The sequence below is a fragment of the Rugamonas violacea genome, assembly GCF_016461825.1.
GTDB lineage: Bacteria > Pseudomonadota > Gammaproteobacteria > Burkholderiales > Burkholderiaceae_D > Rugamonas.
The window spans coordinates 1-55,511 of record NZ_JAEMNU010000118.1; the positions used below are offsets into that span (position 1 = coordinate 1).

Here is a 55,511-nt window from a genome sequence, read left to right on the forward strand (position 1 = left end):
TGCGTCGATGCGGTCGCCAATTGGTTCATCCAAAAAGACGAGAGTAAACGCGAAAACGGCCAAGTTTACAAGGGCGGCCGCAACTCATTGAATGTAAACGGATTTTTCGGCCAAGCGCACGACGGTCCGGACTTGTGTATAACGGCGTGCGTTTAGGGTCGTGCCGGCGACTTTATGCATGGTGAACTTAATGTCGGCAATTGGACAACTTTCTGCTGACCATATTCGGCTGCGGATTCAATCGGCACGAGACGAGTTCCACAATCGCCGATCGCCGTATTCGATTCAAGACAGGACACTCCATCCCCGGAAAATGTCCGGCAAAAAAAAGGCCGGCCACATCGTGAGATGGGCCGGCCTGAAACGCTTTTTAGGCGTGGGGATGGTCGGTGTCCGGCGGCAATCGTGCCGCCTGGATGAAATTCGTGCCGGAAAATAAGTCCGGCAACTTGTCGCACGGCTTGAACCGCGCGCTACAGGTGTTACTTTGCCAGCAATACCCAAAGTCAGGCTTAGGACTTCATTAAGGCAGCTTAAATACTCCTTCGCCCCCTTACAATCATCAGGCTAGTGAGTTTGTCCGGACTACGTTATCGTTTTGACTATCAGCAGGGTCCGCTGGCGCGCGGGAAAGGCACAATGCCTGGCGCGTCGGCCAGGCATTGAAGGGGAATTGGTGCCGATGTTTAAGGCCACCGGCTAGCCTGCTGAGTCATGCTCTGTGACATCCCTTGCCAGCTTGGACACGGTGACCAACTGGAGCACGCTTGGTACAGCGAGACGGATAATATAGGGTCAATATGACGGCCAAATGACCATTGGCGATTTTTCGTCGCGCGGCACGAGAGACCTTACACAAGCTAGGGATTTGCAATGACAACACCGGTTTCCCCACCGCACCGCAGCGCGCCGCAACCGGCAACCGCGCTGCTGCTGGCCGCCCTACTGAATGCCTGCACACCACTGGCGCCACCGCCAATACCGGTGCCGGCCGCAGCCATATCGCCGGCCAAACCATCAGTGCCGACGCCCCCTTCCAACGCGGCGCACGCCGACATGGACGCGACCACGCAAGCGCCTTACCAGCACGCCCGCCAACTCGGCCAACAGGTGTTGAGCATAGCGCCGGGCCGCTCATTGATTGCCGTCACCGTCAGGCGCGGCGGCGCCTTCGCCCGCTTCGGCCACGACCACGTGGTGGCCAGCCGCGCCATCAGCGGTCTGGTCGCGCCGGCGGCGGGGCTGGCCGATTTCAGCTTCCGTCTCGACCAGTTGACGGTCGATGAAGCCGAACTGCGCATCCAAGCCGCCCTGGACACGCAACCGGGCGCCGACGCCATCGCCGGCACCCGCCACAATATGTTGGTCAAGGTGCTCGACGCCGAACGCTATCCGCTGGTCAAGGTGCACGTCGAGCGCGGCGCCGCTGCCAATGCTGATGCCGATGCTGATGCTGATGCTCCGCTGGCGGTCAGCATCACCTTGCACGGCGTCAGCCGCACGCTGTCGATTCCGGTGCGCATCGAACGCGAGCGAAACACCTTGCGCGCCACCGGCACGGTACGCTTCAAGCAAAGCGACTTCGGCATCGTGCCCTACTCGCTGATGGGCGGCGCGCTGGCCGTGCAAGACCAGCTGGAATTGCGCTTCGACCTGGTCGCGCTGGCGCCGTAAACAAAAAAATGCCCGCAAGCTTGCGCTGCGGGCGAAAGGTTTCAAATCGGGAGAGACTTGAAAGAGCAAGGCCATTGTGGCAGTGCAGCATGACATCTTGATGACAAATCAGTCAATATTTCTACCAAGACTAGAAATGAGCCGGCTCCTGGTCTTGACCGCACCGGCCGCTGGCCGCTGGCCGCTGGCCAGCCTAGCGCGCCACCATCAAGCGCAGGCCGAGGCCGACGAAGATCGTGCCGGCAATGCGGTCCAGCCACAGTCCGGCACGCGGATGGCGGTTGATCCACTTGCCCACTGCGCCGGAAAAATAGCCCAACAAACCGAACAGCAAGCAACCCTGGGCCGTGAAGATCAGTCCCAGCTGCGCCGTCTGCCAACTGACATCGCCACGCTCGGCGATGACGAACTGCGGCAAAAAAGACAGGAAGAACAACACCACCTTCGGGTTGATGCTATTGGCGAACAAGCCTTTGGCGAACAGCTTGCCCAGGCTGTCGTCGGGCAGGCCGTCGCCGCCGACGCGGGTGCCGCCACGGCTACGCAAGGCGCCGATGCCCAGCCACACCAGATACAGGCCGCCGAGCAGCTTGAGGCCGCCGAAGGCCAGTGGCGACGCGGCGATCAGCGCGCTCACGCCCAAGGTGGCCAGCACCGTATGGCTGAGGCAACCGAGCGCGCAGCCGAGGCCGAAGGCCATGCCCTGGCGCCGGCCGCGCGACATGCCTACACCCAACACCATCAAATTGTCCGGTCCCGGCGAAACGGTGATCGCCACGGCGACGCCAAGGAAGGCGAGAGCTTGTTCTGGAGTAATGAGCACGATACAGTTTCCCGGTCGAAAAAAACGCCATAATACCCGGGAGGAACGGAGGATGGCAAAAACAGCCACTTTTACGCGGCTGTGGCTTGCGTTTCGGCAGCGACCTGGCGTTGTCGATTAAAATGGCTTGCTCAGCCGCTTACTCTTATCACGCCGGTGTCGGCGCCGCAGTGGCGGGCCGACAACCCCGACCACCCATGAATATTGCACGCAAGATGCCAATTCTCCATCCCCGTCTTGCGCCAAGCCACCGCGCCGCAGCGCGGCCAGCGTCTGCGTCTGCGTTTGCGTCTGCGTTTGCGTCTGCGACCGCCAGCTCGCCGCGCCGGCCCGACCAGGCCATCACACCCGGTCTGCTCATCCGACTGCTGCGACTGCTGCGACTGCTGCGGCTGCTGCCGCTGTTGCTGTGTCTGCTGTCGCTGCTGTGTCTGCTCGCCGCCCTGCCCGCCCGCGCCGCATCGCTGGCGACCTTGCAGGACGGCCAAACCAGCCTCGACCTGGCGCCCCACGCCACCCTCTACCACGCCGCCGCCGGCCAATCGCCCCCGGCCAGCGCCGCCGGCCTGCCCGCCATGCTGGCCGGCCTGCGCCCCGCCGCCAAAGTCGACCTGCTGGGCGGCAGCTACTGGCTGCACGTCGAGTTGCGCAACGACAGCACCACCACCGCCTGGGTGGTCGATCCCAACGACACGCTGATCGACCAGGTCGAGATCGGCCTCTACGGCGCCGACGGCACCGTCAACCGTCGGCAAACGGGCTACCGCGCGCCGCACGACTACATGCTGCATTACGGCAAGGACATCGAATTGCAGCCCGGCCAGCGCTACCAATTGCTGCTGCGCTTCTCCAGCCCCTACTACGCCCGCACGCCGGTGTTCGCGCTGGCGCCGCAGCCGGCCTACCAGCGCCTGGTGGCGCGCGAGAACGTGCTGACCATCGGCGCCATCGGCGCGCTGCTGGCCTTGGCGCTGTTCAACTTCTTCATCTACTCCTACACCCGCGACAAGTCCTCGTTGTACTACTCGCTGTACGTGCTCAGCTACGCCGCCGGCTGGGGCCTGACCTTCCACCTCGGCACCGACCTGTTCGACTGGCACGATCTGCGCGTCCACTACCTGCCCTTCTTCCTGCTACCGGTGCTCAGCACCTTGTTCTACACCCACTTCCTGCGTCTGCGCCAGCACGCTCCCCGGCTGTACCGGCTCAGCCACATCAACCTGGCGCTGCCGCTGCTGGCCCTGCCCAGCTGCTACTTCGCGCTCAGCTACGCCCACACCCTGGCCACCATCGTCATCATGATCTGGATGACCTTGGCGCTGATCAGCGGCATCGTCGTCTGGTGCCAGGGTTACCAACCGGCGCGCTTCTTCGTGCTCGGCTTCGCCGCGCTGATGTTGCCCGGCCTGCTGATCCTGCCCGCCAACGTCGGCCTGATCCCCGCCGTGGTGCAGAACGCCCAGCTGTTCACCCTGCTCGGCGGCACCCTCGACGGCCTGCTGCTGGCCTTCGCCCTGGCCGACCAGATCCGCCTGCTGCGCAACACCCTGGAGCAGCGCGTCGCCGAGCGCACCACCGAGCTGAACGCCGCCAAGGAGCACGCCGAGGTGGTCAGCCGCCACCGCATCGATTTCCTGTCGGCGATGAGCCACGACATCCGCACCCCGCTGGCCGGCGTCATCGGCATGCTCAAATTCGCCATGCGCGACCGCAGCGTGCGCGGCCGCACCGAGGAATACCTGCGCATCGGCCTGCAGAACGGCGAGGCGCTGCTGACCATCCTCAACGACATCCTCGACTACTCGAAGATCGACGCCGGCAAGCTATCCATCGAAAGCGTCGACTTCGACCTGATGCTGCTACTCGACGACGCCGTCGCCATCCTGCAGGCCCAGGCCGACGCCAAAAGCCTGCTGCTGCGCCGCGACGTGGCGCTGGACCTGCCGCGCTACGTGCGCGGCGACCCGACCCGGCTGCGCCAGATCCTGCTCAATCTGCTGGGCAACGCCATCAAGTTCACCGACGGCGGCGAGGTCCAATTGCAGGTGACGGCGCTGCCGGCCCTGCCCGGCGACGGCGACGGCGGCCGCGCGGCGGCGTTGCGCTTCGCCGTCAGCGACACCGGCCCCGGCATCGCGCCGGCCACCTTGTCGCGCCTGTTCCAGAAATTCGAGCAGGCCGACCACTCGACCACCCGGCGCTACGGCGGCACCGGCCTCGGTCTGGCGATCTGCAAGGAGCTGGCCGAGTTGATGGGCGGCGGCATCGGCGTCGACAGCCGGGTCGGCGCCGGCTCGACCTTCCACGTCACCTTGCCGCTGGCGCCCGGCGTGGCGCCGCCGCCCGATCCGCTGGCCGCGCCGCGCCGCCAGCCGCACGCCTACCGGCTCAGCGTGCTGTGCGCCGAGGACGTGCGCACCAACCAAATCATCATCGCCACCCTGGTCGAACAGATGGGCCACGACATCCACCTGGTCGAGAACGGCCTGCAAGCCCTGCAGGCGCTGGCCAGCGCCAGCTACGACCTGGTGCTGATGGACGGCCGCATGCCGCTGATGGATGGCGAACAGGCGGTGCGCGTGATCCGCGCCGGCGGCGACCTGCAACACCGCGTGCTCGAACCGACGGTGCCGGTGATCGCCCTGACCGCCAACGCCAGCGACCTCGACCGCGCCCGCTACCTGGCCGCCGGCATGGACGGCTTCCTCAGCAAGCCGGTCGACGAGCGCCTGCTATACGACCAGTTCGAGCAAACCATCGCCCGCCTGCTCAGCCGTGGCCGGGGGCTGCGTCCGGCCACGGCCATGGCTGAAAAGGCGCCGGCGTCCGGCCAGACGCCGCCCAGCGATGCCGATCTGGCCGCCCAGTTCGGCATCGCGCCGCTGCCGGCCGACCTGGCGCCGCCGGCCGGCGCGTTCGAGCCGCCGGCGCCGGACCGCGCCGCCCAAGCGGTGCAGCCGGCTCAACCGGCTCAGCCGACGCAGCCGAATACCATCCGCATCCAGCCGCTGGCCGGGCTGTCGCACAAACATCTGCAACGCATCACCCAAGCCTTCCTCGACGAGGCGCCGCGGCGCTTCGCGCTGGCGCGCCAGGCCTTGGCCGAGGGCAACGCGGCGGCCGCCTCGACCGCCCTGCACGCGCTCAAGGGCAGCGCCGCCTACCTCAGCTCGACCCGGCTGCACGGCCTGTGCCACCAGCTCGAGGAACTGGCCAGCGCCGGCGCGCTGGAGTCGGTCCTCACCGCCCTGCCGCAGCTGGAGGAAGCGTTGCAACAAGCCTGCGCCGACCTGCGCGACAGCCATTGCAACAATTGCATCGCCACACTGCCCGGCGCCGCCTGAGCGTGGCCGCGGCGATCGGCGGTAGCATATGCACACCAACCCCAAGAACCACCCCCAATATGAGTCGCGCAACATGAGCAACGAAATCAGGGCCTGGGTGCGCATGCCCTCGGCCAAGCGGCTGGACTTGCTCGACCCGACCCCGTTCGACTGGGAGGACGCCGACCTGGCGCTGGGCCTGGCCCGCACCTACCGCTGGGGCGGCCACTCGGCCTGGCCGCTGCCGCTGTCGGTGGCCCAGCATTCGATCGCCGTCATGCTGATCCGCCGCGCCGCCGGCGCCCGCCCGCCCGACCCGGTGCGCGAGCTGCGCGAGCTGCTGCACGACGCCGAAGAGGGCCTGCTCGGCTTCGACTGCATCTCCGTGCTCAAACCCTTCCTCGGCGAAGCCTTCCGCGAGCTGACCCAGCGGCTGGAGCAGGCGGTGTTCCTGCGCTACGGCCTGCCGCACTGGACCAGCCGCGAACACGCCCTGCACAAGCGCGCCGACCGGCTGGCCGCCGCCAGCGAAGCGGTGCACGTGGTCGGCTGGTCGCGCCACGAGGTGCGGCGCACCCTGAAAATCAGCGCGACGCCGCTCGATGTCGACCCGTTGCAACAACTATACGGCGGCACGCCATGGGAACCCTGGACCCCGGTGCTGGCTTGCGAACGTTTCCTGGAGCAATTGAACCTGTTGAAAGGACGCCTCTAGCGGCCCGCCGAAAGTCGTCAAAGCCGCCTGGCCAGCGGCTTTGCGGCCGTCGGCGCGGAGCACTTCGCAGGCGTTTTCTCATTAAAGTCGGCTAAGCGACAGTTTTTAAAGCGCTTTTTAGAGATATCCACACCAACTGTGGATAAGCTTGTGGGTAAGTGCCACTTGACAGCGCGGAACGCCAGTATCGATGCGGGTTTCAACAAAATGCCCAATCCACAGGCAATAATTTTTATGAATAAAATCAATGACTTACAAACACACAACTGGGCTCGTCAAAGATTCCTTCCGTCAATACAAAAAATATTTTTTGTGCATAACACCAGCCTGACACCACCGCCCGGGAATCCTTTGACAAAACTTCCGCCTAGGAATAGTGTCACTCTACGGAACAGGTCTATTCACTCGCCACAGGAAGATGCATGAACCTGAACGACGACGACAGCAACACCGACTGGATGATCGATGACGAATCGAACCCGGCCGCCCCGGCCGCCGACACGGCCACGCCGGCGCCGTGGAAGGTGCTGATCGTCGACGACGACGTCGACGTGCATGTGGTGACGAAATTTTCATTGAGCAACGCCTGCTTCATGGGGCGCCGCCTGTGTTTCCTGCACGCCTACAGCGGCGACGAGGCGCTGACCGTCCTGCGCAACAGCGGCGACGTGGCGCTGGTCCTGCTCGACGTCATCATGGAGACCAGCGACGCCGGCCTGCGCGTGGCGCGGCAGATCCGCGAGGAACTGGACAACCAGTTGGTGCGCATCGTGCTGCGCACCGGCCAGCCCGGCCAAGCGCTGGAGCACAGCATCATCCTCGACTACGACATCAACGACTTCTGGTGCAAGACCGACCTGACCACCCGCAAGCTGTTCACCACGGTGATCTCCTCGCTGCGCGGCTACGCCAACCTGCTGGCGGCGCGCCAGCGCAGCGACGCCCTGGCGGCGGCGCTGGCCAGGAGCCGGCAACTGCTGGCCGCGCTGGACCAGCACGCCATGCTGATGGCCTTCAACCGCCACGGCAAGATCACCGAACTCAACGACAAACTCTGCACGACACTGCAATATTCCCGCGAGGAACTGCTGGGCCAGGGCGGCGAGGCCCTGCTGCCCCAGCCCTGGCCGGCCGAGCAGCAGGCGGCGGCGCTGGCCGCGCTGGCCCGGGGCGAGCCTTGGAGCGATGTGGTTGGCATGCGGCGCCGTGACGGCGAGCTACTGAAGCTGCAACTGAGCGTCACGCCGACGTTGGACGCGGACGGCAAACCCAGCCAATACATCGCCCTCGCCACGCCCGTTTAATGGCAAGTCCGACAATTTGTGACAAGAAGTACTGTATGGACATACAGTCGTCATCTGCCGGTAATTTCGCCCAACACGCGGCGTAAACGTCGGCATCTTGCGTTCCGCAAGTGACTCGACCGGGCTAAGTTACGGATTGTTAAGGGGTTTTTCGGATATCCACAATGGCTGTGGATATCTTTGTGGACAACCCCCTATTGACAGGCCGGAGACCCTGTAACGGTGCGGCTTACAACAAACTGCCTATCCAAAAGGCAAAAACATAATCCTTATAAATCAATGACTTACAAACATCATGTTTCGTGCATGAAAAAACATCACGAAATTTCTTATCCATATTATTTGTGCATAACTTAAGCCGCCGGACGACTAAGCAGGGGAATAGCACGGACACACCAATTTCCTGCCGGAAAAGAAATCCGACAGGAAAGTTGGCGGCAAGGGAATCGCCGTCAATGGCGTCCCTTTCGCCGCAGTTCGGGATGTAATAGCACCCGTTTGATGACTTCCGGATCGATATTGTGGGATTTCAAGTATTCGATCGCGCAAATCGAGCTGAAACTGGCCTGCACCGCGATGCCCCGGTCGACCACCTCGCTACTCTGCATATTGCTGCGGAGTTGATAGATTGAGGGCGGCGCGCTGGCCTGCGGGGCGTCCAGGATGGGAGCGTTGATCATGATCGGTCTCTTTTCAGTTGAGGAAATCGGTCCAGGCCAATGCCAAAGCGGGGTGGCAGAAGGAGTATCGAACAATGGTGAGCAAAGTCAATGGCAGCTTCGTATCGACTCCGATTTTTTCTGCCGGGCGGCCGTGACTGCATGTGGAAACCCGCATGGACAGCGGCGCCGGCGACGGCGATAATTGCGCCATGACACCTGTGACAGCCCCCGATCGGCCCCGGCCCGCCTCCCTCAGCGACCTGTTCCTCTCCTTCACCGTGCTGGCCCTGCAGGGCTTTGGCGGCGTGCTGGCCGTGGTGCAGCGCGAACTGGTCGAGCGCAAGCGCTGGCTGACCCAGGAAGAATTCATCGAGGAATGGGCGGTCGCCCAGATCATGCCCGGCCCCAACGTGGCCAACCTGGCGCTGATGATAGGCGGCCGCTATTTCGGCCTGCCCGGCGCGATGGCGGCGCTGAGCGGCATGCTGGCCGTGCCGCTGGTCATCGTGGTGTTGCTGGCTGTGCTGTACGGACACTATTCCGACAACCCCGCCGTGGCCGGCGCGTTGCGCGGCATGGCGGCCGTCTCGGCCGGCCTGATCGTCGCCACCGGCGTGAAGCTGGCCTCGGCGCTGAAAAAACATCCGCTGCCGCTGGCCTTGAGCTTGCCGCTGGCCCTGCTGGCGGTGCTGTTCATGGTGGTGTTGCACTGGCCCCTGCCCTACACGCTGGCCAGCCTGGGCGGCCTGGGCTGCGCGCTGACCTGGCGCAGGCTCAAGCCATGAGCGCGCCGCCACTGCCGCCTTTGCAATTGGCGCTGGACTGGGCCGACTGGCTCAATCTGTTCGGCCACTATTTGATGCTGTCGCTGATGTCGGTCGGCGGCGCCATCTCCACCACGGCGGAGATGCACCGCTTCCTCGTCGTCGAGCAGCACTGGCTGACCCAGGCGCAGTTCAACGACTCGATCGCCATCGCCCAGGCGGCGCCGGGACCGAACGTGCTGTTCGTCGCCCTGATGGGCTGGAATGTGGGCTTGAACGCCGGCAGCACGGCGGCGGCCCTGCTCGGCGTGTTGACGACGATGCTGGGCATCATGTTGCCGAGCACCACGCTGACCTATCTGGCGGCGCGCTGGGGCCACCGCAACCGCGAGCTGCGCGCCGTACGCGCCTTCAAGCAGGGCATGGCGCCGGTGGTGGTCGGCCTGCTGGTGTCGGCCGGCATCATCCTCGGCAGCGCCCACCGCGTCGCGGCCACCGACTGGCCGCTGTGGTTGCTGTCGAGCGTCGCCGGCCTGCTGATCTGGCGCAGCAAGATTCATCTGCTGTGGCTGATGGCGGCCGGCGCCCTCGTTGGCGCGCTGCAACTGGTCTGAATTATGATTGGAACCGGGCATGCCGGCGAACCCCGGCGGCGCGACGCCAGGGTCGGACCCGACGGGTCCGACCCTAGATTGCGCCCCGGGGTTTTGCCGGCGCAGCGGTGACGCGCACAGATAAAAAAAGGGCCGCCCCCGCAGGCTCGACCCTTTTTTCGTGTTCTTACCGGCCCGGACGGCGTGCCGTCCAGCCGGAGCGGCTTACTCCTTGACCGACTCGATGGCGAAGCTCAGGCTGACGTCGTCGCCGACGTAGGGAGCGTATTTGCCGGCGTTAAACTCGGTGCGCTTGATCTTGGCCACCGCGTTGGCGCCGCAGGCATCCTTCTTGAGCATCGGATGCGGCATGCACTGGAACGAGGTCACGGTCAGGGTCACCGGCTTGGTGACGCCCTTGATGGTCAGGTTGCCGTCAACCGAGGCCAGCTTGTCGCCGTCGAAGTTGAACTTGGTCGACTTGTAGCTGATCGTCGGGAACTTGGTGGTGTCGAAGAAGTCCTCGGCCTGGATGTGGTTGTTGAACACGCTGTTGCCGGTGTCGACCGACTTGGTGTCGATCACCACATCGACCGAACCGGTCTTGGCGGCGCGGTCCAGCGTGATCTTGCCGGTGGTGTTGTTGAAGCGGCTCTGTTGGGTCGAGTAGCCGAAGTGGCTGTACTCGAAACGCGAGAAGGTGTGGCTAGGGTCGATATTGTAGGTATCGGCGGCGGCGAAGGCGGACATCGAGAAACCAGCGGCGATCAACAGGGCAACAATTTTTTTCATGTGGGACTCCAAGAGTGGACGGGGGATTCAAGATTCGACCAGGCTGCGCACCTTTTTGCACGCAACACACATTGCCTAGTTGTTATCATATCGAATGCAGCAAATTATGCTCGCGCACCATTGAGAAGTAAAACGAAATATTTCCCGCTTTATGATCGAAAAAATCGATAATAGCGTCACGCAAGTATCAGAAAATTCGCAACATCGCATTTCTTAATACTTTTTAAGCATATAGAAAGCTTTATATCTTCGTTTACCTGAACATAGGGTCGATGCCATACTCCACGGCATCGAAGTATCCGGCCAGACTCACCAAGTCGCCCAGACCGCCCTACAGCCCTCGTGCGATCCGCGAGCCAGGTACACGCAACAACCCGCCGCCGCGCGCCTAGACGCCCGCCGGCCATTACCCCTACTCCAGATTTATGCGCAATTTGACCAGTTTCTCCGCACCACCACCCGCTACCCAACGTCCCACGCTGATCCGCATCGCCGGCGCCAACAAGACCTTCGCCCTGCCCAAGGGCGGCCAGTTCCACGCCGTGCGCGACGTCACGCTGGAGGTGCGCGAAGGCGACATCTTCGGCCTGATCGGCAAGAGCGGCGCCGGCAAGTCCACCCTGCTGCGCCTGATCAACCTGCTCGAACGCCCCGACAGCGGCAGCATCACCGTCGACGGCCGCGAACTGACGGCGCTGCCCAAGAACGAACTGCGCGACGCCCGCCGCAACATCGGCATGATCTTCCAGCAGTTCAACCTGCTGCAAAACGCCAGCGTGTTCGACAACGTCGCCTTCCCGCTGCGCATCCACGGCGGCATGAACACCGAACAGATCGCCAGCCGCGTCACCGACTGCCTGGCCCTGGTCGAACTCAGCGACAAGACCGACAGCTATCCGGCGCAACTGTCCGGCGGCCAGAAGCAGCGCGTCGCCATCGCCCGCGCCCTGGCCAGCGGCCCGGCCGTGCTGCTGTGCGACGAGCCGACCTCGGCGCTCGACGCCGAAACCACCCGCGCCCTGCTCGGCACGCTGCGCGACATCAACCAGCGCCTCGACGTCACCATCGTCATCGTCAGCCACGAACTCGACGTGCTCGGCGAAATCTGCAACCGCGTCGCCGTCATCGAACACGGCGCCATCGCCGAACAGTTCGACCTCGACGACGACACCACCGCGCGCCAGACCGTGCTGGGCCGCGAACTGGCCGTCCTGCGCGCCGACATCGTCGCCGCCCGCGCCCGCAAGGAGCACCAACATGCTTGAATTTTTCACCACCGAACTGCCGGCCCGCCTGGCCCCCGTCGTCGAGATGCTGCCCGAAATGTGGCTGGCGCTGGGCCAGACCCTGACCATGCTCGGCATCGGCCTGACTGCCGCCGTGCTGCTCGGCGGCCCGCTCGGCATCCTGCTGTTCCTGGTCGCCGACGGCCAATCGCTGCACAACCGCCCCGCCGCGCTGATCCTCGGCTGGCTGGTCAACACGGTGCGCTCCTTCCCCTTCATCATCTTGCTGGTGGCGCTGGTGCCGTTCACCCGGATCATCGCCGGCACCTCGATCGGCCCGCTGGCCGCCGCCGTGCCGCTGTCCTTCGCCGCCATCCCCTACTTCGCCCGCATGGTCGAACAGAGCCTGCGCGAAGTGCCGCGCGGCGTCATCGAGGCGGCCCACGCCATGGGCGCCACCGAGTTGCAGATCGTCACCCGCGTCCTGCTGGTCGAAGCCCGCGCCGGCCTGGTGACGGCGCTCACCGTGCTGTCGATCAGCTTCCTCTCCTACTCGGCCGTGGCCGGCGTGGTCGGCGGCGGCGGCATCGGCGACCTGGCCATCCGCTACGGCTACTACCGCTTCGAGACCGACATCATGATCGCCACCGTGGCCATGCTGATCCTCATCGTCCAGGTGATCCAATTCACCGGCAACCGCATTGCCAAACGCATCGACAAACGTTAATCGACAAAGGAAGAAACAGATGACCATCACCCGCCGCGCCCTGCTGCTCTCGTCCCTGACCCTGGCCCTGGCGGCCGGTTCCGCCGCCGCCAAAGACCCGAAAGAACTGGTCATCGGCACCAGCTCCGGCCCCTACGCCGACCAGATCAAGCTGGGCATCAAGCCCATCCTGGAAAAGCAGGGCTACAAGATCAAACTGGTCGAGTTCAACGACTACGTGCAGCCCAACTTCGCGCTGGCCGAGGGCTCGCTCGACGCCAACGTCTTCCAGCACGCCGTCTACCTGAACAAATTCGCCGCCGAGCACAAGCTGGCGCTGACCGCCCTGGTGCAGATTCCGACCGCGCCGATCGCCATCTACAGCCGCAAGCACAAGGCGCTGGCCGAGGTGCGCGAAGGCCAGACCGTGGCCATGCCGAACGACCCGACCAACCAGGCGCGCGCGCTGGTCATCCTCGACCAGCTGGGCTGGGTCAAGCTGCGTGACAAGTTCGATCCGATCCGCGTGTCGGAGAAGGACATCGTCGCCAATGTGAAGAAAGTCAAACTGGTGGCGCTGGAGGCGGCCCAGCTGCCCCGTTCGCTGCAGGACACCGACTACTCCTTCATCAACGGCAACTACGCGCTGGCCTCGGGCATCCGCTTGAAGGAAGCGCTGCTGACCGAGAAGATCTCGGCCAACTACGTCAACCTGGTGGCGATCCGCACCGCCGACAAGGACAAGCAATTCGCCAAGGACCTCGCGGCGGCCTACCGCTCGCAAGCCTTCCTCGACGTGACCAACAAGCACTTCGCCGACTACGCCAAGACCGACGACCAGTTGGCCCTGGAAGCGGCCGCCAAACCGGCGAAGAAGTAAGCCCCTCCCCCCGAGGCAAAATCCGGGGTCGAACCCGCCGGGTCCGACCCCGGCTCTCCGCCTTTGGGTGGTTTTCAAGCGCCGGCACCTCAAGCGCGTGCTAACATGCGCCCATGAAATATAGACTGTTCCTGTTTGATTTGGACGATACGCTGCTCGACTTCAAGGCGTCCGAAAAACTCTCTTTCGTGCGCACCATGTGGGAACTGGGCCTTCGCGACGGCATCGATGGGCTGTTCCACCAGTACCAGGCGATCAACCTGGAACTGTGGAAAAAGTTCGAGGAAGGCAGCGTTTCCAAGGATTTCCTCAAGGTCGAACGCTTCCGCAACACCTTCCTGGCCAAGGGCCTCGAACTGGACCCCGAGGCGGCCAGTCGCATCTATCTGGAGTCGCTGTCGGATACGGTGGTCCTGATCGACGGCGCCACGACGCTCTGCGCGACGCTGGCCGCGATCGCTAAAGTGGGTATCATCACCAATGGCGTCGACGCCATCCAGAACCGCCGCATCGCCAGTTCCGGGCTGTTTGAGCACATTTCCTTCGTCGCGACTTCCGAGGCTTGCGGCTATGCCAAGCCGGACAGTCGATTTTTCGACTATGCCGCCAACCTGGCCGGCACTTTCGCCAAGGACGAAACGATCATCGTCGGCGACCGCTTGGACGCCGACATTCTCGGCGCCAACCGATACGGCATCGACAGTTGCTGGTTCAACCCCGACCGCGCGGCCAACGAATCGACGGCGCTTCCCACCTACGAGGTCGCCAGCCTGCGCGACATCGTTCCGTCCTTGCAGGGGCTGGCGGTCTGTTGAGCGATGCCTGGCGGCCGCAGCGCCGTCAGTCGTTGCGCATCTGCGCCTGCGACACGTTGCTGCCGGCCGGCACGCTCTGCGTCAGCCACACATTGCCGCCGATGGTGGAGCCGGCGCCGATGGTGATGCGCCCCAAAATCGTCGCGCCGGCGTAGATCACCACGTCGTCCTCGACGATGGGGTGGCGCGGCACGCCCTTGATCAACGTGCCCTGCTCGTCGGCCGGGAAGCGCTTGGCGCCCAGCGTGACGTGCTGATACAGCCGCACGCGCTGGCCGATGATGGCGGTCTCGCCGATCACCACGCCGGTGCCGTGGTCGATGAAGAAGCTGGCGCCGATGCGCGCGCCGGGATGGATGTCGATGCCGGTCAGCGAGTGGCTGATGTCGCAGATCAGGCGCGCCAAAAACGGCGAACCGAGTTGCTGCAGCCGGTGCGCCAGGCGGTAGTACAGGATGGCGATGGTGCCCGGATAGCACAGCATGATCTCGGCCATCGAGGTCGCCGCCGGGTCGCCCGAAAAGGCCGCCTGCACGTCCGACACCAGCAGCGCGCGGATCTCCGGCAGGCCGGCGGCGAACTCGCGGGTGATGCAGTTGGCCTGCTCGCTTAGCGCCTCCTCGTCGCAGACGCCGCCGCCGGCGGAGAACTGCAGGCCGCGCCGGACCTGCTCGGTGAGCCGGTTCAAGGTGGTGTTGAGGGTGTCGCCGACGAAGTAATCGATGCTCTCGTCGGTCAAATTGGGCCGCCCGTAGTGGGTCGGGAACAGCACCGCCGACAGGCCGTTGACGATGGTGGTCAAGGCCTCGCGCGAGGGCAGCTCGCGCACCCGGCCGTGGTGGCGGATGTTGTGGGTGGCCTCGCGCGACACGCGCAGCTGCGCGATCACCGGCGCCAGGTTCCAGTGCGTCGGCTTGACGGCGTGGTTGTCAAAGGTATCGATAGTCATCGTGGTTCCGCTTCGCTTGGGGTCACGGCGCGCCGGCCGGGTAAAAAAACGCATGATGCGCAGGCGGACGACAAAAGGGAAGGCATCATTTTGTCGTTCGATATGCGGCATCGACATATGATTATGTCATCCTTGGCGAAAGCGCGCTGGCGCCGGCGCCGACGCCGTGGCGCCAGCTGGCGTAAAATACCGTTCTAACGAACAATAAGTCTTTCATGAATATTCTGCTCACCCTGCTGCTGGCCGGCCTGTCCATGGTCGGACCGCTGGCCATCGACACCTACCTGCCCTCCTTCCCCGCGATCGCCCAGACCTTCGACGCCAGCCCGATGCTGATCCAGCAAACGCTCAGCGCCTTCCTGTTCTGCTTCGCCTTCATGATGCTGTTCTACGGCACCCTGTCCGACTCCTTCGGCCGCCGCCCGGTCATCCTCTGCTCGCTGGTGCTGTACATCGGCGCCTCCGTGGGCGCCGCGCTGGCGCCATCCTACGGCGTGCTGCTGGCCTGCCGCATCCTGCAAGGCCTGGCCGCCGGCGCCGGCTCGGTGGTCGGCCGCGCCATCGTGCAGGACCGCTTCACCGGCGGCGAAGCGCAGAAGATCCTGTCGCACATCATGATGGTGTTCGGCCTGGCGCCGGCCATCGCCCCGGTGCTGGGCGGCTGGCTGCAGGTGTCGTTCGGCTGGCGCTCGATCTTCTGGTTCCTCGCCGCCTTCGGCGTGCTGATGTTCGTCGCCGTGCAGCGCGCCCTGCCGGAGAGCCTGCCGCCGCGCGAACGCCATCCCTTCCACCTCGGCGTGATCGCCGCCAACTACTGGAAGGTGCTGTGCCACCGCCAGTTCCTGCTGGTCTCGGTGGCCGTCGGCATGAGCTTCGCCGGCTTCGCGCTGTACATCGGCTCGGCCGCCTACTTCGTCATGAACATCCTGCACCTGCCGGAGACGGCCTTCGCCTGGCTGTTCATCCCGCTCATCAGCGGCATGGTGGTCGGCTCGGCGCTGGCCGCCAAGTTCGCCCACCGCTACTCGCAGGCGGCGCTGATCTGGGCCAGCTACGCGCTGATGATCGTCGCCGCCGCCGTCAACATCGCCTACAACTACTACTTCGCCGCCGAGGTGCCGTGGGCCGTGCTGCCGCTGTTCGTCTACTCCTTCGCGCTGGCGCTGGCGATGCCGCCGATGACGCTGCTGGCCTTGAACCACTTCCCCAACAACAGCGGGCTGGCCTCGTCGATGCAGTCCTTCATCCAGATGCTGTTGTTCGCGCTGGTGTCCGGCCTGGTGGCGCCGCTGTTGTTCGACAGCGCGCTCAAGCTGGCCTGCGGCGTCATGGCCGGCCTGGTCCTCAGTCTGCTGGCCTGGTTGCTGGCGCAGGGCGATACGACGGCCGACACGGCCAACGCGGCCTAGGCCCGCCGCGCCCAGCGGCGCACCGAGGCCGGCGGCCTCGGGCCTGGGAGCTAGGGCCAGGGCGCCGGCGTCACGTCGACATATTGCGGGCCGCCGTCGGCCGGCTCGGCAGCGCCCGGCGCCGCCTGCTTGAGCCCGTCGTCGTGGCCCAGGGCCAGGATTTCCTTGCGCGCCTCGACAAAATTTGCACTCGACAGCGGCTGCTGCTGGTCCGGCCAGTTGTCGATCGCCCATTCCTGCAGCGCCTCGAAGCGGCGCCACAATTCGCCGACGAACTGCCGGCGTTGATCGCTGTTTTCCATGCTTCCCCCTTGAGTGGTTCACGCCCAGTACCAGTAAGTGCCAGTATATGTTAGGCGCGCAGCGCGGCATGGTGCGCCAGCGCACATGGCGCCGCAGCGCGCGACGCCAACCCCGCCGCCCCGACTCGCCGGCCCTATTCGCCGACCAGTTTGCGGAAACTGATCGCCAAACGGTTCCAGCTGTTGATGGAGTTGATGGCCAAGGTCAGGTCGACCGCCTCCTTCGGACTGAAGTGCTGCGTCAGCGCCTGGTAGTCGGCGTCCGGCGCGTGGGTGTCGGCGATGCGGGTCAGCGCCTCGGTCCAGGCCAGCGCGGCCCGTTCGCGCGGCGTGAACAACGTGGTCTCGCGCCACACCACCACGGTCTGCAGGCGGCGCTCGCTCTCGCCGGCCTTGCGCGCGTCGCTGACGTGCATGTCGACGCAGAAGGCGCAACCGTTGATCTGCGAGGCGCGCAAGCGCACCAGCTCCAGCAGCGAGGTCTCCAGACCCAGCTTGCTGACCGCCGCCTCAAAGGCCAGCATCGCTTTGAAGCCTTCCGGCGAGGCGGTGTAAAAATCGATTCTTGGTTCCATGGCGCTTCCTTTGTTAAAGTTCACTGTTAAAGTTCAGTTGGTGCAGCCATTGTAGGTGCGCCAGACGGCGCCGCAGGATGCCAATCCGGACAAAAAAGACCAGACCACCGACCACATGGAACTACACATCGCCATCGAAGGCAACAAGGACCTGGCCGGCCAGTTGTACCGCCAGCTCGACGCCGCCATCCGCAGCGGCCGCCTGGCCGACGGCCAGCAGCTGCCACCGTCACGCCTGCTGGCCACCCAGCTGGGCCTGTCGCGCAAGACCGTCTCCGACGTCTACGCCCGCCTGACCCTGGACCGGCTGCTGTTCGGCCGGGTCGGCGTCGGCAGCTTCGTCAGCGCGCCGGCCGACGCCAGGCCGCGCCGCCAGCAAGCCGCCGACCTGGCCAGCGCCGCCGTCGTGGCGCGCTGGGAAGCCATCGCCACGCCGCTGCGCAGGTCCTTCCCGCACGGCCGCTCAGCTTACGAGTTCCTCGGCGGCTGCGCCTCGCCGTCGCACTTCCCGCAGGACGAGTGGCGCCGCTGCGTGCTGCACGCGCTGCGCCAGGACGGCCGCACGCGCGGCCACTACGCGCCGACCGAGGGCCTGCCGGCGCTGCGCGAGGCGATCGCCCGCCACGCCGCCTTTTCGCGCGGCGTGGTCTGCGAAGCCGGCCAAGTGCTGGTCACCAACGGCGCCCAGCAGGCGCTGGACCTGCTGGGCCGCGTGCTGATCGAAGCGGACAGCCTGGTCGCCGTCGAGGAGCCCGGCTATCCGCCGGCGCGCACGCTGTTCGCCAGCCAGGGCGCGCGCGTGGTCGGCGTGCCGGTCGACGCCGAGGGCATGCTGGTCGAGCGGATCCCGGCGGGCGTGCGACTGATCTATGTGACGCCGGCCCACCAATTCCCGCTGGGGATGCCGATGAGCGTGGCACGCCGCCACGCCCTGCTGGCGCGCGCCCGCGAGATCGGCGCAATCGTCATCGAGGACGACTACGACAGCGCCTTCCGCTACGAGGGCCGGCCCACCGACTCCTTGCAGAGCATGGACCAACACGGCATCGTCGCCTACGTCGGCACCTTCTCCAAGGTGCTGTTGCCGGAGCTGCGGCTCGGCTACGCCATCCTGCCGCCGGCGATCCTGAACGCCGCCGTCACCGTCAAGCACCTGAGCGACTGGCACAGCGCCAGCATGACCCAGCAGGCGCTGGCCAAGTTCATCGCCGACGGCTATCTGCACAAGCACATCCGCCGCTGCCACGCCATCTACGCCAGCCGGCGCGAGCGCATCCTGGCCCTGTTCGCCGACCATCTGGCGCCCTGGTTCGAGCTGGTGCCGGCCAGCGCCGGCTTCCACATCGCCGCGCTGTGCAAGGCGCCGCTGGACATGGACCTGCTGCTACGCCTGGCGCGCCGCGCCGACGTCGGCCTGTACGCGCTGGCCAACTTCTACGCCGACAGCGCGCCGCGCCAGGGCCTGATCCTCGGCTACGGCGCCATCGACACGCTCGACATCGAAGTCGCCCTGCTGCGCGTGCGCGATATCCTCGCCGAGATAATGGTATAACTACTGGCCTAATTTGTATGAAAGCCAGCCACGGCGACAACCCTGCAAGTAAAATAGCGTCATGCAAGGCACTAACCTGGCTGCCCTCCCACGGACCGAGACGATGCGACTGACTTCCTTCACCGACTACACGCTGCGCACCTTGCTCTACCTTGGCGTCAACCGCGACCGGCTGGTCACCATCCAGGACATCGCCGACCTGCACGCGATCTCCAAGAACCATCTGATGAAAGTGGTCTACCAGCTCGGCCTGTCGGGCATCGTCGAGACGGTCAGGGGCCGCAACGGTGGGCTGCGCCTCAAGCGCGAGCCGGAGCAGATCAACATCGGCGCGCTGGTGCGCGAAACGGAAACCGACTTCTTCATGGCCGAATGCTTCGACCGCGCCAACAACTCCTGCCCGCTGACACCGGACTGCAAGCTCAAGTCCAGCCTGGGCGAGGCGACCCAGGCCTACCTGGCCGTGCTCGACAAGCTGACCCTGCGCGACCTGCTGCCCAAGGCCACCCCCACCGACGGCAGCTCCCCCCTCACCTTCATGCCCCTTCCCTGATCCCCCGTCCCCCGGGGTCAGCATCCCCCGGGGTCAGTGCCGACATTCGGACACGAGCTCAAGCGTAGACACGGTCGCAACTACCCCCAACCGCCTGAATTATGGCGATACGGCTCAGGCCGTGTCCGAATGTCGGCACTGACCCCGCACGCTGCTGACCCCGCACGGGTCCTGACCCCGCACGGGTCACGGACGGGTCAGGCGGCGGTTTTTTGTGTGAGCTGGGGCAGCGAGGCCATCAGGTCGGCGAAGCGCTGGCCCTGGATCATGACGTGGCCGCGCAGCAGCTGGGCCGCCAACTCGCCGTCGCCGCGCACAATCGCCTGCACCACGCCGTCGTGCTCGTCGTAGGAAGTGGCCAGCCGGTTGCGCACGCGTAGTTGCAGACGGCGATACGGCCGCAGCCGGCGGTACAGATTGCGCGTCTGCTCGATCAGGAACTGGTTGTGGCTGCCGGCGTAGATCGCTTCGTGGAACACCTCGTTCTTGTAGTAGTAGGCGTCCGGCTCCTCGGCGTCGCGCGCGTCCTTGCAGGCCTGGTGCGCCGCCAACAACGCCTGCTGTTCCTCCGCCGTCATGCGCCGCGCCGCCAAGCGGCCGCAGGTCGCCTCCATCTCCGACATCACCTCGAACATCTCGACCAGCTGCTGCGGCCCCAGCTCGGCGACGATGGCGCCGCGCCGGGGCCGGATCACCACCAAACCCATCGAGGCGAGCTGGATCAAGGTCTCGCGGATCGGCGTGCGCGATACGCCGAACTGTTGCGCCAGTTCGGTCTCGTCCAAATGCTGGCCGGGCGACAGGCTGCCGACGGCGATCATTTCTTCTATGGCTTCGCGCAAGGCGGCGGAATGGTTGCTCATGGTTCCTGGCTGCCGTGTATATGAATCTTCATTATAAAACCTAAATTTGGCTTGACAATGTATTCAGCCGATATATTCTTGTATACATAAAAAAGGATGTTGCATATTTGCTTGCTTGATCCATAATGTTGTTCTAATTCAACTCCTTGGAGGACGTATGACTTTACTCAAACGCAGGGCAATGCTGGGTGCGCTCGCCACCGGCCTCTCCACCCCACTTTGGCTGCAGTCGGCCTGGGCCCAATCGGCCACCACACTGAAGATCTCCCACCAGTTCCCCGGCGGCACCGTCAGCGAAGGCGACTTCCGCGACCGCCTGACCCGCATGTTCGCCAGCGAGGTGGAAAAGCGCAGCAAGGGCACGCTCAAGTTCGAGATCTATCCCGGCTCCTCGCTGATGAAGACCAACGCCCAGTTCTCCTCGATGCGCAAGGGCGCGCTGGACCTGTCGCTGGTGCCGCTGTCCTACGCCGGCGGCGAGGTGCCCGAGGTGAACATCGGCCTGATGCCCGGCCTGGTCACCTCCTACGAGCAGGGCTACGGCTGGAAGAACGCCGAGGTGGGCAAGGAGTTGAGCCGCATCCTGCTGGACAAGGGCATCGTGGTGGTCAGCTGGATCTGGCAGGCCGGCGGCGTCGCCTCGCGCACCAAGCCGATCGTCGAGCCGGAGGACGCCAGGGGCCTGAAGATCCGCGGCGGCTCGCGCGAAATGGATTTGATCTTGAAGGCGGCCGGCGCCGCCGTCGTCTCGCTGCCGTCCAACGAGATCTACGCCGCCATGCAGACCGGCGCGATGGACGCGGCCTTGACCTCGTCGACCTCGCTGATCTCCTTCCGCCTGGAGGAAGTGTCGAAGGCGCTGACCAGCGGCCGTGGCGCCGCCTACTGGTTCATGTTCGAACCGCTGATGATGTCGAAGGCGGTGTTCGACCGTCTCAGCAAGGAGCAGCAGGCCACCATCATGGCGGTCGGCGGCGAGCTGGAGACCTTCGCCCGCAAATCGGCGCAGACCGACGACTCGCTGGTGGCCGCCGTCTACCAGAAGGCCGGCGCCAAGGTGGTCGACTTGAGCCCCGCCACCGTCAAGAAATGGCAGGCCATCGCCCGCACCACCGCCTGGAAGGACTACGGCGAACGCAATGAGAACTGCGCCAAGCTGCTGCTGCTGGCGCAGAAAACGCTATGAGCCACGGCTTCGAACTGAAGCCGCCGCCCGGGCCGGCGCTGCCGGACAACCCGGCGCTGGCGGCCGTCGCGGGCCTGCTGAACCGGCTCAACAACGCGCTGCTCAAGCTGTCGATGGCGGCGCTGGTGCTGACCGCGCTGGTGCTGACCTACTCGGTGGTGTCGCGCTACTTCTTCCAGGCGCCCACCGACTGGCAGGACGAGGCCTCGGTCTTCATGCTGGTCGGCGTGACCTTCTTCTGCACCGCCTATGTGCAGTCGCATCGCGGCCATATCGGCATCGAGGCGCTGGCGGTGCTGCTGCCGCGCCGGGTCAACCAAGTGCGCCTGTTCTTCGTCGACCTGCTGTCCTGCCTGTTCTGCGCCTTCTTCTCGTGGAAGTCCTGGAGCCTGTTCCACGAGGCTTGGCGCGACGGTCAAACCACCTCCTCGACCTTCGCCCCGCCGCTGTGGATCCCCTACGCGATGATGGCGGCCGGGATGACCATTTTGACGCTGCAGATCCTGCTGCAAACCCTGGCCCACCTCAGCAACAAACCTCAACAAGGGGACGCGCCATGAGCGAACTGACACTCGGCGCCCTGTACGGCGCCGTCACCCTGGTGGTCATGTTCTCCGGCATGCCGATCGCCTTCGCGCTCGGCGTGGTGGCCACCGGCTTCATGTACTTCTGCATGCCGGCCTCCTCGCTCGACACCATCACCCAGAACGTCTACGAGGAGATGGCCTCGATCACACTGCTGTCGATCCCGCTGTTCATCCTCAAGGGCGCGGCGATCGGCAAATCGCCCGCCGGCAAGGACCTGTACTCGGCCATCCACACTTGGCTGCACAAGGTGCCGGGCGGCCTGGGCATCGCCAACGTGTTCGCCTGCGCGCTGTTCGCCGCCATGGCCGGCTCGTCGCCGGCCACCTGCTCGGCGATCGGCTCGGCCGGCATTCCGGAAATGCGCAAGCGCGGCTACTCGCCCGGCTTCGCCGCCGGCATCATCGCCGCCGGCGGCACGCTGGGCATCCTGCTGCCGCCGTCGATCACCATGATCCTGTACGCGGTCGCCGCCGAGCAATCGCTGGGCCGCCTGTTCCTCGCCGGGATCGGCCCCGGCATCCTGCTGGTGCTGCTGTTCGCCGGCTACGCCGTGCAGCGCGCCCGCAAGGAATACCGTCTGGCGCTGAAGATCTATGAACAGGGCGGCGTCAAGTCGGCCTATCTGGAGGACGAGCACTTCACGCTGGCGCAAAAGGTCGAGATGCTGCCGCGCGTGCTGCCCTTCCTGATCCTGCTGATCGGCGTGATGGTGGCGCTGTACGGCGGCTTCGCCACGCCGTCCGAGACGGCCGGCCTGGGCGCCTTGCTGGCGCTGGTGCTGATCGCCGTGGTCTACCGGGTCTGGCGGCCGAAGGACCTGGCGCCCATCCTCAGCTCGACCATCAAGGAGTCGACCATGCTGCTGCTGATTATCGGCATGTCGCTGTTCTACTCCTACGTGATGAGCTATCTGCACATCAGCCAGTCGGCCGCCAACTGGGTGGTCGGCATGCATCTGTCAAAATGGCTGCTGCTGGCGGTGATCCTGCTGATGGTCGTCGTGTTCGGCTTCTTCCTGCCGCCGGTATCGATTATCCTGATGACCGCGCCGATCATCCTGCCGCCGCTGAAAGCCGCCGGCTTCGACCTGATCTGGTTCGGCATCGTCATGACGGTGGTGATGGAGATGGGACTGATCCATCCGCCGGTGGGGCTGAACATCTTCGTCATCAAGAACATCGCGCCGGACATTCCGCTCAAGGACGTGATCTGGGGCGTGTTCCCCTTCCTGCTGCTGATGTTCGTCGCCGTGCTGCTGTTGTGCGTCTTCCCCGGCATCGCCACCGGCCTGCCGAATATGATCATGGGAGTGAAATGATGAACCAAGTGTCGAGCCAGCCGCGCCAGTGGAACACGCTGCAGCGCAACCGCGCCGCGCGGCTGGAACGGGGCCGCGCCGCGCTCGGCAACCAGCTGGCCGGCAAAAGCCTGCCGGCCGGCCGCATCGCCGACCTGCTGCACGCCGTGCTCGAATGCGGCGACCGCGTCTGCCTGGAGGGGAACAACCAGAAGCAGGCCGACTTCCTCGGCCAGGCGCTGGCCGGGCTGGACCCGGCCCGCGTCAACGGCCTGCACATGCTGCAGTCGGTGCTGGCCCTGCCCGAACACCTCGACGTGTTCGAGCGCGGCGTGGCGTCCAAGCTGGACTTTTCCTTCTCCGGCCCGCAGGCCGGCCGGGTGGCCAAGCTGCTGGCCGCCGGCAAGCTCAATATCGGCGCCATCCACACCTACCTGGAGCTGTTCAGCCGCTACTTCGTCGACCTGCCGCCGCGCGTGGCCTTGATCGCCGCCGAGGCGGCCGACCGCAACGGCAACCTGTACACCGGCCCGAACACCGAGGACACGCCGGCCATCGTCGAGGCCACCGCCTTCAAGAACGGCATCGTCATCGTCCAGGTCAACCAGATCATGGACACGCTGCCGCGCATCGACATCCCCGGCGGCTGGGTCGACTTCGTCGTGCAGTCGCCGACGCCCTACTACATCGAGCCGCTGTTCACCCGCGACCCGGCGCAGATCTCCGAGATCCAGGTGCTGATGGCGATGATGGCGATCAAGGGCATCTACGCCGAGTACGGCGTCGAGCGGCTCAACCACGGCATCGGCTTCGACACCGCCGCCATCGAGCTGCTGCTGCCGACCTACGCCGCCTCGCTCGGCCTGCAAGGCAAGATCGGCCGCCACTGGGCGCTCAATCCGCATCCGGCGCTGATTCCGGCGATCGAATCGGGCTTCGTCGAATCGGTCTACTCCTTCGGCTCCGAGCTGGGCATGGAAGACTACATCCGCGCCCGCCCCGACGTGTTCGCGGTCGGCCCGGACGGCTCGATGCGCAGCAACCGCGCGCTCTGCCAGGCGGCCGGCCACTACGCCTGCGACATGTTCATCGGCTCGACCCTGCAGATCGATTTGCAGGGCAATTCGTCGACCGCCACGCTGGGCCGCATCTCCGGCTTCGGCGGCGCGCCCAACATGGGCGCCGACGCGCGCGGCCGGCGCCACGCCAGCGCGGCCTGGCTGAAGGCCGGCGCCGAGGCGCGCGGCGGCCGCAACACCATCCCGCGCGGCCAGAAGCTGGTGGTGCAGATCGTCGAGACCTTCCGCGAGCACATGCAACCGGCCTTCGTCGAGCGACTCGACGCCTGGGAACTGGCCGAGCAGGCCGGCATGGCGATCCCGCCGGTGATGATCTACGGCGACGACGTGACCCACATCCTGACCGAGGAAGGCATCGCCAACCTGCTGCTGTGCCGCAGCGACGAGGAACGCGAACAGGCCATCCGCGGCGTGGCCGGCTACACGCCGGTCGGCCTGGCGCGCGACCAAGCGATGGTGGAGGATCTGCGCCGGCGCGGCATCATCCGCCGCGCCGAAGACCTGGGCATCGACAAACGCCTGGCCACGCGCGACCTGCTGGCGGCGAAGAACATGAAGGACCTGGTGCGCGCCTCGGGCGGTTTGTACAACCCGCCCAAACGCTTCCGCAACTGGTGATCGAGCACGCTGGGACCCAAAGGCGGAGAGCTGGGGTCAGACCCGCAGGGTCTGACCCCAGATTTCGCCGCCGGGTCTTCTCAAGCGACCGCCATTGCGCCCCGAATGAGACAAAGGAGCAAGGATGGAAACCCTGAACTACCGATTTGAACAAGGCAGCCGGCGCCTGGCCGAGCGGGCGCAACTGGTCGGCGTGGTCAGCTCCGGCAACCTGGAGGTGCTGATCGAAGCAGCCGCCTTGGACGGCGCCTGCGCCATCGAGATCAAAACCGCCGCCGTCGGCTTCGGCGCCATCTGGCAGGCGGTGATGCAGGACTTCCAGCAGCGCTGGCAGCTGGCCGACGTCAGCATTTCGATCAACGACATGGGCGCCACGCCGGCCGTGGTCAGCCTGCGCCTGGACCAGGCGGTGGAAACCATGCTGGGAGGCGGCGCATGAGCAGCTATCTGGAAGCCAACGCGCGCGAACGTCTGCGCGCCCTGTTCGACGCCGGCAGCTTTGTCGAATTCGTCGCGCCGGCCGAGCGCATCGTCAGCCCCCACCTGGCGCAGCTGAACGCGCCGGTGGCCTTCGACGACGGCGTCGCCGTCGGCAGCGCCACGCTGGACGGCCAAACGGTCTACGCGGCGGCGCAGGAAGGCGGCTTCATGGGCGGCGCGGTCGGCGAGGTGCATGGCGCCAAACTGGTCGGCCTGCTGCGCCGCGCCGTACGCGAACAGGTACCCGCCGTGGTGCTGCTGCTGGAGACGGGCGGCGTGCGTCTGCACGAGGCCAACGCCGGCCTGATCGCCGTCTCCGAGGTGATGCGCGCCGTGCTCGACACGCGCGCCGCCGGCATTCCGGTGGTGGTGCTGATCGGCGGCTCGAACGGCGCCTTCGGCGGCATGGGCATCGTCTCGCGCTGCGCCAACGTGGTGGTGATGTCGGAGGAAGGCCGGTTGGCCATGTCCGGCCCCGAGGTGATCGAGACGGCCAGCGGCGTCGAGGAATTCGACTCGCGCGACCGCGCGCTGGTCTGGCGCACCACCGGCGGCAAGCACCGCTACCTGCTGGGCGACTGCCAGATGATCGTGGCCGACGACGCGGCGGCCTTCCGCCAGGCCGCCATCGACGCCATCGCCGGCTGCGCCGCCGCGCCGGTCGAACTGACATTGGCGGCGATGGAAGCCGAACAGCGGCTGCTGAGCGAGCGGCTGGAGCGCTTCGGCGACATGAGCGATCCGCTCGACATCTGGGCCGCGCTGGGCATGGCCGAACCGAACAAGCTGCCGATGCTGGAGGCCGAAGCCTTCGTCCGCGCCGCCGCGCCACACCGCCTGGGAGCGAATTAATGGACTGGAAAACACTGGCGGCGACGCTGTTCCCGCTCGGGCATGCCATCGGCGCGCAGGACGACTTCTTGTCCGGCACGGCGCAGGTGGGCGAGCAAACCATCGCCGTGATCGGCACCACCGGCCACGCGCCGATCGGCGTGGAGATCGCGCTGGCGCAGGCCAAGGCGGTGCTGCAAACGGTGCGCGAGGCGCCCGGCCGGCCCATCCTGATCCTGGTCGACACGCAGGGCCAGCGCCTGCGCCACCGCGACGAGATGTTGGGCATCAACAGCTATATGGCCCACCTGGGCAAGTGCGTCGACCTGGCGCGGCGGCAGGGGCATGCGGTGATCGGCCTGGTGTACGACCAAGCGCTGTCGGGCGGCTTCATCACCAGCGGCTTGATGGCCGACGCCTGCTACGCCCTGCCCGGCGCCACCATCCGCGTGATGGGACTGCCGGCGATGGCGCGCATCACCAAGGTGCCGCTGGAGACGCTGACCGAACTGGCCAAGAGCAATCCGGTGTTCGCGCCGGGGCCGGAGAACTATCTGCGCATGGGCGGCCTGCAGGAGATCTGGCACGACGATCTGGCGCGGCGGCTGGCCGAGGCGCTGCGGCTGGTCGAGGACGGCCGCGCCGCCGAGCAAAGCGGCGCGCAAAGCGGCGGGCCGGCCGGCGACCGGCGCAGCGCGCTCGGCCTGGCGCGCGGCGGACGGCTGTGCGCCCAACCGGTCATCGACGCCATCGTGGCGGGCGGCCATGTACGCCCGGCATAGCCTGGTCTGGCTGTCGGCGCGGGGCTGGCAGGCCACCATCGCGGCCGCCGCGCCGGAGCACGCCGGCGCGCTACAACAATGGCAACGCGCCGGCCATCCCAGCATTGTGCGGCGGCGCGACGCCGATGCCGGCGCCGACCAGATCTGCCTCGGCGTGGCGCTGCCACCCGAAGCCGGCGGCCGCAAGCCGCGCATCGCCTTGCGCGTGGACGCCGCCGAGGTGGCGCGCCATTGGGCGCCGCTGCCGCTGGCCGCCCTGCTCGACATGCCGGCGCTGCCCGCCGTCTGGCAGGCAGCGCTGGCGGCCTTGCTGGACGACGCCCACGACGCCGGCATCGAGCTGCGCGTCTACGGCTCGGTCGCGCTGCAGGTGCTGACCGGCCTGGCCTACTTGCGCGCCGGCTCCGACATCGACATCCTGTTCCAACCCGCCAGCACGGCGCAGTTGCACGACGGCGTGGCGCTGCTGGCGCGGCACGCCGCCTATCTGCCGCTGGACGGCGAAATCGTCTTCCCGTCGGCGCAAGCGGTGGCGTGGAAGGAGTGGTACGCCGCCGATGCCGGCCAAGCCAGGGTGCTGGCCAAGCTGGCCGACGGCGTGCGCCTGGCCACGCGCGATGAACTGTGCGCCGCGTTGGAGCCGGCATGAATCGGCCAGATCGGCAGCCAGATCGGCAGCCTCCTCTCCAGCCAAATTTTCAATCCGGGCAGCGCGGCCGCCACGCGCGCGCCGGCGAGCCGGGCCGGGCGCCTTCGCTGTCGCCGGCGCAGCGCCGCGCCGCCTTGCGCCGGCAACGCGCCTTCGCCGCCGCCATCGCCCGCCTCGCCGTGCGCAGCCTGTACGCCGAGTTGAGCCTGCACCCCAAGCCGGGCCTGGTCTCGCTGGTCGACAACGGCAGCCACGACGACATGAACGCGGCCACCTTCCTGCGCAGCCTGTTCGCGCTGCGCCACTACTTCCGCCACATCTGCCTGGCCGGCATACAGGGTGCGCCCTTCGCCCGCCTCAAGCAACTGGGCATCGAAGCCGAAACGCGGATGATGCACGCCACCGGCGGCGTCAACACCCATCGCGGCGCCATCTTCAGCCTGGGCCTGCTGTGCGCGGCGGCCGGACGCGGCGCGGCGCAAGGCATGCCGCTGACGCCGGCCGCCTTGCGCGCCGTGCTGCTGATCCGTTGGAGCGACGAATTGGCCGCCCATTGCGGCGCCGGCGCGCCCAGCCACGGCCTGCGCGCCGCCGCGCTGCACGCCGTCAGCGGCGCGCGCGAGGAAGGTGCGCTGGGCTTGCCGTCGGTGTTCGACATCGGCCTGCCGGCGCTGCAAGCGAGCCTGGCGCGCGGCGCGGCGATGCAGCAGGCCCGCGTCGACACGCTGTTCGCCTTGATGGCCCACGTCAGCGACACCAACGTCTACCATCGCGGCGGCAGCGCCGGCGCACGCACGGTGCGCGCCGAGGCCGAACGCTTCCTGGCCCTTGGCGGCACCGCCCATCCGCAATGGCGCCAAACGGCGCTGGCCTGCCACCGCCTGTTCGTGCGGCAGCGCCTGTCGCCGGGCGGCGCCGCCGACCTGCTGGCGGCCAGCTGCCTGGTGCACGCCATGTCCACCCTGCCGGCGCCATGAGAAGCCGGCTGTTGATACTCTGCCCCGGCCAGGGCGACCAGCACGCGCAGATGTTCGATCTGGCGCGCGGCGAACCGCGCGCGGCCGCCCTGCTCGACTCGCTCGCCCTGCCGCCGCTGCGGCACATGTTCGACAACCGCAGCGCCCAGCAGTTGATCGTCGCCAGCACGCTGGCCACCTGGGAGGCGTTGCGCGACAAGGTGCCGCCGCCGGCGCTGGTGGCCGGCTACAGCATCGGCGAACTGTCGGCCTACGGCGTGGCCGGCGCCTACACGCCGGCGCAGACGCTGGCCCTGGCCGAGGCGCGCGCCCGGTTGATGGACGCCTGCCTGGACGCGCAACCCGACCAGGCGCTGGCGGCGCTGTCCGGCCTGCCGCTGCGCCAGGCCGCCATCTTATGCGCCGGGCAGTCCTGCCACGTCGCCATCGAGACCGGCGCGGACAGCTGCATCGCCGGCGGACCGGCCGCCGCGCTGGCCGCCCTCGAAGCACAGACCGTCGCGGCGGGCGGCCGCTGCAAGCGCCTGCCGGTGGCCGTCGCCTCGCACACGCCCTACATGGCGGCGGCGGTGGCGCCGTTCGCCAAGCTGCTGGGCGACGCCGACTTCGCCCCCATGCGCGCGCCGGTGGTGGCCGGCATCAGCGCGCTGGCCGGCAGCGGCAAGGCGCAAGCGGTCGAGCACCTGTCGCGCCAGTTGGCCGAAACAATCCTGTGGGCCGGCTGCATGGACACCTGCGCCGAGGCCGGCGTCACCGTGGCGCTGGAACTGGGGCCGGGCGCGGCGCTGTCGCGCATGCTGCGCGCGCGCCATCCGCACATCGCCTGCCGCTCGGCGGCCGAGTTCCGCAGCCTCGCCGGCGTGGTCGGCTGGCTGGAACGCGAGTGCGGCTAGAACGATTTCCCCAACGTGATACCGACGGTGCGTGGCCGCACGATGGCGACGCGCCGCGTCGTCGGCAGGTCGGCGGAGATGGCGGTCGGCAGGCCGGTCTGGCCGATCTTGTTGAGCAGATTATCGACAAAGAAGGTGGCGACCCAGGCGGGCCGCGCGCCGGCCGGTTGCAAGCCCAGCTTGAAGTTCCACTGGCTGAAGCCTGGTCGGCGGTGGAAGGGGCTGTCGCGCTCGTACAGGAATTTGGCGGCGCCGGTGTAGGTGGCGTCCAGCCGCGCATAGGCGGCGTGGCCGGCGCCGGCGGCGAAGGCATATTCGGCCGCCGCGCTGCCGCTCCAGCGCGGCACATCGAGCAGCATGTCGCCCCGCTTGGCGGCGGTGCCCGGCACGTCGTTCGACAAGGTGGCGCTGACATAGCCTGCGCTGGCGCGCAACTTGAGCCGTGAGCTGGCCTGGAAGGCCGCCTCCAGCTCGCCGCCCCGGCTTCTGGCCGCGCCGAAGTTGGCGGTGATGTTGAAGCCGCACTGCAGCACGATCTGCTGCTGCACCTTGCTCCAGTCGATGGAGTAGAGCGCGCCGTTGAGCGTCAAACGCCGTTCCAGCCATTCCGATTTGAGTCCCAGCTCGTAGCTCCACAGGCTGTCCGGCGCGAACTTGAGCAAGGCGCTGGCGCTCAGTCCCAGCGTGGCGATCTCCTTGGCGCACAGCGCCGCCGGCGCCGGGTTGTTCGGCCCGCCGGGCCGGTAGCCCTTGGCCGCCGTCAGGTAGGCCATGCGCTGCGGGTCGATCTGCCAGGACAGGTTCAGCTTCGGCGTGTAGCCGTGGTCGGACGAGTCGCCCGTCACCGCCGACGGGCCGCCGTTGAAGACGCCGTCGCCCTGCTGGGCGAAGCCCTGGTCGACCTGGAAGGCGCGCAGGCCGAGGCGCAAGGTCCACGCCGGCGCCAACCGGTAGGCGCCCTCGGCGAACAGCGCGCGCTCGCGCACGGTGGCCTGGCGCGCGCCGCTGAAGAAGCTGCCGAAACTGCTGCCGAAGCGCTCGTTGTACCCCTGCGGCAGCGGGATGGACGAGGCCAGCGGCGCGTCGACGTGGTGGTAGTAGGCGCCGCCGATCAGTTGCAGCGGGCCGGCCAGGTCCGACAACAGGCGCAGCTCCTGGGTGAACTCGCGGTTGACGTAGTCGCCATGCATGCCGCTGGGGTAGACCGCCGTCTGCGGCGCCGGCGAGAAGAAGTAGTACAGCACCTTGGACGAGTCCTCGTCGACGGCGACGCGACGGTCGTAGTAGGAGGTCGACGAGACCAGTTCGACCTGCGGCCAATTTTTACGCACGGTGAGATTGGCCAGCGTGGAGTTCTGCGTACTCGGCTCGGGCACCAAGCGGGTTTGCAGCAGGCGCTGCGAACCGCCCGGCGGCAGGTCGATCTGGAACGGCGCGGCCAGCGCCATGTGCTGGTAGTACAGCGAGGCGTTGACAGCCAGGCCGTCGGCCAGGTTCAGGCGCAAGGCCAGGCGCGCGCCACGGGTGCGCTCGGTGTTGACGCCGGCCTGGCGCGGCGCGTCCGGCGCCGCCGCCAGGATGTTGTCGCTGGCGATGGCGTAACGGTCGATGTAGCCGGCCTGCTGGCGCAGGTAGAGGCCGATGCGCAGCGCCGCCACACCCTCGGCCAGGGGGATGTTCAGCGCCGCGTTGCCCTCCTCGTTCCAACCGCCGCCGGCGCTGTGCGACAGCGTCGCGCCGGCCTTGCCGCCCAGCCGCGCCAGGTCGGGCTGGGTGCTGATGTATTTGATGGTGCCGCCCATCGAACTGGAGCCGTACAGGGTGCCCTGCGGCCCGCGCAGCACTTCGACGCGGGCGATGTCGAACAGGCTGGGGTCGATCAGACCGCGCAGCGACAGCAGCGAGGCGTTGCTGGAGGCGCTGATCGGCGTGTCGTCCAGATAGTAGCCGACCGTGCCGGCGGTGCCGGCCACCGAGGAGACACCCCGGACGATGAGGATGTTCTGTCCCGGGCCGGACGAGACCACGCTCAGGCCCGGCGTCTGCCGCGCCAGTTCGGACAGGTGGGCCACGCCCATGCGTTGCAGATCGCGCTCGTCCAGCGAGGTGACGCTGACGGGGATGCTCTGCAAGGCCTCGGCGCGCTTTTGCGCCGTCACCAGCACCTGTTCGACCGCGCCCTCGACCGCTTGCTGGGCTTGTGCGGCCGGCGCCAAACACAGGCCGACGACCGAACCGACAAGCGGGCCGACGAACGGGTTGAAGAACGGGCCGTGGAAGCTGCCGACGAACGGGCTGAAGAACGGGCCGAAGAAGGGACTGGGATACGGCCGCAAAAACAGCCGCGCCGGCGGGCGCGCGGCCGGCATGCTCGTCGCTTCGCGATACGGTGGCTGGCGCATGCGGCTCTCCTGGTGCTGATGTTGCAGATGGAACTACGGGGTGCTGCCCTTGTCCTTGCCCGGCGTCTGCTGCGCGGTGCCCAGCAAAGCCTTGCGGGTCTCGCCGAGCAACCTGGCCAGTTGGCCGCTGTCGTACAGTTGCCGGTATCCTTGGTCGAAGCGCGCGATCAGCTCGCGCGCACCCGGCAGCGTGCGGCGCAGCACCAAAAAGGTCGGAATGGTGGCGATGGGATTGCTCTGGAAGCTCAGTTGGCCCTGCTCGGCCGGGCTGAGGTTGGCCTGGATCAGCATCTTGCCGGCCTCCTCCTCCATCGGAAACAGATCGATCCTGCCCAGTAGCAACTTGCGCATGTTCGCCAGGTCGCTGGCGGCCTCCTGCACCCGCAATTTATTGGCCGTCTGCAAAGCCAGGAACTCGTCCGAATAATAGTTGCCCAGGGTGGTGCCGATCTGCGCCCGGCCCAGGTCGGCCAATTTTTTCCACGGCACCTCGCTGCCACGGCGCTGGAAGAAGACCATGCGGAAGATGTAGATCGAATTGCTCGAATACAGCAGTTTGCGGTCGCGCTCGGCGCTGTGGGCCCAGCCGTAGCCGCCGTCGTAGATGCCGCGCATCACTCCGGTGATGGCGCGGTTGCTGGAGACATGCTCGAATGTGAGGTCGACGTCGACCAGTTTGAACGACTCGACCACCAGCCGGGTCAACAAGCCGCCGTAGGGCAAGCCGTGGCCCATGAAGGGTGGATAGTCGTGGCTGGTCAGGGTGAGCGAGAGGCGCCCGGCGCCGCGCGCCGCCGACATGGCCGGGGCCAGCAGCGCCAGCCAAGCCAGGGCGGCGCGGCGACGCCGGTCGAGTGGCGCGCAGTGGGATGCCAGGGCCGGGTTTGAAGGGGGCGCATGCATGGGTTGGCATTCCGACTGATCGTTGTCTGGCCCTAGCGAGTGGAACGACGCGTAAGCCGGTGTCGTCAAAGCCGAGGCGCGGCCGTGCGTCAAGATTAAGCTTTGTATACGACAACAGTCAAGCCTGGATATGTCCGCGCCACCAGCTTAGTTGCATTTGCGAACAAGCCGGCGCCCGCCGGACGCAGCGCCGCCCGCGCTGCCCATCGCCGCCGCCCGCCGCCCGCCGCCGCGCTACTGCCGGTTGTTGGCCCTGGCCCAGGCCAGGATGCCGGCCGTGTCCATGGCGCCGGGCTGGCGCGCCACTTCGCGGCCGTGGCGGAACAAGGCCAGCGTCGGAATGCTGCGGATCGCGTAGCGCGCCGCCAAGTCCTGCGCCGCTTCGGTGTCGACCTTGACGACGCGGAACTGCGGCTCCAGCTGGGCCGCCGCCCGGGCGTAAAACGGCGCCATGTTGCGACAAGGGCCGCACCACGGCGCCCAAAAATCGACCAACACGGGAATATCGTTGCGCTCGATATGCTTGAGGAAGCGCGCGCCGGACAACTCGGCCGGCTGGCCGTCGAACAGCGCGCGCTGGCACTTGCCGCAGGTGGGTTGCTGGGCCAGGCGGGCGGCCGGCACGCGGTTGACGGCGTCGCAATGGGGGCAAACGATGTGCAGCGAGTCGGCCTGGCTTGCGCCGGCGGCGTTGGTGGTGCTGGTGGGCATGTCTAATCCTGTGTCTATGCGGCAAAAACGAAACCAAGATTAGCAGAGATCGCGCCGCCGCGTCAGTCCGGCCGCACCAGCGAGCCCTGTCGATCATCCTGGGCGGCCCGCTCGACGACGCCGCGCGGCCACAACAAGGCCAGCGCCCCGTTGCGGCCGTGGCGGCGCACCTGCACCACCCGGCTGCGGGTCTGGCCGGCCACCTCGGCGCTGACGCGGTAGGCGCCCGCCCTCGGGAAGTTGAGCAACATGATGGGGGCGTCGCAGACGGTGTCGAGCAGATTGTTGCCGCGCAGGTCGGCGATCGTCACCTTGACGTCGGCCAGGTAGGCGCCGCCGGCTTCGGCGAAGGTCAGCATCATGTTGTAGTGGCCGGCGGCGCGCTTCATCTGCGCCGCCTCAGTCGAACCAACGCCGCCGCAGACGTAGGCGAAACCGTTGTCGCTGCGCGCCACGGGCGCCGCCTCCTGCCCGGCGTCCCGGGCGGCCGGCGCGGCCACGGCGGGCCGCCACGCCTGGACGCAAGCGAGCGCGCAGGCGAGCAATAGTTTGTGGGATGTGTTCATCTCGGACCTCCTTGCAGAGTGTATGGACGAGGCTACTGCGCCGGCGCGGCGACGCCATGGCTGGCGCCGGGGACGGCGGTGGTACAGGTTTGACCCGTGGCGAGGGCTGGCGGTTCCTCGGCGGCGCGCCGGCGCGGCCGGCATGCCGGGCTCGCTTGCCGCCGCGATACGTGGTTATAATCGAACACATATCGAGCACATCGAGACGGGAATGCCATGGAATTCGTCAATACCGAGCGGCTACGCATTGCTTACCGAGAATACGGCAGCGCCGCCGGCGAGCCCCTGGTGCTGCTGCACGGCTGGCCGGATGACATCCACACCTGGGACGAGGTGGTGCCGGCGCTGGCGCGCCAGGGCTACCGGGTGATCGTGCCCTACCTGCGCGGCGCCGGCGAGACCCGCTTCCTGCATCAGGGCACGCCACGCAGCGGCCAGCTCAGCGCGCTGGCGCAGGACCTGTTCGACCTGGCCGACGCGCTGCAACTGCCGCCATTCACCGTCATCGGCCACGACTGGGGCGCGCGCGCCGCCTACAACGCCGCACTGCTGGCGCCGCAGCGGGTGCGCCGCTGCATCGCGCTGGCGGTCGGCTGGGGCACCAACGAGCCGGGCCAGACGCTCAGTCTGGTCCAAGCCCGCAACTACTGGTATCAATGGTATTTTTCGACGGAGCGCGGCGCCGAGGCGCTGAAGAAGGAGCGGCGCGAACTGACCGGCCTGCTGTGGAAGACCTGGTCGCCGACCTGGCAGTTCACCCAGGCGGAATTCCGCACCACTGCGCACTCCTTCGACAATCCGGACTGGCACGCCATCACCCTGCACTCCTACCGCCACCGCTGGGGCTACGCCGAGGGCGACCCGCACTACGCGGCGCTGGAGCACCGGCTGCGCGAGGACAACATCATCGCGGTCCCCACGCTGGTGTTGCACGGCATCGAGGACGGCGCCAACGCCATCAGCACGTCGGCCCACAAGGAGCATTTGTTCTCCGGCCCCTACCAGCGCCTGCTGGTCGAGGCGGCCGGCCATTTCCCGCAACGGGAGCAGGCCGAGACGGTGGCCAACACCATCATCGCCTGGCTGCGCAACACGCCCTGAGCCGGGCTTCCCGCAACTCAGGGCGCTGCCGCAACGATCAGGTTTCCTTGCGCGGGGCGGGCTGTTTGCCCGACTGAGCCGCCGCCGCGCCTTGGGCGGCGGTGTGGCTGCCGCCCTGCATGCTGCCGCTCTGGGCGTGGCCCTCGCGTCCCTCGCCGTCCTGGCCCGCGCTTTGCATCGTCGAGCTGCCGCGCATCTCGTTGCCACGGCCCTGCTGTTGACGACGACTGCCTTCGGCGAAGCGTTCGAACGGGTCGGTGAACTGGCGGATCGCGTCCTGCTGGCTGCGCACGGTCTTCTCGGTTTCCTCGTGCGTCACGCGCGCCACCTCGTCGGCCAGCGCCTTGGCGGTGCGGGCCGTCTCGGCGACGTGCTCCTCGGCCACCTTGGCCAGATCGACATGGGTGTCGGCGGCGATGCGCGACAGGTGCTGCTGGTAGGCGCGCAACTTCTCTGCCGTCGGCTGGGCATGGGCGGCGGCGGCGGCGATCGCCTCCGTCGGACGCTCGGCGATGATCGCCTGCTGCCCGGCCACCGTGCCCTCCTCCAGCATGGTCTGGGCCAGCTGAATGTTCAGTTCGCTATACTGCTGGATGACGCGGAACAGCGATTTGGACATGTCGTTGAAGTAAGACAATTGCGCCTCCATGTGGTCTTTGGCGGCTGGGGTCACTGCTTTGTTGAATGGATACATACATGCCTCGATTGATAAAAATGTTTTAAGAAAGCAAGACGGCCGACGTGGGCGGGCCGCTTGCGTGTCGCCGGTGTGGCCTGGTTTGCCGAACCGGATGCCACTACGGATGGCACCGGAGCGGACTTCGCGTCTGCTGCGTCTGCAGCGCGAGACCCAAGGCTACGTGAGCAGCACCTTCAAGGCATGATGTGAATCAAATGTGCGCCCCCTAGCATCATGCGCGCGCGCGGCGCCAGCGGCCGTGCGCCAGCCACGCCAAGCCCAACAGCAAACCCAGCAGTGCCTGCCCGGCGGCCGTGGCGGCGCTCGCCACGCCGTTGCCGCCGATCAGGTCGAGCGCCGGCACCTGCGGCGCCTGGCTCGACACATACAAGCCGAACAGGAACAGCGCGAGGAAGCTGCGGCCGCCCCGCGTGATGTGGCCGAGCAGGCCGGCGGCGCAGGTCAGCGCGAACAGGCCGCTGAGCAGCGCGGCGGCGCGCAGCGGTTCGCTGCACAACCAGCGCAGCGCCAGCGGCGCGGTGCACAGCAGGCCGAGCAGGCCGGCGGCCAGCAGCTGGCCGGCGCCACGGCCGGCCGCGCCGCCCGGCGCCGCCGCCGTCATCTTGTCGCTGTCGGCGGCGCTGTCGCGCACGCCCAGCTCGCTGACCAGGATGCCCCAAACGGCGACGCTGGCGAACGCCAAGCCGCCCAACACCGCCGGTGCGGCCAGCGCGCCGGCCAGCAGCAGCGCCAGCAGCACGGCCACGGCGGCCGGATTCAGCGCCAGCGTCAAGGCCAGCTCGGCGACGGCGCCGCCGACCAGGCCGGGGCGGCGCGCGGCCAGCGCGAACAGCGGCGTGGCCAGGCGCGCCAGCGGGCGCAGCCAGCGGTTGGCCAGCGCCAGCGGCGACCAGCGCCGCCGTCCGCCGCCGCCCTTGACGCGGTCCGGCGCGAAGCGGTGGAACAGCGCGAAGGCCGCCAGCAGCGGCAGCATGGCGATCAGCGCGCAGCCCAGGCGGCCCAGCACCTGGCTGGCGCTCCAGCTCAACGGCGGCAGCAGCAGCGGGGCCAGCGCCGGGTTGAACTCGGCGGCGCCGATGCTGAAATGCGGTGAATGCATGGCCGACTGGACGTGCAGCACGGCCGTGGCGGCGCCGGAAAAATCCAACAGCAGCAGCGGCGACCAGCTCAAGCCGGCCTTGAGCATCGTCTCGGCCATGGCGCCCACCGGCCCCAGTTGGGCGATCCAGACGGCGAAGTACAGCACGTCGCCGCGCTTGCCCATCAACGGCGCCCAGGACTCGCACAACAGCGCCATGCTGGCGACCATGCAAAGGGTCGGCAACAACAGCAAGGCGTAGGTGCGCAAATAGATCAGCGGCTGCAGCGGCCCCTCGCCGCGCAGCAGATGCAGCACCAGCATGGTGGCCAGGAAGATCGACAGCAGCAGGCCCAGATAGGCCATGCTGCCCAGCCAGCGGCCGAACAGGAACAGCAGGTTGCCGACCGGCGTGGCGGCCAGCACCGCGCCGGCGCCGCTGCGGACGTCCTCGGCCATGCGGCCGCGCACCAGATAGAAGCCGCCCAGGCCGAACAGCAGGCCGGCCATCAGCGCGCTGCCCAGTGCCAGGCAGTCGCTGGTGTAGGCGACGCGCGCCTCGTTGACGGCGATCAGCGTGCTGCCGCCGACGGGATCGGCCACCATCCACCAGCTGACGGCGATCAGGCCGAGCAGGACCACCAGCGTGCCGCCACGGCGGCAACGCAGGCGCAGCTCGCCCAGCACCAGGGCGCGCAAGGCCAGCGCGCTCACGCCGCCAGCTCCGCCACGGCGTAACGCTGCGCCATCAAGGCCTCCTCCAGCGTCGGCTCGACCGCCACGGCGCCGGCGCAGGGCGGGCTGGCGTGGGCGATGCGCAGGCTGATGCCGTGCTCGTGGCGCTGCGCCTGCAGCACCTGCACCTGGCCGCGCAGCGTCTCGTAATGGGCGGCGTCGACGGTGGCCGCCCAAACCTGGCCGCGCCCCCGCGCGATGAAGCTGTCCGGCGTGTCGCAGGCGAGCAGCCGGCCGGCGCGCATCACGGCCAGGCGCCCGGCCATGTTTTCGATGTCGGAGACGATGTGGGTCGAGACGATCACCAGCTTCCTGAAACCGATCTCGGAGAGCAGGTGGCGGAAGCGCAGCCGCTCCTCCGGATCGAGGCCGGCGGTGGGCTCGTCGACGATCAGGATGTCCGGGTCGTTGAGCAGCGCCTGGGCGATGCCGAGGCGGCGCCGCATGCCGCCGGAGAAGCTGGCGGCGTAGCGGTCGGCGTGTTCATGCAGGTTGACCAGTTCGAGCAGCTGACGCAGGCGGGCCGGATCGCGCACCCCCTTCAGCGCGGCGAAGTACTGCATGAATTCGAGCGCCGTCAGGTTGGCGTAGACGCCGAAGTCCTGCGGCAGGAAGCCGAGGCGGCGGCGGATCGCCTCCGGCTTGCGCACGATGTCGACGCCGTCGAACAGGATCTGGCCGCTGCTGGGCCGGGTCAGCGTGGCGACCATCTGCATCAGCGAGGTCTTGCCGGCGCCGTTGTGGCCGATCAGGCCGACCACGCCGGCCGTCAAACTCAGCGTGACGTCGTCCACCGCCCGCACCTCCTTGCCATAGGTTTTCACTACGTTGCGCATTTCAAGCATGAATCGATTCTCTCCCGTGGTTTTGGTGGGCGGCCCGGCGCCGCCATGGCGAGCGGCGAGCGTAGCATGGCAAAAGCGACAAGGGAATACATTCTCCGGGGACGGCGGCGACGGCGCCACGGGCTGCCAAAAAAAGTGGCAGCGGAGCGGCACAAGCGGAAGTTTCGGGGTACACTGTGGACTATTGCCGAAAGGAAATACCATGGGATTCACCGCCCTCTCCGCCGGAGTCTCCGGACTGACCGCCAACCAGCGCGCGCTGGACGTGTCGGCGCACAACGTCGCCAACGCCAGCACCCAGGGCTTCGCGCCGCAGCAGGCCAGCTTCCAGGAAAACCGCCCGGCCGGCAGCGGCGTGACGTTGTCGGTGCAGGGCCGCGCCCTGTCCGGCGCGGCGCAGACCCAGGCGCAGCAGCAGGCCCAGGCCGGCGAGCGGCCCAGCGGCACCGACCTGGCCAACGAACTGACCAACTCGCTGGTCTACAAGGCCCAGGCGGCGCTGTCGGTGAAGGTCATCCAGGTGGCCGACGACAACCTCGGCTCGCTCATCAACACCAAGGCCTGAGCTGGGCCGCGCCGACGGCGGCATCGCGCCGCCGCGCCGTTACAATGGCGCATGGACCTCTTCAACGACATCGACGACACGGCGGCCCTGCTGGCCGCCCTGCCGGCCCGCATCAGCGCCATTCCGCGGCACTGGGCGGCGCGCACGCCGCATGCCCCGGCGCTGCGCGACGGCGCGCGCCAACTGAGCTACGCCGCGCTGGCCGGCGCGGTCGACGCCGCCGCCGCGCGGCTGCGCGCGCTGGGCTTGCGCCCTGGCGACCGGCTGCTGGTGGTCGGCGAGAACTGCCTCGAACAAGTGGTGCTGTGCTTCGCCGCCGCCAGCATCGACGCCTGGATCGTGCTGGTCAACAGCCGCCTGTCGGCGCCCGAACTCGACCAGATCCTTGCCCACAGCGGCGCACGCCGCGTCCTGTACACGGCGGCCGAGGCGGCCGAGGCGGCCGCCCACGGCAGGCGCCACGGCGCGCTGCCGGCGCGCAGTCTCGGCGGCGGCGACGGCCATGCGGCTGGCCTCGGGCCGAACGGCGACGGCGGCCAAGCCGCCGCTGCCGCGCCGGATCGCCGCAACGCTTGCGGCGCCGCCGGCGCCGCCTTCGACGCCCTCGAACGCTGCCTGGTCGGCCCGCTCGACGAGGGCTGCGCTGCGGCGCCGGTGCAGGCCGGCGGCGCCGGCCAGGCCGCCGCGCTGGTCTACACCAGCGGCACCACCGGCCAGCCCAAGGGTGTGATGCTAAGCCACCGCAACCTGCTGTATATCGCCGCCGTCTCCAGCACGCTGCGCGGGTTGCGGCCGCAAGACCGCGCCTACGGCGTGCTGCCGATCTCCCACGTCTACGGCCTGGCCTCGGTCATGCTCGGCACGCTGTACGCCGGCGCCTGCCTGCAGCTGGCCGCCCGCTTCAGCCCGCAGGCGCTGCTGGCCGCCGTGCGCGACGACGGCCTGACCATCGTCCAGGGCGTGCCGGCGATGTATGCCCGCCTGCTGGCGGCGCTGGGCGGCGCCGCCGGCCCGGCCGGCGCGCCGCTGCCGTCGCGGCTGCGCTTCATCTACGCCGGCGGCTCGCCGCTGACGCCGAGCCTGAAGGCGGACGTCGAACGGCTGTTCGGCCTGCCGCTGCACAACGGCTACGGCATGACCGAAAGCGCGCCGACTATCAGCCAGACCAGCCTGGCGGCGCCGCGCGCCGACACCTCGGTCGGCCTGGAGATCCCCGGCGTGCAGACCCGCGTGGTCGACGCCGATGGCGCCGACGCGGCGCCCGGCGCGGTCGGCGAACTGTGGGTGCGCGGCCCCAACGTCATGCTCGGCTACTACCGCGAGGCGGCCATGACGGCGCAGGTGCTGCGTCCCGGCGGCTGGCTCGACACCGGCGACCTGGCCCGCCGCGACGCCGACGGCGCGCTGTTCATCGCCGGCCGCAGCAAGGAGCTGATCATCCGTTCCGGCTTCAACGTCTACCCGCTGGAGGTCGAGACGGTGCTCAACGCCCACCCGGCGGTGACCCAGTCGGCGGTGGTCGGCCGCGACGCCGCCGACGGCGACGAGGAGGTGGTGGCCTTTGTCGAAATCGATCCGCACCATGCAGTGGCGGACGACGTGGCGAACGGCGCGGCGGACGGCGCGGCGGAGAGCGCGGCGGACGGCGCGCCACACGGCGCGCTGCGGCGCGCGCTGCACGCCCACCTGGCCGGCGCGCTGGCGCCCTACAAGCTGCCGGCGCAGATCGTCGTCATGACGGCGCTGCCGGCGGCGGCCAGCGGCAAGGTGCTCAAGGGCCGGCTGCGCGAACTGGCCCAGGGCCTGCCACGGGCCGGCGACTAGGCGCAACCATACCGCGCGCGCGGCGGCGGCGGCCGAGGCGCGCGACTGCAAGACGGCCGATGTGGCAGACTATCAACTCGTACAGCAACGGGAGCACGGGCATGGCCAACGGCGACAACAACGATCCACCCCAGATGCGCCGCAAATCGGACCAGGAGCAGGCCAAGCCGCGCTACCTCGATCCGGGCGACACCGTATTCAGCCTGTGGCGCCGCGTGCTGCTGGCGCGCTACCGCCGCCTGGCCGCCGCCGCCACGCGCCACATCATCCAGCGTCCGCTGCACATCGGCGTCTCGGCGCGCATTTTCCACCCCGAGCCGGGCGCCACGGGACTGCGCAGCAAGAACCTGCAATATCTGGAGGAGTCGATCGCGCAGTGGGTGATGTCGCGCGACGTGCTGGTGTTCATGATCCCGACCGTCAACAAGGACGGCCTCCTCCACCCCAGCAATATCCGCCTGCGCGACTATGCCCGCCACCTCGACGGCCTGGTGCTGCAAGGCGGCGCCGACGTTTCGCCGCAGAGCTACGCCGAGACGCCGACCAGGCCCGAGTGGGGCGGCGACCGGGCGCGCGACATGTACGAGCTGGAACTGCTGCACGAATTCGTCGAGGCCGGCAAACCGGTGCTGGGCATCTGCCGCGGCTGCCAGCTGATCAACGTCGCCTTCGGCGGCTCGCTGTTCCAGGACATCGCCTCCGACGTGCCGGCGGCGCTGGCCCACGTCCACGACGACTACGACCGCCACCGCCACATCGTCACCTTCCCGCCCGGCTCCTCGCTGGCGCGGCTGTTCAAGGAGCAGCGCCAGGGCCGGGAGCAGCCGCAGGGCCTGGTCAACTCGATCCACCACCAGGCCGTCAAGACGCTGGGGCGCGACATGCAGGTCGAGGCGCTGTCGCTGCCCGACCAGATGATCGAGGCGATCCGCTACCGCAAGGCGCCCTTCGTCATGGGCCTGCAGTGGCACCCGGAGTTCCACCGCGCCGGCGGCGCCGAACTGCTCGACTGCACGCCCATCCTCGACAACTTCCTGCGCGTGGCGCGCGAGACCCGCTTCTAGTCGCGCCGGCGCGCCGCCGCCACCTCCTGCTTGACCACCTCGATGTCGTTGGCGAAGGCGGCGTCGCCGCGCAGGCGGGCGTACAGCGCGGCGGCGGCGGTGCGGCCGGCCTCGACGTCGCTCGGATAGTGGAAGCCGCAGACCACGCGGCTGTCGCCGAAGGCCAGGCCGCGCGCCAGCAACGCGTCGGCGCGCTCGGGCGCCGCTTCGCTCAGCAGCATGGCCACCGTCAGACCCAGCCAGGCATGGGTGGACGGATAGGAGCCCGTCTTGTCGAGCGAGAAGTCGACCATGTCGACGTGGCGGTGGCCGGCCATGTCGAGCGGATACAGGCAGGACTTGTATGCCGGGAAGGCGACGAAGGGACGCTTGCGGCCGCCCTCGGCCACCATCCGCTTGACCGGCCCGACCAGCCGCGAAACGTCGGCCTGCATGCGCTTGAGCAGCACCATCAACACCGGCGCGTTGGCGCCGTTCAGCTCGACGCCGAGCGCCTCGCCGAAGCGCGGCAGCACCTCGGCCGGCACGAAGACGTCGTCCTCGGCGGCCTGCTGGCCGCGCGCCGTGCGCAGCGTGGCGCGGCCATGCTTGAAGGCGGCGATGTCGGCCGCCTCGGCCGCGCTGCCGGCCTTGGGCGCCGCCGGCAACCACTGCTCGATGTGCGGGGCCGCCGCGGCCGCCAGGTAACCGCTGCCGCAGCCGGCCATCTGCCGCGCCACGGCCGCCGCAGTGGCGCCGGAGGCGCTCGCGACGACCGCGCCGGATGCGCCGGATGCGCCGGATGCGGCAGCGGATGCGGCAGCGGATGCGGCGCCGGCCTGCGCGCCGCCATCGGCCGCCTGCTCCGGCCAGATCGCTTGCAGCAACCAGGCCAGCCGCGCGCCGGCCTTGGCCAGCTGCCCGGCCTTGATGGCGTCGGCCCGCGCGTCGTAATCCGGATCGACGATGGTGTAGTCCCAGTTGCGCGCCGCGTCGTCGCCGACACCGCTCGAGCCGGCGGCCAAGGTGAAGCGCAGGCCGGCGAACACCTGCGGCGCCGCCGCCACCGACTCGCCGGCCCAGCGCGCCGCCCAGTTGCCCTCGTCGCCGGCCGTCGGCGCGACACAGCGCGCCTGCTGCTGCAAGGCCTGCGCCTGCGCGCCGTCCGGCTTGAGGCTGGCCGGCACGCTGTCCCATTTGCCGTGCAGGCGCTCCTTGCCGCTGAGGAGAAGATTGCCGCCGGCCGTGTCGTAGCCCGTCTTGTAACCCTTGGCGTCCGGGTCGAGCACCTTGCCGTCGGCGTCCAGGTACAACTGCACCGCGTGCAGCGGCTGGTGGATGTCGCCGACGTAGTGGGCCAGCAGCATCAGCGCCTCCTGCCGGTCGGCGAAGACGAAGGGCGCCGGCGCCGGCTGGCCGCGCAGATAGGCGGTGGCGGCGCGGATCGCGTGCACCACGTCGAACTCGCTGGTGCCGACATAGCCCTCGGCGTAGCTGGAGTGGACGCTGGCCACGTCGGTGTAGTGGTACTGGCTGTGGCAGAACTGCGCACCGTGCGCCTTGCCGCACTGGCGCCAGTTGTGCGCGACGAAGTTGCGCAGGCGCTCCTTGCCGGCGTCGCTCTCGAACACCGTGCACTCGGGGAAGGCCGGCTCGCCGAGGTGGGCCGGATCGCGCGAGGTCGCCACGGTGTAGATGAAGTTTTGGTTGTCGCTGCTGCCGACGGCGCGCGCGCAGTCGGCCCACACGGCGACGGTGCGCAAATCCAGATCGCCCAGCAGCCGCTTGACCTCCTGCTCGGCGCGGCTGTTCTTGAGCAGGGCGTCGGCGATCGCGCCGACCTGCTGGTGGCCGTCGGCGCCGAAGGCCAGCGCCAGCGCGGGGGCGCCGGCCAGGGTGGACAGCAGGATGAAGCGGGGTAGACGTTTCATGGCGTTCCGATCGAAAGGCGGGATGAACGGCAAACGCAGGCCGGCGCTAGCCCGGCTGCGGGCGATGATGTGGAATGATGGTGTGGAATTCTAGCGCAGATTGGGCTCGAAAAAACGCCCCGATGCGGCTCGCGGCAAGGTCGCGCGCTTTGCTGTATTCTTTCGGCATTGCACAGAGGAGCTACTTATGCCAAACACCGAATGGCCGATTGTCGCGGTCGCCCTGCCCGCCGACTCGCGCGTGACCGGGATATATCATCAGCCCTTCCTGGCCGATGCCTACTCGCTGCGCCTGCCGCCCGGCGCCATCAGCGATCCCGAGCAACTGGCCCGCTTCATCTTCGCGCAGCAGGCGCCCTGGATCGGTCGCTTGATGCATCTGCGCGACGCCCTGGTCAGCATATTCGGCCTGAAGACCACCAAGCAGTTGAGCACGGTCGGCGACGCGCGCGTGGCCTTCTTCAAGATCTACGAACGACGCGCCCACGAGATCATTCTCGGCGAGGACGACAAGCACCTCGACTTCCGCCTCTCCATACTGCGCCGCGATGAAGCCGGCGCGTCCCAGGTGGTGATGTCGACCGTGGTGCATTGCCACAACCTGCTGGGCCGCAGCTACATCCGCCTGATCGCCCCCTTCCACCGCATGGTGGTGCGTTCGAATCTGCGGCAAGCGGCACTGGCCGGCTGGCCGCAGCAATCGGACGACACGCCGGCGGCTAACTAGTACGGCCACCCGGCGGCGAACGGCTGGAGTGCCGCCGCCGCACAGGTCTGGCGGCCCGCGCGGCTCAATTCCCGCGGAAGCGCTGGATCGCCGCGTCCACCATGCCTTCGACGCTGCCGCTGTCGGCGAACTGCTCGCGCAGATAATGCGCGTCGCTGCCCTCGTGGGCGACCTGCATCAGATGGGCCAATCCTGCGCCGCCGCCCAGCGCCGCGCCATGCGGCTCCATCTTGCGCAGGGTGGTCAGGATGTCCTCGCGCAGCGACAGGCTCTCATACGTCTTCGGATGCACCAGCGTGCCGTCCAGGCCGAAGCGGCAGGCCTGGAAACGGTTGTAGTTGTAGACCAGGTAGTCGTCCTCCACCGGCGCCTCCTCCCTGCGTTCGAGCAGATAGCGGCACAGCGCCTGCAGATAGCAGGCCAGCCCGGCGGCCCGTTCGACCGTCAGCGGCGTGTCGCAGACGCGCAGCTCGATGGTGCCGAACTCCGGCTTGGGCCGGATGTCCCAGTAAAAGTCCTTCATGCTCTTGATCACGCCGGTGTGCTCCATCTTCGAGAAGTACTCGTGCTCGAAGGCGTTCCAGTTCAACAGGAAAGGCGCCCGCCCGCTCATCGGGAAGGCGAACACGGAGTTCAAGCGGGCCGAGTTGAACAGCGTGTCGTTACCCTGCACGAAGGGCGACGACGACGACAGCGCGATGAAGTGCGGCACATAGCGGCTCAGCGAATGCAGCAGGAACAGCGCGTCGTCGCCCGAGGCGCAACCGATGTGCACGTGCTGGCCGAAGATGGTGAACTGCTTGGCCAGATAGCCATACAGCTCGGACACTTCCTTGAAGCGCGGCTTGGCGAAGATGCGCCGCTCCGACCACTTCTGGAACGGATGGGTGCCGCCGCCGCAGATGCCGATGTTGAGCGTCTCGGCGGCCTGCACCAGCGTATCGCGGGTCAGCTGCAACTGGGCCACCAGCTCGGCGTGGTTGGTGTGCACGTCGCTGTTAATCTCGATCATGCTCTCGGTGATCTCCGGCGTCACATTGCCGGGGAAGGGTTTGCGGCTCAGCAGATGCAGCAGGTCGGGGCTGGACGCGGTCAGGTCGTAATCGGACAGGCTGACCAGTTGCAGCTCAAGCTCGACGCCCATGGTCAGCGGCACGGACGTGGTGAAGGGTTCCAATGGCATCTCAATTCTCCTTGTTGGACGGGGTTTCCTTGGCCCAGATCAGCGCGCGCTGCGTAATGATCGGTCCCAGCACTTCCATGAACAGCGTCATCGCCGCCAGCGCGGCCAGCTCGTCGACCAGCACGATGCCCATGTATTTGGTCTGCTCCAGCATCAACACGACGAACACCGACATCGGCGACAGCGCGATGCCGGTCAGCGCGCCCTTGCGCCACGAAATGCCGGAGACGTGGGCGAACGCCGCCACGCCGGCCGTCTTGACGACGAAGCGGGCCAGCAGCAGCATGGCGCCGAGGCCGGCGCCGGCGACCACGCGGTCCCATTCCAGCGTCGACACGGCGAACACGAACAGCAGCACCGTCAGCAGTTCGCCCAGGCCGCCGAAATTGCGCTCGGTGCGGCTGAAGGCGACGCGGCGGTGGCGCGCCATCAGGCCGAAAGTCAAGGTCGCCAGCACCGGCGACAGGTCGGTGGCGTGGCTCAGCGCCACCAACAGCACGACACCGAGCGCGAAGGCCACCGTGCCGTCTTGCGCCAAGTTGCCCAGCTGGCGCAGCATGGCCGGCACCAGCATGCCGAACAGCGCGCCCAGCGCGGCCGAGGCGAGCAGCTCGATCAGACTATGCGAAATGGCCTGCGACAGGCTGCCCGAGGTCTGGAACACCCAGAAGCCGACGATCACCTTGAATACGAACACCGCCAGCACGCAGTTGATGGCGACCAGGTGCAGCAGCCGCTCGGTGACCTGGCCGGCGCTGTTTTTCTCGTTGATGACGCGCAGCACGCCGGCCGGCGAGGTCGACATCGCCAGCGAGGCCAGCAGCAACGAGGTCATCGACGGCATGCCGGTCATCTGCGAGATCGAGTAGACCAGGGCGAAGGTGGCGGCCGATTCGACCAGGCCGCTGACGGCGATCCACGGGTTGACGCGCAGCCAGTGCAGATTGATGCGGTAGCCGAACTCGAACAGGATCAGGCCGAAGGCCAGGTTGGCCAGCATCGTCACGGTGCTCGAACCGTCGGTGGCCAGCGCCACCGGAAAGGCCTGCGCCAACAAAAATCCGACCAGGCCGTAGACGCTGATGCGCGGCACGCCGCTCCAACGGTGTATCAGTTCGCCCGACAACCAGGACAGCAGGATGGCGAAGGGCCAGGCGAGTTCGGCCGGAATGACCAGGGTTTCTGGCATAGGGTATCTCCAAAGTGCGTTGCGGGCGGCGGCGGTGGCGGCGCGCTCGCGCCGGCGTCCAAGCGGCTGGCACGGACAGGCGCGCCAGCCGGCGCGCAACAGTTTGACGGTGGCCGGGGCCACTCAGGGCGCGCCGACCGCGGTTCCCGGGCGGCGCAAGGCGGGCCGGGGATGCTGCAAGGGTGGCTCGCGGGGTTTGACCCGGGAGCGCTGGAGTCACTACAAAATGAACAGCAAGGATGACAGTTTATTGCATTGCGCGAAATCGTGTCGCACGCCAGACGGCCGCGTCCGCCGCGCAGTACAATTCCGCCAGGCCGGCGACCTCCCGCGCCGGCATCGAATAAGGGACCACCATGCTCGAACTGCTCAGCGAACACGCCTGCTTCGGCGGCGTGCAGCGCTTCTACCGCCACGCCGCGCGCGCCACCGGCCTGCCGATGCGCTTCTCCGTCTTCCTGCCGCCGGCCGCCGCCAATCCCGGCGCCGGCGCCGGCGCCCGGCCCGGCCTGTTCTACCTGGCCGGCCTGACCTGCAACGAGGAGACCTTCGCCGCCAAGGCCGGCGCCCAGCGCGTCGCCGCCGAACTGGGCCTGATGCTGATCGCGCCCGACACCAGCCCGCGCGGCGCCGCCATCGCCGGCGAGGACGCCGCCTGGGACTTCGGCCTGGCCGCCGGCTTCTACCTCGACGCCACCGAGGCGCCGTGGCGCCAGCACTACCGCATGTACAGCTACATCCTGGAGCTGCGCGAACTGCTGGTGGCCGAACTGGCGCTGGACCCGGCGCGGGTCGGCATCTGCGGCCACTCGATGGGCGGCCACGGCGCCCTGGTGCTGGCGCTGCGCAACCCCACCCTGTTCCATTCGCTGTCGGCCTTCGCGCCGATCGCCGCGCCCTCGCTGTGCCCGTGGGGACAAAAAGCCTTCAGCGGCTACCTGGGCGCCGAGCCAAGCGCCTGGGGCGGCTACGACGCCAGCGTGCTGATGGCCGGCCTGCGCGCGCCCTTCCCCGACGGCATCCTGATCGACCAGGGCCTGGGCGACAAATTCCTCGCCGAGCAGCTCCACCCCGAGGTGTTCGAGGCGGCCTGCCGCAGCGCCGGCCAGCCGCTGCAACTGCGCCGCCACGCCGGCTACGACCACGGCTACTACTTCGTCGCCAGCTTCATCGAGCAGCACCTGCGCTTCCACGCCCGCAACCTGGGCGCGGCGGCCTGACGGCGCCGCGCCGGCGCGCCGTCACGGCCGGATTTCGGTGCCCAGCCGGCGCAGGAACTGGGCCAGCCATTGCGGATGGGCCGGCCAGGCGGGGGCGGTGACGAAGATGCCGTCGGTGATGGCCTGGTCGACCGGGATGTCGGCGTACTCGGCGCCGGCCAGCTTGACCTCGGGCGCGCAGGCCGGATAGCTGGAGATCTTTTTGCCACGGATCACGTCGGCGGCGGCCAGCAGCTGGGCGCCGTGGCAGACGGCGGCGATCGGCTTGTCGGCGGCGGCGAATTGCTGGATCAGTTCGAGCACGCGGGCGTTCAGCCGCAGGTACTCGGGGGCGCGGCCGCCGGCGATGAGCAGGGCGTCGTAGTTGCCGACCTCGACCTCGTCGAAGGCGGCGTTCAAGGCGAACAAGTGGCCCGGCTTCTCGGTGTAGGTCTGGTCGCCCTCGAAGTCGTGGATGGCGGTCTTGATGGTGTCGCCGGCCCGCTTGCCGGGACAGACGGCATGCACCGTGTGGCCCACCATGCCCAGCGCCTGGAACGGCACCATGGTCTCGTAGTCCTCGGCGAAATCGCCGGTCAACAACAGGATTTTCTTCGCTGCCACGGTCACCCCCACAAAAAAGTTGTTCCGCCCCGGCTGGAACGGCACTTGGTTCACGCTACGACCATTGAATCATAACGCAAAAACAAGACCGGGCCCGCCGCGCCGGCTTGCCATTTTTATACGGCGCTGCGCGGCCGGCGGCGGCGCGCCGGCGGCGCACGTGAAAACGGCGCCGCGATCGCTCGCGGCGCCGTCCCCCGCCGGCCCGTGCGGGCGGCCGGTGTGCGTTTTTACGGCTTACTTGCTGAGCACCTGGCGGATGGTCGCCGCCAGATCCTCGGCGACGAACTTGGCCACGTAGGCGTCGGCGCCGACGCCCTTGACGTGGTCCTCGTTGGTCTTGCCCGACAGCGAAGAGTGGATCACCACCGGGATCTTGCTGAAGCGGGCGTCCTGCTTGACCAGGCGGGTCAGCGTGAAGCCGTCCATCTCCGGCATTTCCAGATCGGTCAGCACCAGCGCCACCTTGTTCTCGACCGGCACGCCCTCGCTCTTGGCGATGTCGGCGATGTGCTGCAGCCGGTCCCAGGCCTCCTTGCCCGACTTGGTCATGATGAAGTGGGCGCCCATCGCCGTCAGGCCCTTCTCGATCAGGCTGCGCGCCACCACCGAGTCGTCGGCCGCCAGGATCACCGCGCCCGGCTTGAGCAGCAGTTGCGGGCCGATGGTCTCCGGGTCGACGTCCTTGCCCTCGTTGGGCACCATCTCGCGCAGGATGGTCTCGACGTCGAGCACCTGGGCCAGGCGGGTGTTGTTGACGTCGCCGTCGAGGCGGGCGATGCTGGTCACCTTGCCGCCGGCCGTGCCTTCGGCGGTCAGCACCTGGCTCCAGTCCAGCCGCACGATCTCGTCGACCGACTCGACCGCGAAGGCCTGGGTGGTGCGGGCGAACTCGGTCACCAGCATGATGTTCAGGCCGGTCTTCGGCGTCACGCCGACGATCGCCGGCAGGTCCAGCACGGTGATGATCTGGCCGCGCAGGTTGACCACGCCGAGCATGTGCGGCGACGAACCGGCCACGGCGGTCACCTCGGGCATGGCGACGATCTCGCGGATCTTGAAGACGTTGATGCCGAACAGTTCCGAATGTTCGCCGTTGGCGTCGCCGCCGAGGCGGAACAACAGCAGTTCGAATTTATTGGAATTGGTCAGGTTGCTGCGTTCGTCCACTTCCTGCTGAACTGATTTCATATTCTTCATCTCCGTCTGAGGCATAACATGGACCAAATGGCGGCCGCGCTTGTCCCGCGGCTCATAGGGAAAACCCCTGTTCGGGAAAAATCCCCATTGCCTTTCCAGTATAACGATTTTGCCTATGGGAACGCCAGTTTTGGCCTGAATCAATCCCCTTTTGGCGGCCTTATACAACGCTTCTTCAACGCAAACCCAACACCGACCCCGCGCCGCCGCCGCGGCCGCCGCGAGGCGCGATAAAAATATTGCAAGAACGATCAACAGTTTCCTGTCAAACATGAAAACGCGGACGAAAAAAAAGGAAACCTGGTGGTTTCCTTTTTTTAGAATTTGGAGCGGGAGAAGAGGCTCGAACTCTCGACCTCAACCTTGGCAAGGTTGCGCTCTACCAACTGAGCTACTCCCGCTGAGAGACACTATTATGACAGGGCGGCGCCGTTTTTGCCAGAGGGGAAGGCGTTTTTCTGCGCCGCCCGCCCTATAATGACGCCGCCGCCGTCCGGCGGCACCGGTTCGAACAAGGAAAGAAGCAAGCCCATGGAGTCTATCGAAGTCGTGCTGGCCATGTTGTTGGCCGTGGTCGCCAGCGCCTACCTGGTGCGCCTGGTGCCGGTGGCGCCGCCGCTGCCGCTGGTGCAGATCGGCCTGGGCGCGCTGATCGCCGCCCGTGGCGGCCATGGCGTCGAACTCGATCCGGAGCTGTTCTTCCTGCTGTTCCTGCCGCCCCTGCTGTTCCTCGACGGCTGGCGCATCCCCAAGAGCGGCCTGCTGCGCGACAAGGGCATCATCCTCGAACTGGCGCTCGGCCTGGTGGTGTTCACCGTGCTCGGCGCCGGCTTCCTGATCCACTGGATGATCCCGGCCATGCCGCTGCCGGTGGCCTTCGCGCTGGCCGCCATCGTCTCGCCGACCGACCCGGTGGCCGTCTCGGCCCTGGCCGCCCGCGCCCCCATCCCCAAGCGCCTGATGCACATCCTCGAAGGCGAGTCGCTGCTCAACGACGCCAGCGGCCTGGTGTGCTTCCGCTTCGCCGTCGCCGCCGCCATGACCGGCGTCTTCTCGCCGGGCGACGCCGCCCTCGCCTTCCTCTGGCTGGCCGCCGGCGGCATCGGCGCCGGCCTGGCGCTGACCCTGCTCGTCACCTGGCTGCAGCGCTGGCTGGGCCGCCGCTTCGGCGAGCCGGCCGGCTCGCCCATCCTGGTCAACCTGCTGCTGCCCTTCGGCGCCTACCTGGCCGCCGAGCACCTGGGCGCCTCCGGCATCCTGGCGGCGGTGGCGGCCGGCGTCGCCATGAGCTACGTCGAGTTGAGCGGCCACGCCCTGGCGGCCACCCGCATCCAGCGCTCGGCGGTCTGGGACACCGTGCAGTTCACCCTCAACGGCGTGATGTTCGTGCTGCTCGGCGAGCAACTGCCCACCCTGTTCCGTGGCGCCAGCGAGGCGATCGAGCAGACCGGCCACCTCAACCCCTGGTGGCTGGCCGTCTACGCGCTGAGCATCAGCGCCGGCCTGATGCTGCTGCGCCTGCTCTGGGTCTGGGCCTCGCTGCGCCTGACCATCTTCAAGCAAAGCCTGCGCGGCGCCGTGCCGCACAAGATCAACCCGCGCCTGCTGCTGGCCACCACCCTGGCCGGCGTGCGCGGCGCCATCACCCTGGCCGGCGTGATGACCTTGCCGCTGGCGCTGCCCGACGGCACGCCCTTCCCGGCGCGCGACCTCACCGTCTTCCTCGCCGGCGCGGTGATCCTAATCTCGCTGACGGTGGCCAGCATCGCCCTGCCGCGCCTGCTGGCCGGCATGCGCTTCCCCGACGAGCCCGCCGCCCAGCGCGCCGAGGACGCCGCCCGCCGCGCCGCCGCCACGGCCGCCATCGCCGCCATCGAGCGCGCCCAGGTGGAGCTGATGCCGGGCAGCCCGGACGCCGACGCCTACCCGCAGGCGGCCGCCCGCGTCATCGCGCTGTACCAGCACCGCCTGCACGAGACGGCCGCCGGCGGCGACCAGCGCGCCCTGCTGCGCCAGCTCGACTGCGCCGAGACGGCGCTGCGCCTGGCCGCGCTGCAGGCCGAGCGCCACGCCATCTACCAGCTGGCGCGGCACGAGCAGCTGTCCGACGAGACCTCGCGCAAGCTGGTGCGCGAAGTCGACCTGGTGGAGGCGCGCTACCGCTAGCGGCATCCGCCGCCGCCGCCACCGCCACGCCAACGCCAACGCCAACGCCCCGCCGCACCGCGCCGCACCGCGCCGCGCCGCCGGGCGCGCCGGCGCGGTAATCGGCCGGTCACATTCGCCCTCTATAGTCGCCGCTTCGACCATACAGGAGACACCCGCATGTACCCGACCCCCGCCGCACTCGCCACCCCCACCGCCAGCGGCGCCGCCGCGCCCGCCCGCCGCCGCGCCGCCCTGCTCGGCCTGGCCCTCGCCGCCGCCCTGTTCGGCGCCGCCGGCGCCGCGCCGGCGGCCTCGAACATGGTGCCCGACTACGAGGTCAAGCTGCTGCTCAACCCCACCGTCGTGCTCGACTCCAACTACAAGCTGAACGCCACCGTGCTGAGCACCTTCGGCATGCCCAGCTCGGTGACCAAGATGAACGTGATGTTCATGGACGGCGACGCCAAGCCCATCTACAACAACGGCTGGATCGCCCGCGTCCGCAAGTCCGAAGGCGACAGCGGCTTCGAACTGAGCTACAAGAAGCGCTACCCCATCGCCAACGGCAACATCACCGAAGCGCTGTACCAGGCCAGCGCCGACGGTTTCACCAGCGGCGACAGCAACTACGAGGCGCAGATCGAGTGGGGCTACCAGGCCAAGACGCTGAGCATCACCAACAGCAAGACCGACAGCAAATCCGGCTACAGCGGCATGGACCTGCCCTCGACCGCCGACGCCCGCAGCCTGCTGAAGAAAAACATCCCCGGCAAGATGAACAACTGGCTCTCCAACGGCTGGGGCGGCAACGCCCTCGACACCTCGCGCAAATACGGCCCGGTGCTGGCCAAGCGCTCGGTGGGCAGCTGGAGCGGCCTCAAGCTGTATATCGAAGTCTGGCCGATCCGCAACGCCGCCGGCAGCGGCATCGACTACGTCGTCGAAGCCTCGTTCAAGACCACCAGCGAAAGCGTGGCCTCCGCCAAGCACGACGAACTGCAGGCCTTCCTCGCCGCGCGCGGCTGGTTCCTCGCCCAGGACTCGCTGAAGACCCAACTGATCATGGACCGCTACTAGACCGGCGGACCGGCGCCCTGTCATCAAGCCGACACAATTAGCCATTATCCTGCCTGCTGTTTCGGGCGCGCCGCCGGCAAGGCGGCGCGCCGCCATCGCCGGACCAACTTGTTTGATCGCCCTGGCCAGCACAGGGCGATTTTTTTTCATCTAGGGGAATTTAATGCAGTCAAGAGTCATTGTTAGCACCATCGCCGCCGCCATCTCGCTGGCCTGCACCGCCCACGCCAGCGCCCAGTCGAACGTCGCCGTCTACGGCATCATCGACAGCGGCATCGAGGTCATCAACCACTCCGCCAGCATCCCCGGCTCGAAGGCCAACCTGACCCGCCTCAGCTCGGGCAACCTGTCCGGCTCGCGCCTGGGCTTCCGCGGCACCGAGGACCTGGGCGGCGGCCTGAAAGCCGTCTTCGCGCTCGAATCGGGCATCGGCGTCGACAACGGCACCTCGCTGCAAGGCGGCCGCCTGTTCGGCCGCCAGGCCTACGTCGGCCTGCAAGGCAGCTGGGGCGCGCTGACGCTGGGCCGGCAGAACAGCCTGATGCTCGACTGGATGAGCAAGTACAACACCATGGACAACGCCACCTGGTCGTCCAAGGTGCACGACGCCGCCTTCTCCGACCGCATCGACAACACCGTCAAATACAGCGGCAAGTTCGACGTCGTCGATGTGGCGGCCTACTACAGCACCGGCTACGACAGCACCAAGGGCGGCGAACTGGCCGGCCACAGCAAGGCCGGCCGCGAAGTCGGCGTCGGCGCCCAATACAACGGCGCCGCCTTCCGCGCCGCCCTGGTCTACGACCGCAAGAACGGCCAGACCGCCGCGCTGGAGAACAACACCGACGAGCACCTGACCTTCGGCGCCCGCTACAAGTTCGGCGAGGCCGAAGTGCTGGGCGGTTACCTGCGCCGCAAACAGGACAACGTCGGCGCCGCCTCGGTCCGCACCGACATGGGCTGGATCGGCCTGGCCTACCAGGTCAGCGCGCCGCTGCAGCTGAGCGCCTCGCTCTACCGCACCGACGTCAAGAACTCGGACAAGGACCCGCTGTCGCTCATCAGCATGGTCAAGTACTCGCTGTCCAAGCGCACCGACCTGTACCTGATCAACTCCTACGCCAGCAACCGCAGCGGTTCCAACCTCGGCGTCAACGGCTTCGGCGTCGACATCGCCGCCGGCCAGAACCAGTTCGGCACCATGGCCGGCGTGCGCCACACCTTCTGACGCCATGACCGCCGACATCAGCCATCCGGCGGCCGGCACGGCCATCACCGTGTCCGCCCTGCGCCACCGCTTCGCCGACCAGCTGGTGTTGGACGGCATCGACTTCCACCTCGAAGCCGGCCAGGTGCTGGCCCTGCTCGGCCCCTCCGGCTGCGGCAAGACCACCCTGCTCAAGCTGCTCGCCGGCCTGCTGCCGCTGGCCGCCGGCCACGGCAGCATCGACTTCGGCGCCCGCCGCGTCGCCGGCGACGGCCACTTCCTGCCGCCCGAGGCGCGCGGCCTGGGCATGGTGTTCCAGGACTACGCGCTGTGGCCGCACATGAGCGTCGGCAACAACGTCGCCTTCGCGCTGGAGATGCGCGGCCTGCCGCGCAAGCAATGCGCGCCGCGCGTGGCCGAGGCGCTGGCCGTGGTCGGCCTGCAGGGCTTCGAGCAGCGCAACCCGTCCAGCCTGTCCGGCGGCCAGCAGCAGCGCGTCGCCCTGGCCCGCGCCATCGTCGCGCGGCCGCAGGTGCTGCTGTTCGACGAGCCGCTCTCCAACCTCGACCGCGACCTGCGCGAAAGCCTGTGCCACGAGATCGGCGCCCTGCTGCGCAGCATGGGCACCACCGCCGTCTACGTCACCCACGACCAGGAGGAAGCCTTCGCCCTGGCCGACCAGGTCGCCGTCAT

Annotated in this window: 53 protein-coding genes and 1 tRNA gene (1 of these 54 running past the window's edge); 34 read left to right on the plus strand and 20 right to left on the minus strand. The window is 67.8% G+C overall.

The genetic code is table 11. From position 1 onward, the window contains the following. Positions 1-1,056 precede the first annotated feature (1,056 nt). Positions 1,057-1,674 carry a YceI family protein gene (locus tag H7U20_RS20740; protein ID WP_233410959.1) on the plus strand — a complete coding sequence of 206 codons (618 nt, stop codon included), beginning with the start codon at positions 1,057-1,059 and terminating at the stop codon, positions 1,672-1,674. Between the two features lie 193 nt (positions 1,675-1,867). Here the strand turns inward: H7U20_RS20740 and H7U20_RS20745 are convergent, their stop codons facing one another. Beyond that, a complete protein-coding gene (locus tag H7U20_RS20745) occupies positions 1,868-2,497 on the minus strand; it encodes a LysE family translocator (RefSeq protein WP_199761046.1) in 630 nt (209 codons plus the stop codon). Between the two features lie 404 nt (positions 2,498-2,901). Between H7U20_RS20745 and H7U20_RS20750 the strand changes: the two genes are divergently transcribed. From H7U20_RS20750 to H7U20_RS20760, 3 genes are all read left to right on the plus strand, one after another. After that, positions 2,902-5,841 (plus strand): hybrid sensor histidine kinase/response regulator, encoded by a 2,940-nt coding sequence (locus tag H7U20_RS20750; RefSeq protein ID WP_233410960.1) that lies wholly within the window; start codon positions 2,902-2,904, stop codon positions 5,839-5,841. A 73-nt stretch (positions 5,842-5,914) separates the two neighbouring features. Further along, positions 5,915-6,535, plus strand: a complete 621-nt coding sequence (locus tag H7U20_RS20755; protein ID WP_233410961.1) for a phosphohydrolase — start codon at positions 5,915-5,917, stop codon at positions 6,533-6,535. A gap of 422 nt (positions 6,536-6,957) precedes the next feature. After that, on the plus strand, positions 6,958-7,839 hold the full coding sequence (locus H7U20_RS20760; protein WP_199761047.1) for a PAS domain-containing protein: 882 nt from the start codon (positions 6,958-6,960) through the stop codon (positions 7,837-7,839). Positions 7,840-8,291: 452 nt separating this feature from the next. Here the strand turns inward: H7U20_RS20760 and H7U20_RS20765 are convergent, their stop codons facing one another. Further along, positions 8,292-8,519 carry a hypothetical protein gene (locus tag H7U20_RS20765; RefSeq protein ID WP_199761048.1) on the minus strand — a complete coding sequence of 76 codons (228 nt, stop codon included), beginning with the start codon at positions 8,517-8,519 and terminating at the stop codon, positions 8,292-8,294. A 191-nt stretch (positions 8,520-8,710) separates the two neighbouring features. Here H7U20_RS20765 and H7U20_RS20770 point away from each other — a divergent pair, with 191 nt between their 5' ends. Both H7U20_RS20770 and H7U20_RS20775 read left to right on the plus strand, forming a co-directional pair. After that, a complete protein-coding gene (locus tag H7U20_RS20770) occupies positions 8,711-9,286 on the plus strand; it encodes a chromate transporter (protein WP_199761049.1) in 576 nt (191 codons plus the stop codon). Further along, positions 9,283-9,879 (plus strand): chromate transporter, encoded by a 597-nt coding sequence (locus H7U20_RS20775; protein WP_199761050.1) that lies wholly within the window; start codon positions 9,283-9,285, stop codon positions 9,877-9,879. The genes H7U20_RS20770 and H7U20_RS20775 overlap by 4 nt, the downstream gene beginning before the upstream one ends. Before the next feature lie 204 nt (positions 9,880-10,083). On the opposite strand, the gene H7U20_RS20780 is transcribed toward H7U20_RS20775, so the two are convergent. Continuing rightward, entirely contained in the window at positions 10,084-10,650 is a 567-nt protein-coding gene (locus H7U20_RS20780; RefSeq protein WP_199761051.1) for a YceI family protein, read from the minus strand. Positions 10,651-11,075: 425 nt separating this feature from the next. On the opposite strand from H7U20_RS20780, the gene H7U20_RS20785 reads away from it, so the two are divergent. From H7U20_RS20785 to H7U20_RS20800, 4 genes are all read left to right on the plus strand, one after another. Further along, positions 11,076-11,915, plus strand: coding sequence for a methionine ABC transporter ATP-binding protein (locus H7U20_RS20785; RefSeq protein ID WP_199761052.1), 840 nt, complete (start codon positions 11,076-11,078; stop codon positions 11,913-11,915). Further along, positions 11,908-12,603 carry a methionine ABC transporter permease gene (locus tag H7U20_RS20790; RefSeq protein ID WP_199761053.1) on the plus strand — a complete coding sequence of 232 codons (696 nt, stop codon included), beginning with the start codon at positions 11,908-11,910 and terminating at the stop codon, positions 12,601-12,603. The genes H7U20_RS20785 and H7U20_RS20790 overlap by 8 nt, the downstream gene beginning before the upstream one ends. Positions 12,604-12,622: 19 nt before the next feature. Next, the gene (locus H7U20_RS20795) at positions 12,623-13,462 is read left to right on the plus strand and encodes a MetQ/NlpA family ABC transporter substrate-binding protein (protein WP_199761054.1); all 840 of its coding nucleotides are present in this window, start codon (positions 12,623-12,625) and stop codon (positions 13,460-13,462) included. A 113-nt stretch (positions 13,463-13,575) separates the two neighbouring features. Then, entirely contained in the window at positions 13,576-14,277 is a 702-nt protein-coding gene (locus H7U20_RS20800; RefSeq protein ID WP_199761055.1) for a YjjG family noncanonical pyrimidine nucleotidase, read from the plus strand. 25 nt (positions 14,278-14,302) lie between these two features. Here the strand turns inward: H7U20_RS20800 and epsC are convergent, their stop codons facing one another. Next, a complete protein-coding gene (gene epsC, locus H7U20_RS20805; RefSeq protein WP_199761056.1) occupies positions 14,303-15,226 on the minus strand; it encodes a serine O-acetyltransferase EpsC in 924 nt (307 codons plus the stop codon). Positions 15,227-15,441: 215 nt separating this feature from the next. Between epsC and H7U20_RS20810 the strand changes: the two genes are divergently transcribed. Then, complete coding sequence (locus H7U20_RS20810) at positions 15,442-16,635, plus strand: multidrug effflux MFS transporter (protein WP_199761057.1); 1,194 nt, start codon at positions 15,442-15,444, stop codon at positions 16,633-16,635. 50 nt (positions 16,636-16,685) lie between these two features. Here H7U20_RS20810 and H7U20_RS20815 read toward each other — a convergent pair whose 3' ends face one another. Both H7U20_RS20815 and H7U20_RS20820 read right to left on the minus strand, forming a co-directional pair. After that, a complete protein-coding gene (locus H7U20_RS20815; RefSeq protein WP_199761058.1) occupies positions 16,686-16,937 on the minus strand; it encodes a hypothetical protein in 252 nt (83 codons plus the stop codon). Between the two features lie 134 nt (positions 16,938-17,071). Beyond that, a complete protein-coding gene (locus tag H7U20_RS20820; RefSeq protein ID WP_199761059.1) occupies positions 17,072-17,512 on the minus strand; it encodes a carboxymuconolactone decarboxylase family protein in 441 nt (146 codons plus the stop codon). 115 nt (positions 17,513-17,627) lie between these two features. On the opposite strand from H7U20_RS20820, the gene pdxR reads away from it, so the two are divergent. Together pdxR and H7U20_RS20830 are read left to right on the plus strand one after the other, a co-directional pair. After that, the gene (gene pdxR, locus H7U20_RS20825; RefSeq protein WP_199761113.1) at positions 17,628-19,064 is read left to right on the plus strand and encodes a MocR-like pyridoxine biosynthesis transcription factor PdxR; all 1,437 of its coding nucleotides are present in this window, start codon (positions 17,628-17,630) and stop codon (positions 19,062-19,064) included. Between the two features lie 103 nt (positions 19,065-19,167). Then, positions 19,168-19,617: an RrF2 family transcriptional regulator gene (locus tag H7U20_RS20830; RefSeq protein WP_199761060.1), complete on the plus strand. Its 450-nt coding sequence runs from the start codon at positions 19,168-19,170 to the stop codon at positions 19,615-19,617. Between the two features lie 197 nt (positions 19,618-19,814). Here the strand turns inward: H7U20_RS20830 and H7U20_RS20835 are convergent, their stop codons facing one another. Next, the gene (locus H7U20_RS20835) at positions 19,815-20,480 is read right to left on the minus strand and encodes a GntR family transcriptional regulator (protein ID WP_199761061.1); all 666 of its coding nucleotides are present in this window, start codon (positions 20,478-20,480) and stop codon (positions 19,815-19,817) included. 157 nt (positions 20,481-20,637) lie between these two features. On the opposite strand from H7U20_RS20835, the gene H7U20_RS20840 reads away from it, so the two are divergent. The 10 genes from H7U20_RS20840 to H7U20_RS20885 all read left to right on the plus strand — a co-directional run bounded on the left by H7U20_RS20840 (position 20,638) and on the right by H7U20_RS20885 (position 29,860). Next, positions 20,638-21,666 carry a TRAP transporter substrate-binding protein gene (locus tag H7U20_RS20840; protein WP_199761062.1) on the plus strand — a complete coding sequence of 343 codons (1,029 nt, stop codon included), beginning with the start codon at positions 20,638-20,640 and terminating at the stop codon, positions 21,664-21,666. Beyond that, positions 21,663-22,226, plus strand: coding sequence for a TRAP transporter small permease (locus tag H7U20_RS20845; RefSeq protein WP_199761063.1), 564 nt, complete (start codon positions 21,663-21,665; stop codon positions 22,224-22,226). The genes H7U20_RS20840 and H7U20_RS20845 overlap by 4 nt, the downstream gene beginning before the upstream one ends. Then, positions 22,223-23,572 (plus strand): TRAP transporter large permease, encoded by a 1,350-nt coding sequence (locus H7U20_RS20850; protein ID WP_199761064.1) that lies wholly within the window; start codon positions 22,223-22,225, stop codon positions 23,570-23,572. The genes H7U20_RS20845 and H7U20_RS20850 overlap by 4 nt, the downstream gene beginning before the upstream one ends. After that, positions 23,572-25,248 carry a malonate decarboxylase subunit alpha gene (gene mdcA, locus H7U20_RS20855; RefSeq protein WP_199761114.1) on the plus strand — a complete coding sequence of 559 codons (1,677 nt, stop codon included), beginning with the start codon at positions 23,572-23,574 and terminating at the stop codon, positions 25,246-25,248. The genes H7U20_RS20850 and mdcA overlap by 1 nt, the downstream gene beginning before the upstream one ends. 124 nt (positions 25,249-25,372) lie before the next feature. Next, positions 25,373-25,687, plus strand: a complete 315-nt coding sequence (gene mdcC / locus H7U20_RS20860; RefSeq protein WP_199761065.1) for a malonate decarboxylase acyl carrier protein — start codon at positions 25,373-25,375, stop codon at positions 25,685-25,687. Further along, entirely contained in the window at positions 25,684-26,580 is an 897-nt protein-coding gene (locus tag H7U20_RS20865; protein WP_199761066.1) for a biotin-independent malonate decarboxylase subunit beta, read from the plus strand. The genes mdcC and H7U20_RS20865 overlap by 4 nt, the downstream gene beginning before the upstream one ends. Next, positions 26,580-27,341: a biotin-independent malonate decarboxylase subunit gamma gene (mdcE, locus tag H7U20_RS20870; protein ID WP_199761067.1), complete on the plus strand. Its 762-nt coding sequence runs from the start codon at positions 26,580-26,582 to the stop codon at positions 27,339-27,341. Before H7U20_RS20865 ends, mdcE begins: the two co-directional genes overlap by 1 nt. Further along, the gene (gene mdcG, locus H7U20_RS20875) at positions 27,325-27,990 is read left to right on the plus strand and encodes a malonate decarboxylase holo-[acyl-carrier-protein] synthase (protein ID WP_199761068.1); all 666 of its coding nucleotides are present in this window, start codon (positions 27,325-27,327) and stop codon (positions 27,988-27,990) included. The genes mdcE and mdcG overlap by 17 nt, the downstream gene beginning before the upstream one ends. Continuing rightward, entirely contained in the window at positions 27,987-28,967 is a 981-nt protein-coding gene (gene mdcB / locus H7U20_RS20880; protein WP_199761069.1) for a triphosphoribosyl-dephospho-CoA synthase MdcB, read from the plus strand. Before mdcG ends, mdcB begins: the two co-directional genes overlap by 4 nt. Further along, a complete protein-coding gene (locus H7U20_RS20885) occupies positions 28,964-29,860 on the plus strand; it encodes an ACP S-malonyltransferase (RefSeq protein WP_199761070.1) in 897 nt (298 codons plus the stop codon). Before mdcB ends, H7U20_RS20885 begins: the two co-directional genes overlap by 4 nt. On the opposite strand, the gene H7U20_RS20890 is transcribed toward H7U20_RS20885, so the two are convergent. From H7U20_RS20890 to H7U20_RS20905, 4 genes are all read right to left on the minus strand, one after another. Then, the gene (locus tag H7U20_RS20890; protein WP_233410962.1) at positions 29,857-32,262 is read right to left on the minus strand and encodes a TonB-dependent receptor; all 2,406 of its coding nucleotides are present in this window, start codon (positions 32,260-32,262) and stop codon (positions 29,857-29,859) included. The genes H7U20_RS20885 and H7U20_RS20890 overlap by 4 nt on opposite strands. 33 nt (positions 32,263-32,295) lie before the next feature. Beyond that, positions 32,296-33,165: a substrate-binding periplasmic protein gene (locus H7U20_RS20895; RefSeq protein WP_199761071.1), complete on the minus strand. Its 870-nt coding sequence runs from the start codon at positions 33,163-33,165 to the stop codon at positions 32,296-32,298. Between the two features lie 234 nt (positions 33,166-33,399). Beyond that, a complete protein-coding gene (gene trxC, locus H7U20_RS20900) occupies positions 33,400-33,876 on the minus strand; it encodes a thioredoxin TrxC (RefSeq protein ID WP_199761072.1) in 477 nt (158 codons plus the stop codon). A 62-nt stretch (positions 33,877-33,938) separates the two neighbouring features. After that, complete coding sequence (locus tag H7U20_RS20905; protein ID WP_199761073.1) at positions 33,939-34,442, minus strand: carboxypeptidase regulatory-like domain-containing protein; 504 nt, start codon at positions 34,440-34,442, stop codon at positions 33,939-33,941. A gap of 216 nt (positions 34,443-34,658) precedes the next feature. On the opposite strand from H7U20_RS20905, the gene H7U20_RS20910 reads away from it, so the two are divergent. Beyond that, entirely contained in the window at positions 34,659-35,543 is an 885-nt protein-coding gene (locus tag H7U20_RS20910) for an alpha/beta fold hydrolase (protein ID WP_199761074.1), read from the plus strand. 37 nt (positions 35,544-35,580) lie between these two features. Here H7U20_RS20910 and H7U20_RS20915 read toward each other — a convergent pair whose 3' ends face one another. The 3 genes from H7U20_RS20915 to H7U20_RS20925 all read right to left on the minus strand — a co-directional run bounded on the left by H7U20_RS20915 (position 35,581) and on the right by H7U20_RS20925 (position 38,901). Then, positions 35,581-36,237, minus strand: coding sequence for a phasin family protein (locus tag H7U20_RS20915; RefSeq protein WP_199761075.1), 657 nt, complete (start codon positions 36,235-36,237; stop codon positions 35,581-35,583). Between the two features lie 217 nt (positions 36,238-36,454). After that, a complete protein-coding gene (locus tag H7U20_RS20920) occupies positions 36,455-38,035 on the minus strand; it encodes a hypothetical protein (protein WP_199761076.1) in 1,581 nt (526 codons plus the stop codon). Continuing rightward, positions 38,032-38,901: an ABC transporter ATP-binding protein gene (locus tag H7U20_RS20925; protein WP_199761077.1), complete on the minus strand. Its 870-nt coding sequence runs from the start codon at positions 38,899-38,901 to the stop codon at positions 38,032-38,034. Before H7U20_RS20925 ends, H7U20_RS20920 begins: the two co-directional genes overlap by 4 nt. A gap of 202 nt (positions 38,902-39,103) precedes the next feature. Between H7U20_RS20925 and H7U20_RS20930 the strand changes: the two genes are divergently transcribed. The 3 genes from H7U20_RS20930 (at position 39,104) to H7U20_RS20940 (ending at position 42,354) form a co-directional block, all read left to right on the plus strand. Beyond that, on the plus strand, positions 39,104-39,466 hold the full coding sequence (locus H7U20_RS20930; RefSeq protein ID WP_199761078.1) for a flagellar basal body protein: 363 nt from the start codon (positions 39,104-39,106) through the stop codon (positions 39,464-39,466). A 51-nt stretch (positions 39,467-39,517) separates the two neighbouring features. Further along, entirely contained in the window at positions 39,518-41,290 is a 1,773-nt protein-coding gene (locus H7U20_RS20935) for a class I adenylate-forming enzyme family protein (protein ID WP_199761079.1), read from the plus strand. 101 nt (positions 41,291-41,391) lie between these two features. After that, positions 41,392-42,354, plus strand: a complete 963-nt coding sequence (locus H7U20_RS20940) for a gamma-glutamyl-gamma-aminobutyrate hydrolase family protein (protein WP_199761116.1) — start codon at positions 41,392-41,394, stop codon at positions 42,352-42,354. Here H7U20_RS20940 and H7U20_RS20945 read toward each other — a convergent pair. Beyond that, positions 42,351-44,264, minus strand: a complete 1,914-nt coding sequence (locus H7U20_RS20945) for a S1/P1 nuclease (RefSeq protein WP_199761080.1) — start codon at positions 44,262-44,264, stop codon at positions 42,351-42,353. The genes H7U20_RS20940 and H7U20_RS20945 overlap by 4 nt on opposite strands. Positions 44,265-44,451: 187 nt before the next feature. On the opposite strand from H7U20_RS20945, the gene H7U20_RS20950 reads away from it, so the two are divergent. After that, positions 44,452-44,991, plus strand: a complete 540-nt coding sequence (locus H7U20_RS20950; protein WP_199761081.1) for a DUF2867 domain-containing protein — start codon at positions 44,452-44,454, stop codon at positions 44,989-44,991. Positions 44,992-45,055: 64 nt separating this feature from the next. On the opposite strand, the gene H7U20_RS20955 is transcribed toward H7U20_RS20950, so the two are convergent. Further along, the gene (locus H7U20_RS20955; RefSeq protein WP_199761082.1) at positions 45,056-46,174 is read right to left on the minus strand and encodes a YbdK family carboxylate-amine ligase; all 1,119 of its coding nucleotides are present in this window, start codon (positions 46,172-46,174) and stop codon (positions 45,056-45,058) included. Position 46,175: 1 nt separating this feature from the next. Then, entirely contained in the window at positions 46,176-47,363 is a 1,188-nt protein-coding gene (locus H7U20_RS20960; protein ID WP_199761083.1) for a cation:proton antiporter, read from the minus strand. A gap of 356 nt (positions 47,364-47,719) precedes the next feature. Here H7U20_RS20960 and fghA point away from each other — a divergent pair, with 356 nt between their 5' ends. Further along, complete coding sequence (gene fghA / locus H7U20_RS20965) at positions 47,720-48,583, plus strand: S-formylglutathione hydrolase (protein ID WP_199761084.1); 864 nt, start codon at positions 47,720-47,722, stop codon at positions 48,581-48,583. Between the two features lie 21 nt (positions 48,584-48,604). On the opposite strand, the gene H7U20_RS20970 is transcribed toward fghA, so the two are convergent. After that, entirely contained in the window at positions 48,605-49,186 is a 582-nt protein-coding gene (locus H7U20_RS20970) for a DJ-1/PfpI family protein (RefSeq protein ID WP_199761085.1), read from the minus strand. 237 nt (positions 49,187-49,423) lie between these two features. Then, entirely contained in the window at positions 49,424-50,377 is a 954-nt protein-coding gene (locus tag H7U20_RS20975; protein ID WP_199761086.1) for a chemotaxis protein, read from the minus strand. A 27-nt stretch (positions 50,378-50,404) separates the two neighbouring features. Here H7U20_RS20975 and H7U20_RS20980 point away from each other — a divergent pair, with 27 nt between their 5' ends. Further along, positions 50,405-50,620 carry a hypothetical protein gene (locus H7U20_RS20980; protein WP_199761087.1) on the plus strand — a complete coding sequence of 72 codons (216 nt, stop codon included), beginning with the start codon at positions 50,405-50,407 and terminating at the stop codon, positions 50,618-50,620. 91 nt (positions 50,621-50,711) lie between these two features. Here the strand turns inward: H7U20_RS20980 and H7U20_RS20985 are convergent. Then, positions 50,712-50,787: transfer RNA gene (locus H7U20_RS20985), tRNA-Gly, on the minus strand. Positions 50,788-50,917: 130 nt separating this feature from the next. Here H7U20_RS20985 and H7U20_RS20990 point away from each other — a divergent pair. The 4 genes from H7U20_RS20990 to H7U20_RS21005 all read left to right on the plus strand — a co-directional run. After that, a complete protein-coding gene (locus H7U20_RS20990; protein ID WP_199761088.1) occupies positions 50,918-52,552 on the plus strand; it encodes a Na+/H+ antiporter in 1,635 nt (544 codons plus the stop codon). Positions 52,553-52,711: 159 nt separating this feature from the next. Further along, positions 52,712-53,611 carry a hypothetical protein gene (locus H7U20_RS20995; protein WP_199761089.1) on the plus strand — a complete coding sequence of 300 codons (900 nt, stop codon included), beginning with the start codon at positions 52,712-52,714 and terminating at the stop codon, positions 53,609-53,611. A gap of 163 nt (positions 53,612-53,774) precedes the next feature. Continuing rightward, complete coding sequence (locus H7U20_RS21000) at positions 53,775-54,839, plus strand: porin (RefSeq protein WP_199761090.1); 1,065 nt, start codon at positions 53,775-53,777, stop codon at positions 54,837-54,839. A 4-nt stretch (positions 54,840-54,843) separates the two neighbouring features. Next, positions 54,844-55,511: the 5' portion of an ABC transporter ATP-binding protein gene (locus H7U20_RS21005; RefSeq protein WP_199761091.1), read on the plus strand. The gene runs 409 nt beyond the window's last position; the window shows 668 of its 1,077 coding nt (coding positions 1-668); its start codon is at positions 54,844-54,846; the stop codon falls past the right edge of the window.

Bases quoted from the DNA above. Each gene is read 5' to 3' on its own strand.
- H7U20_RS20740 (WP_233410959.1), top strand. From the start codon at position 1,057: ATGGACGCGACCACGCAAGCGCCTTACCAGCACGCCCGCCAACTCGGC.
- H7U20_RS20755 (WP_233410961.1), top strand. From the start codon at position 5,915: ATGAGCAACGAAATCAGGGCCTGGGTGCGCATGCCCTCGGCCAAGCGG.
- H7U20_RS20760 (WP_199761047.1), top strand. From the start codon at position 6,958: ATGAACCTGAACGACGACGACAGCAACACCGACTGGATGATCGATGAC.
- H7U20_RS20765 (WP_199761048.1), bottom strand. From the start codon at position 8,519: ATGATCAACGCTCCCATCCTGGACGCCCCGCAGGCCAGCGCGCCGCCC.
- H7U20_RS20770 (WP_199761049.1), top strand. From the start codon at position 8,711: ATGACACCTGTGACAGCCCCCGATCGGCCCCGGCCCGCCTCCCTCAGC.
- H7U20_RS20775 (WP_199761050.1), top strand. From the start codon at position 9,283: ATGAGCGCGCCGCCACTGCCGCCTTTGCAATTGGCGCTGGACTGGGCC.
- H7U20_RS20780 (WP_199761051.1), bottom strand. From the start codon at position 10,650: ATGAAAAAAATTGTTGCCCTGTTGATCGCCGCTGGTTTCTCGATGTCC.
- H7U20_RS20785 (WP_199761052.1), top strand. From the start codon at position 11,076: ATGCGCAATTTGACCAGTTTCTCCGCACCACCACCCGCTACCCAACGT.
- H7U20_RS20790 (WP_199761053.1), top strand. From the start codon at position 11,908: ATGCTTGAATTTTTCACCACCGAACTGCCGGCCCGCCTGGCCCCCGTC.
- H7U20_RS20795 (WP_199761054.1), top strand. From the start codon at position 12,623: ATGACCATCACCCGCCGCGCCCTGCTGCTCTCGTCCCTGACCCTGGCC.
- H7U20_RS20800 (WP_199761055.1), top strand. From the start codon at position 13,576: ATGAAATATAGACTGTTCCTGTTTGATTTGGACGATACGCTGCTCGAC.
- epsC (WP_199761056.1), bottom strand. From the start codon at position 15,226: ATGACTATCGATACCTTTGACAACCACGCCGTCAAGCCGACGCACTGG.
- H7U20_RS20810 (WP_199761057.1), top strand. From the start codon at position 15,442: ATGAATATTCTGCTCACCCTGCTGCTGGCCGGCCTGTCCATGGTCGGA.
- H7U20_RS20815 (WP_199761058.1), bottom strand. From the start codon at position 16,937: ATGGAAAACAGCGATCAACGCCGGCAGTTCGTCGGCGAATTGTGGCGC.
- H7U20_RS20820 (WP_199761059.1), bottom strand. From the start codon at position 17,512: ATGGAACCAAGAATCGATTTTTACACCGCCTCGCCGGAAGGCTTCAAA.
- pdxR (WP_199761113.1), top strand. From the start codon at position 17,628: ATGGAACTACACATCGCCATCGAAGGCAACAAGGACCTGGCCGGCCAG.
- H7U20_RS20830 (WP_199761060.1), top strand. From the start codon at position 19,168: ATGCGACTGACTTCCTTCACCGACTACACGCTGCGCACCTTGCTCTAC.
- H7U20_RS20835 (WP_199761061.1), bottom strand. From the start codon at position 20,480: ATGAGCAACCATTCCGCCGCCTTGCGCGAAGCCATAGAAGAAATGATC.
- H7U20_RS20840 (WP_199761062.1), top strand. From the start codon at position 20,638: ATGACTTTACTCAAACGCAGGGCAATGCTGGGTGCGCTCGCCACCGGC.
- H7U20_RS20845 (WP_199761063.1), top strand. From the start codon at position 21,663: ATGAGCCACGGCTTCGAACTGAAGCCGCCGCCCGGGCCGGCGCTGCCG.
- H7U20_RS20850 (WP_199761064.1), top strand. From the start codon at position 22,223: ATGAGCGAACTGACACTCGGCGCCCTGTACGGCGCCGTCACCCTGGTG.
- mdcA (WP_199761114.1), top strand. From the start codon at position 23,572: ATGAACCAAGTGTCGAGCCAGCCGCGCCAGTGGAACACGCTGCAGCGC.
- mdcC (WP_199761065.1), top strand. From the start codon at position 25,373: ATGGAAACCCTGAACTACCGATTTGAACAAGGCAGCCGGCGCCTGGCC.
- H7U20_RS20865 (WP_199761066.1), top strand. From the start codon at position 25,684: ATGAGCAGCTATCTGGAAGCCAACGCGCGCGAACGTCTGCGCGCCCTG.
- mdcE (WP_199761067.1), top strand. From the start codon at position 26,580: ATGGACTGGAAAACACTGGCGGCGACGCTGTTCCCGCTCGGGCATGCC.
- mdcG (WP_199761068.1), top strand. From the start codon at position 27,325: ATGTACGCCCGGCATAGCCTGGTCTGGCTGTCGGCGCGGGGCTGGCAG.
- mdcB (WP_199761069.1), top strand. From the start codon at position 27,987: ATGAATCGGCCAGATCGGCAGCCAGATCGGCAGCCTCCTCTCCAGCCA.
- H7U20_RS20885 (WP_199761070.1), top strand. From the start codon at position 28,964: ATGAGAAGCCGGCTGTTGATACTCTGCCCCGGCCAGGGCGACCAGCAC.
- H7U20_RS20890 (WP_233410962.1), bottom strand. From the start codon at position 32,262: ATGCGCCAGCCACCGTATCGCGAAGCGACGAGCATGCCGGCCGCGCGC.
- H7U20_RS20895 (WP_199761071.1), bottom strand. From the start codon at position 33,165: ATGCATGCGCCCCCTTCAAACCCGGCCCTGGCATCCCACTGCGCGCCA.
- trxC (WP_199761072.1), bottom strand. From the start codon at position 33,876: ATGCCCACCAGCACCACCAACGCCGCCGGCGCAAGCCAGGCCGACTCG.
- H7U20_RS20905 (WP_199761073.1), bottom strand. From the start codon at position 34,442: ATGAACACATCCCACAAACTATTGCTCGCCTGCGCGCTCGCTTGCGTC.
- H7U20_RS20910 (WP_199761074.1), top strand. From the start codon at position 34,659: ATGGAATTCGTCAATACCGAGCGGCTACGCATTGCTTACCGAGAATAC.
- H7U20_RS20915 (WP_199761075.1), bottom strand. From the start codon at position 36,237: ATGTATCCATTCAACAAAGCAGTGACCCCAGCCGCCAAAGACCACATG.
- H7U20_RS20925 (WP_199761077.1), bottom strand. From the start codon at position 38,901: ATGCTTGAAATGCGCAACGTAGTGAAAACCTATGGCAAGGAGGTGCGG.
- H7U20_RS20930 (WP_199761078.1), top strand. From the start codon at position 39,104: ATGGGATTCACCGCCCTCTCCGCCGGAGTCTCCGGACTGACCGCCAAC.
- H7U20_RS20935 (WP_199761079.1), top strand. From the start codon at position 39,518: ATGGACCTCTTCAACGACATCGACGACACGGCGGCCCTGCTGGCCGCC.
- H7U20_RS20940 (WP_199761116.1), top strand. From the start codon at position 41,392: ATGGCCAACGGCGACAACAACGATCCACCCCAGATGCGCCGCAAATCG.
- H7U20_RS20945 (WP_199761080.1), bottom strand. From the start codon at position 44,264: ATGAAACGTCTACCCCGCTTCATCCTGCTGTCCACCCTGGCCGGCGCC.
- H7U20_RS20950 (WP_199761081.1), top strand. From the start codon at position 44,452: ATGCCAAACACCGAATGGCCGATTGTCGCGGTCGCCCTGCCCGCCGAC.
- H7U20_RS20955 (WP_199761082.1), bottom strand. From the start codon at position 46,174: ATGCCATTGGAACCCTTCACCACGTCCGTGCCGCTGACCATGGGCGTC.
- H7U20_RS20960 (WP_199761083.1), bottom strand. From the start codon at position 47,363: ATGCCAGAAACCCTGGTCATTCCGGCCGAACTCGCCTGGCCCTTCGCC.
- fghA (WP_199761084.1), top strand. From the start codon at position 47,720: ATGCTCGAACTGCTCAGCGAACACGCCTGCTTCGGCGGCGTGCAGCGC.
- H7U20_RS20975 (WP_199761086.1), bottom strand. From the start codon at position 50,377: ATGAAATCAGTTCAGCAGGAAGTGGACGAACGCAGCAACCTGACCAAT.
- H7U20_RS20980 (WP_199761087.1), top strand. From the start codon at position 50,405: ATGGACCAAATGGCGGCCGCGCTTGTCCCGCGGCTCATAGGGAAAACC.
- H7U20_RS20990 (WP_199761088.1), top strand. From the start codon at position 50,918: ATGGAGTCTATCGAAGTCGTGCTGGCCATGTTGTTGGCCGTGGTCGCC.
- H7U20_RS20995 (WP_199761089.1), top strand. From the start codon at position 52,712: ATGTACCCGACCCCCGCCGCACTCGCCACCCCCACCGCCAGCGGCGCC.
- H7U20_RS21000 (WP_199761090.1), top strand. From the start codon at position 53,775: ATGCAGTCAAGAGTCATTGTTAGCACCATCGCCGCCGCCATCTCGCTG.